At 71.0% G+C, this 54,277-nt stretch carries 63 protein-coding genes (2 of these 63 only partly in view); 25 read left to right on the forward strand and 38 right to left on the reverse strand.

Annotation, left to right across the window (positions count from 1 at the left end; genetic code table 11):
* The 7 genes from DP939_RS01590 to DP939_RS01620 form a co-directional block, all read right to left on the reverse strand.
* A protein-coding gene (locus DP939_RS01590; protein WP_113977975.1) for a class I fructose-bisphosphate aldolase crosses the window boundary here: on the reverse strand, positions 1-615 show its 5' portion. 168 nt of this gene lie to the left of the window's left edge; 615 of the gene's 783 nt are visible here — the first part of the coding sequence; it begins with the start codon at positions 613-615; its stop codon lies off the left edge, out of view.
* A 30-nt stretch (positions 616-645) separates the two neighbouring features.
* Positions 646-1,032, reverse strand: a complete 387-nt coding sequence (locus DP939_RS01595; protein ID WP_113979452.1) for a nuclear transport factor 2 family protein — start codon at positions 1,030-1,032, stop codon at positions 646-648.
* 37 nt (positions 1,033-1,069) lie between these two features.
* Positions 1,070-1,525: a VOC family protein gene (locus DP939_RS01600; protein ID WP_113977978.1), complete on the reverse strand. Its 456-nt coding sequence runs from the start codon at positions 1,523-1,525 to the stop codon at positions 1,070-1,072.
* A 180-nt stretch (positions 1,526-1,705) separates the two neighbouring features.
* Positions 1,706-2,101, reverse strand: a complete 396-nt coding sequence (locus DP939_RS01605; protein ID WP_147267818.1) for a VOC family protein — start codon at positions 2,099-2,101, stop codon at positions 1,706-1,708.
* Positions 2,102-2,139: 38 nt separating this feature from the next.
* On the reverse strand, positions 2,140-3,396 hold the full coding sequence (locus DP939_RS01610; protein ID WP_147267819.1) for an FGGY-family carbohydrate kinase: 1,257 nt from the start codon (positions 3,394-3,396) through the stop codon (positions 2,140-2,142).
* Positions 3,397-3,508: 112 nt separating this feature from the next.
* Positions 3,509-4,531 carry a zinc-dependent alcohol dehydrogenase gene (locus DP939_RS01615; protein WP_113977986.1) on the reverse strand — a complete coding sequence of 341 codons (1,023 nt, stop codon included), beginning with the start codon at positions 4,529-4,531 and terminating at the stop codon, positions 3,509-3,511.
* Between the two features lie 2 nt (positions 4,532-4,533).
* On the reverse strand, positions 4,534-5,919 hold the full coding sequence (locus DP939_RS01620; protein ID WP_113977988.1) for an amidohydrolase family protein: 1,386 nt from the start codon (positions 5,917-5,919) through the stop codon (positions 4,534-4,536).
* Positions 5,920-6,039: 120 nt separating this feature from the next.
* Between DP939_RS01620 and DP939_RS01625 the strand changes: the two genes are divergently transcribed.
* Positions 6,040-7,527 carry an aldehyde dehydrogenase family protein gene (locus DP939_RS01625; RefSeq protein ID WP_113977990.1) on the forward strand — a complete coding sequence of 496 codons (1,488 nt, stop codon included), beginning with the start codon at positions 6,040-6,042 and terminating at the stop codon, positions 7,525-7,527.
* Here DP939_RS01625 and DP939_RS01630 read toward each other — a convergent pair.
* Both DP939_RS01630 and DP939_RS01635 read right to left on the reverse strand, forming a co-directional pair.
* Complete coding sequence (locus tag DP939_RS01630) at positions 7,505-7,702, reverse strand: DUF397 domain-containing protein (protein WP_113977992.1); 198 nt, start codon at positions 7,700-7,702, stop codon at positions 7,505-7,507. The two genes, DP939_RS01625 and DP939_RS01630, sit on opposite strands and share 23 nt — an antisense overlap.
* Positions 7,703-7,709: 7 nt before the next feature.
* Entirely contained in the window at positions 7,710-8,561 is an 852-nt protein-coding gene (locus tag DP939_RS01635) for a helix-turn-helix domain-containing protein (protein ID WP_113977994.1), read from the reverse strand.
* A gap of 186 nt (positions 8,562-8,747) precedes the next feature.
* Here DP939_RS01635 and DP939_RS01640 point away from each other — a divergent pair, with 186 nt between their 5' ends.
* From DP939_RS01640 to DP939_RS47515, 3 genes are read left to right on the forward strand one after another with little or no spacing between them, the layout of a single operon-like run.
* A complete protein-coding gene (locus DP939_RS01640) occupies positions 8,748-9,161 on the forward strand; it encodes an ATP-binding protein (RefSeq protein ID WP_113977996.1) in 414 nt (137 codons plus the stop codon).
* Positions 9,154-9,777: a hypothetical protein gene (locus DP939_RS01645; RefSeq protein ID WP_113977998.1), complete on the forward strand. Its 624-nt coding sequence runs from the start codon at positions 9,154-9,156 to the stop codon at positions 9,775-9,777. The genes DP939_RS01640 and DP939_RS01645 overlap by 8 nt, the downstream gene beginning before the upstream one ends.
* A complete protein-coding gene (locus tag DP939_RS47515; protein ID WP_225877993.1) occupies positions 9,774-10,382 on the forward strand; it encodes a hypothetical protein in 609 nt (202 codons plus the stop codon). The genes DP939_RS01645 and DP939_RS47515 overlap by 4 nt, the downstream gene beginning before the upstream one ends.
* 20 nt (positions 10,383-10,402) lie before the next feature.
* Here DP939_RS47515 and DP939_RS01655 read toward each other — a convergent pair whose 3' ends face one another.
* Positions 10,403-10,744: an NUDIX domain-containing protein gene (locus tag DP939_RS01655; protein ID WP_158578426.1), complete on the reverse strand. Its 342-nt coding sequence runs from the start codon at positions 10,742-10,744 to the stop codon at positions 10,403-10,405.
* Positions 10,745-10,774: 30 nt separating this feature from the next.
* Here DP939_RS01655 and DP939_RS45940 point away from each other — a divergent pair, with 30 nt between their 5' ends.
* From DP939_RS45940 to DP939_RS01665, 3 genes are all read left to right on the forward strand, one after another.
* Positions 10,775-11,047, forward strand: a complete 273-nt coding sequence (locus tag DP939_RS45940) for a hypothetical protein (RefSeq protein ID WP_158578427.1) — start codon at positions 10,775-10,777, stop codon at positions 11,045-11,047.
* Between the two features lie 277 nt (positions 11,048-11,324).
* Positions 11,325-12,113 carry a hypothetical protein gene (locus DP939_RS01660; RefSeq protein ID WP_147267821.1) on the forward strand — a complete coding sequence of 263 codons (789 nt, stop codon included), beginning with the start codon at positions 11,325-11,327 and terminating at the stop codon, positions 12,111-12,113.
* Positions 12,113-12,769 (forward strand): thymidylate synthase, encoded by a 657-nt coding sequence (locus DP939_RS01665; RefSeq protein WP_225877994.1) that lies wholly within the window; start codon positions 12,113-12,115, stop codon positions 12,767-12,769. The genes DP939_RS01660 and DP939_RS01665 overlap by 1 nt, the downstream gene beginning before the upstream one ends.
* Before the next feature lie 4 nt (positions 12,770-12,773).
* On the opposite strand, the gene DP939_RS01670 is transcribed toward DP939_RS01665, so the two are convergent.
* The 9 genes from DP939_RS01670 to DP939_RS01715 form a co-directional block, all read right to left on the reverse strand.
* Positions 12,774-13,415: a class I SAM-dependent methyltransferase gene (locus DP939_RS01670; protein WP_113978006.1), complete on the reverse strand. Its 642-nt coding sequence runs from the start codon at positions 13,413-13,415 to the stop codon at positions 12,774-12,776.
* Between the two features lie 55 nt (positions 13,416-13,470).
* The gene (locus DP939_RS01675; protein WP_113978009.1) at positions 13,471-14,502 is read right to left on the reverse strand and encodes a zinc-binding dehydrogenase; all 1,032 of its coding nucleotides are present in this window, start codon (positions 14,500-14,502) and stop codon (positions 13,471-13,473) included.
* Positions 14,499-15,398 (reverse strand): ABC transporter permease, encoded by a 900-nt coding sequence (locus DP939_RS01680; RefSeq protein WP_199564899.1) that lies wholly within the window; start codon positions 15,396-15,398, stop codon positions 14,499-14,501. The genes DP939_RS01675 and DP939_RS01680 overlap by 4 nt, the downstream gene beginning before the upstream one ends.
* A 7-nt stretch (positions 15,399-15,405) precedes the next feature.
* Positions 15,406-16,509, reverse strand: a complete 1,104-nt coding sequence (locus DP939_RS01685) for an ABC transporter permease (RefSeq protein ID WP_113978012.1) — start codon at positions 16,507-16,509, stop codon at positions 15,406-15,408.
* Positions 16,506-18,125 carry an ABC transporter ATP-binding protein gene (locus DP939_RS01690; protein WP_113978014.1) on the reverse strand — a complete coding sequence of 540 codons (1,620 nt, stop codon included), beginning with the start codon at positions 18,123-18,125 and terminating at the stop codon, positions 16,506-16,508. Before DP939_RS01690 ends, DP939_RS01685 begins: the two co-directional genes overlap by 4 nt.
* On the reverse strand, positions 18,100-19,155 hold the full coding sequence (locus DP939_RS01695; protein ID WP_113978016.1) for a BMP family ABC transporter substrate-binding protein: 1,056 nt from the start codon (positions 19,153-19,155) through the stop codon (positions 18,100-18,102). Before DP939_RS01695 ends, DP939_RS01690 begins: the two co-directional genes overlap by 26 nt.
* A 617-nt stretch (positions 19,156-19,772) precedes the next feature.
* Positions 19,773-20,252 carry a VOC family protein gene (locus DP939_RS01700; protein ID WP_263972286.1) on the reverse strand — a complete coding sequence of 160 codons (480 nt, stop codon included), beginning with the start codon at positions 20,250-20,252 and terminating at the stop codon, positions 19,773-19,775.
* Between the two features lie 85 nt (positions 20,253-20,337).
* A complete protein-coding gene (locus tag DP939_RS01705; protein WP_113978022.1) occupies positions 20,338-21,690 on the reverse strand; it encodes a PucR family transcriptional regulator in 1,353 nt (450 codons plus the stop codon).
* 978 nt (positions 21,691-22,668) lie between these two features.
* Positions 22,669-23,154 (reverse strand): hypothetical protein, encoded by a 486-nt coding sequence (locus DP939_RS01715; RefSeq protein WP_147267822.1) that lies wholly within the window; start codon positions 23,152-23,154, stop codon positions 22,669-22,671.
* A gap of 357 nt (positions 23,155-23,511) precedes the next feature.
* Here DP939_RS01715 and DP939_RS01720 point away from each other — a divergent pair, with 357 nt between their 5' ends.
* Positions 23,512-23,736 (forward strand): hypothetical protein, encoded by a 225-nt coding sequence (locus DP939_RS01720; RefSeq protein ID WP_113978030.1) that lies wholly within the window; start codon positions 23,512-23,514, stop codon positions 23,734-23,736.
* 31 nt (positions 23,737-23,767) lie between these two features.
* Here the strand turns inward: DP939_RS01720 and glnII are convergent, their stop codons facing one another.
* Positions 23,768-24,781, reverse strand: coding sequence for a glutamine synthetase (glnII, locus tag DP939_RS01725; RefSeq protein WP_113978033.1), 1,014 nt, complete (start codon positions 24,779-24,781; stop codon positions 23,768-23,770).
* A 112-nt stretch (positions 24,782-24,893) separates the two neighbouring features.
* Complete coding sequence (locus tag DP939_RS01730) at positions 24,894-25,484, reverse strand: TetR/AcrR family transcriptional regulator (RefSeq protein ID WP_158578428.1); 591 nt, start codon at positions 25,482-25,484, stop codon at positions 24,894-24,896.
* Between the two features lie 88 nt (positions 25,485-25,572).
* Between DP939_RS01730 and DP939_RS01735 the strand changes: the two genes are divergently transcribed.
* The 3 genes from DP939_RS01735 to DP939_RS01745 are packed head-to-tail and all read left to right on the forward strand — an operon-like array spanning position 25,573 to position 29,598.
* Positions 25,573-28,107 (forward strand): molybdopterin-dependent oxidoreductase, encoded by a 2,535-nt coding sequence (locus tag DP939_RS01735; RefSeq protein WP_113978038.1) that lies wholly within the window; start codon positions 25,573-25,575, stop codon positions 28,105-28,107.
* Positions 28,104-28,997, forward strand: a complete 894-nt coding sequence (locus DP939_RS01740; protein ID WP_113978040.1) for an FAD binding domain-containing protein — start codon at positions 28,104-28,106, stop codon at positions 28,995-28,997. Before DP939_RS01735 ends, DP939_RS01740 begins: the two co-directional genes overlap by 4 nt.
* A 28-nt stretch (positions 28,998-29,025) precedes the next feature.
* Entirely contained in the window at positions 29,026-29,598 is a 573-nt protein-coding gene (locus DP939_RS01745; protein ID WP_113978042.1) for a hypothetical protein, read from the forward strand.
* Between the two features lie 613 nt (positions 29,599-30,211).
* On the opposite strand, the gene DP939_RS49045 is transcribed toward DP939_RS01745, so the two are convergent.
* The 4 genes from DP939_RS49045 to DP939_RS01760 form a co-directional block, all read right to left on the reverse strand.
* Positions 30,212-30,424 carry an NUDIX hydrolase gene (locus DP939_RS49045; protein WP_318656254.1) on the reverse strand — a complete coding sequence of 71 codons (213 nt, stop codon included), beginning with the start codon at positions 30,422-30,424 and terminating at the stop codon, positions 30,212-30,214.
* Positions 30,421-30,681, reverse strand: coding sequence for an NUDIX domain-containing protein (locus DP939_RS49050; protein ID WP_318656255.1), 261 nt, complete (start codon positions 30,679-30,681; stop codon positions 30,421-30,423). The genes DP939_RS49045 and DP939_RS49050 overlap by 4 nt, the downstream gene beginning before the upstream one ends.
* A 40-nt stretch (positions 30,682-30,721) precedes the next feature.
* Positions 30,722-31,279: a 2'-5' RNA ligase family protein gene (locus DP939_RS01755; RefSeq protein ID WP_158578429.1), complete on the reverse strand. Its 558-nt coding sequence runs from the start codon at positions 31,277-31,279 to the stop codon at positions 30,722-30,724.
* Positions 31,280-31,369: 90 nt separating this feature from the next.
* Entirely contained in the window at positions 31,370-32,647 is a 1,278-nt protein-coding gene (locus tag DP939_RS01760) for an XRE family transcriptional regulator (RefSeq protein WP_147267823.1), read from the reverse strand.
* A gap of 236 nt (positions 32,648-32,883) precedes the next feature.
* Here DP939_RS01760 and DP939_RS01765 point away from each other — a divergent pair, with 236 nt between their 5' ends.
* The 3 genes from DP939_RS01765 to DP939_RS01775 all read left to right on the forward strand — a co-directional run bounded on the left by DP939_RS01765 (position 32,884) and on the right by DP939_RS01775 (position 34,117).
* On the forward strand, positions 32,884-33,144 hold the full coding sequence (locus DP939_RS01765) for a hypothetical protein (protein WP_113978051.1): 261 nt from the start codon (positions 32,884-32,886) through the stop codon (positions 33,142-33,144).
* A 117-nt stretch (positions 33,145-33,261) separates the two neighbouring features.
* Entirely contained in the window at positions 33,262-33,495 is a 234-nt protein-coding gene (locus tag DP939_RS01770; RefSeq protein ID WP_113978053.1) for a hypothetical protein, read from the forward strand.
* A 148-nt stretch (positions 33,496-33,643) separates the two neighbouring features.
* Positions 33,644-34,117 (forward strand): carboxymuconolactone decarboxylase family protein, encoded by a 474-nt coding sequence (locus DP939_RS01775; RefSeq protein ID WP_113979456.1) that lies wholly within the window; start codon positions 33,644-33,646, stop codon positions 34,115-34,117.
* Positions 34,118-34,181: 64 nt separating this feature from the next.
* Here DP939_RS01775 and sigJ read toward each other — a convergent pair whose 3' ends face one another.
* A complete protein-coding gene (gene sigJ / locus DP939_RS01780; protein WP_113978056.1) occupies positions 34,182-35,123 on the reverse strand; it encodes an RNA polymerase sigma factor SigJ in 942 nt (313 codons plus the stop codon).
* 147 nt (positions 35,124-35,270) lie between these two features.
* Between sigJ and DP939_RS01785 the strand changes: the two genes are divergently transcribed.
* The 3 genes from DP939_RS01785 to DP939_RS01795 are packed head-to-tail and all read left to right on the forward strand — an operon-like array spanning position 35,271 to position 36,759.
* Entirely contained in the window at positions 35,271-35,903 is a 633-nt protein-coding gene (locus DP939_RS01785) for a TetR/AcrR family transcriptional regulator (protein ID WP_113978058.1), read from the forward strand.
* A 2-nt stretch (positions 35,904-35,905) separates the two neighbouring features.
* Positions 35,906-36,394, forward strand: coding sequence for an acyl-CoA thioesterase (locus DP939_RS01790; RefSeq protein WP_113978061.1), 489 nt, complete (start codon positions 35,906-35,908; stop codon positions 36,392-36,394).
* Positions 36,388-36,759 (forward strand): hypothetical protein, encoded by a 372-nt coding sequence (locus DP939_RS01795; RefSeq protein ID WP_113978063.1) that lies wholly within the window; start codon positions 36,388-36,390, stop codon positions 36,757-36,759. Before DP939_RS01790 ends, DP939_RS01795 begins: the two co-directional genes overlap by 7 nt.
* Here the strand turns inward: DP939_RS01795 and DP939_RS01800 are convergent.
* The 6 genes from DP939_RS01800 to DP939_RS01825 all read right to left on the reverse strand — a co-directional run bounded on the left by DP939_RS01800 (position 36,746) and on the right by DP939_RS01825 (position 42,369).
* Positions 36,746-37,627, reverse strand: coding sequence for a helix-turn-helix domain-containing protein (locus DP939_RS01800; protein ID WP_113978066.1), 882 nt, complete (start codon positions 37,625-37,627; stop codon positions 36,746-36,748). The two genes, DP939_RS01795 and DP939_RS01800, sit on opposite strands and share 14 nt — an antisense overlap.
* 103 nt (positions 37,628-37,730) lie before the next feature.
* Positions 37,731-39,152: an aldehyde dehydrogenase family protein gene (locus tag DP939_RS01805; RefSeq protein WP_113978069.1), complete on the reverse strand. Its 1,422-nt coding sequence runs from the start codon at positions 39,150-39,152 to the stop codon at positions 37,731-37,733.
* A 167-nt stretch (positions 39,153-39,319) separates the two neighbouring features.
* Positions 39,320-39,562: a GNAT family N-acetyltransferase gene (locus DP939_RS01810; RefSeq protein ID WP_199564900.1), complete on the reverse strand. Its 243-nt coding sequence runs from the start codon at positions 39,560-39,562 to the stop codon at positions 39,320-39,322.
* Positions 39,544-39,744, reverse strand: coding sequence for a hypothetical protein (locus tag DP939_RS01815; protein ID WP_113978071.1), 201 nt, complete (start codon positions 39,742-39,744; stop codon positions 39,544-39,546). The genes DP939_RS01810 and DP939_RS01815 overlap by 19 nt, the downstream gene beginning before the upstream one ends.
* A 31-nt stretch (positions 39,745-39,775) precedes the next feature.
* Positions 39,776-40,300 carry an SRPBCC family protein gene (locus tag DP939_RS01820; protein WP_113978073.1) on the reverse strand — a complete coding sequence of 175 codons (525 nt, stop codon included), beginning with the start codon at positions 40,298-40,300 and terminating at the stop codon, positions 39,776-39,778.
* Between the two features lie 110 nt (positions 40,301-40,410).
* On the reverse strand, positions 40,411-42,369 hold the full coding sequence (locus tag DP939_RS01825) for an elongation factor G (RefSeq protein WP_113978076.1): 1,959 nt from the start codon (positions 42,367-42,369) through the stop codon (positions 40,411-40,413).
* Positions 42,370-42,778: 409 nt separating this feature from the next.
* On the opposite strand from DP939_RS01825, the gene DP939_RS01830 reads away from it, so the two are divergent.
* Both DP939_RS01830 and DP939_RS01835 read left to right on the forward strand, forming a co-directional pair.
* Entirely contained in the window at positions 42,779-44,242 is a 1,464-nt protein-coding gene (locus DP939_RS01830; RefSeq protein ID WP_113978079.1) for a hypothetical protein, read from the forward strand.
* A 41-nt stretch (positions 44,243-44,283) separates the two neighbouring features.
* Positions 44,284-45,360 carry a hypothetical protein gene (locus DP939_RS01835; RefSeq protein ID WP_113978081.1) on the forward strand — a complete coding sequence of 359 codons (1,077 nt, stop codon included), beginning with the start codon at positions 44,284-44,286 and terminating at the stop codon, positions 45,358-45,360.
* 6 nt (positions 45,361-45,366) lie between these two features.
* On the opposite strand, the gene DP939_RS01840 is transcribed toward DP939_RS01835, so the two are convergent.
* The gene (locus tag DP939_RS01840) at positions 45,367-46,077 is read right to left on the reverse strand and encodes a maleylpyruvate isomerase N-terminal domain-containing protein (protein ID WP_113978086.1); all 711 of its coding nucleotides are present in this window, start codon (positions 46,075-46,077) and stop codon (positions 45,367-45,369) included.
* An 81-nt stretch (positions 46,078-46,158) separates the two neighbouring features.
* Between DP939_RS01840 and DP939_RS01845 the strand changes: the two genes are divergently transcribed.
* Positions 46,159-46,677 carry a GNAT family N-acetyltransferase gene (locus DP939_RS01845; protein WP_225877995.1) on the forward strand — a complete coding sequence of 173 codons (519 nt, stop codon included), beginning with the start codon at positions 46,159-46,161 and terminating at the stop codon, positions 46,675-46,677.
* On the opposite strand, the gene crcB is transcribed toward DP939_RS01845, so the two are convergent.
* Both crcB and DP939_RS01855 read right to left on the reverse strand, forming a co-directional pair.
* Positions 46,678-47,034: a fluoride efflux transporter CrcB gene (crcB, locus tag DP939_RS01850; RefSeq protein ID WP_113978089.1), complete on the reverse strand. Its 357-nt coding sequence runs from the start codon at positions 47,032-47,034 to the stop codon at positions 46,678-46,680.
* Entirely contained in the window at positions 47,031-47,438 is a 408-nt protein-coding gene (locus DP939_RS01855) for a FluC/FEX family fluoride channel (RefSeq protein ID WP_225877996.1), read from the reverse strand. Before DP939_RS01855 ends, crcB begins: the two co-directional genes overlap by 4 nt.
* Before the next feature lie 96 nt (positions 47,439-47,534).
* Between DP939_RS01855 and DP939_RS01860 the strand changes: the two genes are divergently transcribed.
* Entirely contained in the window at positions 47,535-48,221 is a 687-nt protein-coding gene (locus DP939_RS01860) for a TetR/AcrR family transcriptional regulator (protein WP_225877997.1), read from the forward strand.
* Positions 48,222-48,240: 19 nt separating this feature from the next.
* Positions 48,241-49,491: a cytochrome P450 gene (locus DP939_RS01865; RefSeq protein ID WP_113978094.1), complete on the forward strand. Its 1,251-nt coding sequence runs from the start codon at positions 48,241-48,243 to the stop codon at positions 49,489-49,491.
* Positions 49,492-49,518: 27 nt separating this feature from the next.
* Here DP939_RS01865 and DP939_RS01870 read toward each other — a convergent pair whose 3' ends face one another.
* Positions 49,519-50,235 carry an alpha/beta fold hydrolase gene (locus tag DP939_RS01870; RefSeq protein WP_113978097.1) on the reverse strand — a complete coding sequence of 239 codons (717 nt, stop codon included), beginning with the start codon at positions 50,233-50,235 and terminating at the stop codon, positions 49,519-49,521.
* A gap of 132 nt (positions 50,236-50,367) precedes the next feature.
* Here DP939_RS01870 and DP939_RS01875 point away from each other — a divergent pair, with 132 nt between their 5' ends.
* The 3 genes from DP939_RS01875 to DP939_RS01885 are packed head-to-tail and all read left to right on the forward strand — an operon-like array spanning position 50,368 to position 52,491.
* Positions 50,368-50,961, forward strand: coding sequence for a winged helix-turn-helix domain-containing protein (locus tag DP939_RS01875; protein ID WP_199564902.1), 594 nt, complete (start codon positions 50,368-50,370; stop codon positions 50,959-50,961).
* A 1-nt stretch (position 50,962) separates the two neighbouring features.
* Complete coding sequence (locus DP939_RS01880; protein WP_113978099.1) at positions 50,963-51,709, forward strand: SRPBCC family protein; 747 nt, start codon at positions 50,963-50,965, stop codon at positions 51,707-51,709.
* Complete coding sequence (locus tag DP939_RS01885) at positions 51,706-52,491, forward strand: alpha/beta fold hydrolase (RefSeq protein ID WP_113978101.1); 786 nt, start codon at positions 51,706-51,708, stop codon at positions 52,489-52,491. Before DP939_RS01880 ends, DP939_RS01885 begins: the two co-directional genes overlap by 4 nt.
* Before the next feature lie 18 nt (positions 52,492-52,509).
* On the opposite strand, the gene DP939_RS01890 is transcribed toward DP939_RS01885, so the two are convergent.
* Both DP939_RS01890 and DP939_RS01895 read right to left on the reverse strand, forming a co-directional pair.
* Positions 52,510-53,946 carry a pentapeptide repeat-containing protein gene (locus tag DP939_RS01890; protein ID WP_113978104.1) on the reverse strand — a complete coding sequence of 479 codons (1,437 nt, stop codon included), beginning with the start codon at positions 53,944-53,946 and terminating at the stop codon, positions 52,510-52,512.
* A 74-nt stretch (positions 53,947-54,020) separates the two neighbouring features.
* On the reverse strand, positions 54,021-54,277 hold the 3' end of the coding sequence (locus DP939_RS01895; protein WP_113978107.1) for a potassium-transporting ATPase subunit C. The gene runs 583 nt beyond the window's last position; the window shows 257 of its 840 coding nt (coding positions 584-840); its start codon lies beyond the right edge, outside the window; its stop codon occupies positions 54,021-54,023.

The raw sequence follows: 54,277 nt of genomic DNA on the forward strand, positions 1-54,277 counted from the left end.
CAGCGCCACCACCGGGACCGGGCACGCCTCGGCCACCGCCGCGAACTCCTCCGGCGGCCCGGGGCACATCGTCTTGATGATGTCCGCACCCAGCTCCGCGCCGATGCGGGCGGCGCGCGCGACGTTCTCGACCGTCCACGGGACGGCGCGGCCCCAGCCGCCCGGGATCATCTCGGCCATCACCGGCAGGCCGACGGTCTCGGCCTCCGCGCAGACCCTGGCCAGCCGGGTCAGCGACTTCTCCTCGTCCGGAGCGCCGGGGAAGCCCAGCAGGACCAGGCAGTCGGCGCCGATCTTCAGCGCCTCCTCGACCGTGTAGAGGATCGAACTGGTGTCACCGGCCGGGAACTCCCCGATCTCGGAGGAGCCGCCGTCCACCCGGAGCACCAGCCCGGACCGGGCGAACTCGCCGGCGTAGGCCCGGGCCAGGTGCCAGGTGGCCAGCACGCCGTCGGGACGGCCCGCCCCGATCTCCCGCATCGGCTCGCCGAGCGGCGGACCCTCGCCCATGTACGCGGCGTGGTCGATCGCGACGAAGACACTGCGTCCGTCGTCGCCGAAGATCCGGCGCAGCCGACGCAGCTTGCCCGCCCCCACGGCGGATGTGTACTGCACTGTGCATCCCTTCAGGAAGTTCGATGTGTTCTAGGGGCCGGCGCCGGTGACCTGGCGCTCGAACTCCGCGCCGTCCCAGTAGTCCACCCGGTGGTCGATCAGGCCGCCCGCCACGCGGAAGCGGAACATGCCGCGGATGGAGACGGGCGCGCCGCCGTACCTGGCGCTCATCCGGTACGGCACGGCGGCGCGGTCACCGTCGATCAGCATGTCCTCGACCTCGTAACGCAGTTCGGCGAAACCGGCCAGGAACGACGCCAGCCGTTCCCGGTAGGCGTCCCTGCCGCGCACGCTCACTCCGGCCGCCGAGGTGTGCTCGTTGAAGAAGCCGGGCGTGACGCATGCGGCGATCTCGTCCCGGTCATGGCCGTTGAGCGCGCGGATGTACCGCTCGACGGCCTCCCGGGTCGCGACCACCGAATCCGATGCGCCGGAGGCGGGGTTCGCCAAAGGGTCATTCACCCCAGAGCGTGCGGACCTCTTCGTAGACCTTCTGGTCGTGAGAGATCTCGATCACGTTGCCGTCGGGGTCGGTCAGCGCGCAGACGTACCCCACCGGCGGCGGGATCTGCATGGGCTCCCAGTGCAGGCAGCCCATCTCGCGGCCCTTGGCGGCGATGGCGTCCACGTCCTCGCGGTTGGGCACCTCGATGCCCAGGTGCGCGAACGGCGTGAGCTGCGGCTGCTTCTTGCCCTTGTCCTTGGCGAACTCCACCAGGACCAGCACGAACGGCGTCTCCACCTGCTTGTCGTTGGACAGCCAGGCGTTACGTCCGTCCTTGTCCTCGTGGGTGGACACCACGACCAGCGGCGTCAGCGTCGTGTAGAACTCGATCGCCTTGTCGAGGTCGCTGGTGGGCAGCGCGACGTGGGTCCAGCGCGCTTCGGTGAGCGTCTTGCTCAAAGTCATCTCTCTCCTCGATTGTTGGTGGGTCCTCATGTGCATCATGTGCCGTGCCGTTCCCGGCCACGCCCTCGGGGGGTCCGGTGCGGGTTCCGTACCAGGAACGTCTGGACGCTATGTCCGCCGAGGTCAGGGACTCCATGTGCCCCCAGCCCAAAGATCGGCGCGTCCCCGTCGTCGAGCGGCTCATCGGCCGGCGGGCCGCCACCACATGACGATCTGGTTGCCCCAGGGATCGAGGAACGACGCGTGGTGGCCGTCGAACTCCTCCCAGTAACTCTGCTCCCACAGGGCCGTCGCCCCCAGGATCACCGCCCGGTTCAGGTACTCCCCGGGAGGGCCGTCCACCAGGATGTAGGTGCGCGGCTGAAATCCCGAACGCGGCTGGGGGGCCCGCGGCGCCGGGTCGGGCACCTGCTCCCGTTCGCTCCACAGGCCCAGCGTCGGTCCGTCGCCGGGGAGGATCTCGTGGAACACCCCCTGCGGACGGCCGTTGATCTCCCAGCCGAACAGCTCCTTGTAGAAGGCCGTGCTGGCCTCGATGTCCGGCGTCGGCAGATCGACGAAGACGAGCGTGTTCACCACAGCGTCACTCCTGGAGGTAACTCTGATGCTTCCAACTAGCGCAGTCGCCGTTCCGCGGCATCGCCCGACTCGACGAAACGCTTGTAGCCATCGCGATAGACCTGGCGGGGCACCGGTCTCACCACCCGGCCCGCCGGACGCGGCCACGACCCGCTCGGCGCGTCGCCGGGCAGCGGCCACCATCCGGCGCCCGCGCCCGCCGACAGCGCCGCGCCGTACGCGGCCAGGTCGGTCTCCTCGGGAACCTCCACCGGCACGTCGAGGACGTCCGCCTTGATCTGGCACCACACCGGGCTGCGCGCGGGCGCGCCCGCGCAGACCAGCACGTCAAGGGCGGGCAGACTCAGCGAGTCGAGGATGTGCCGCAGGCCGTAGGCGGTGCTCTCCAGCGCGGCCCTGGCGATGTGGGCGGGCCCGTGTCCGGACCCCAGTCCGGTGATCTCCGCCCGGAGTTCCCTGTTCCAGCGTGGTGCCCGCTCCCCCTCCAGGTACGGCAGGACGCTCACGCCGTCCGCGCCTGGCGGAACCAGTTCCGCCAGGTCCAGCAGTTCGGAGATCGGCCGCCCGGTCAGCCGGGACAGCCACTCCATCATCAGCCCGTGGCTGCTGACCGGTCCGCCGACGATGTCCACGCCGGTCGCGGCGCTGCGCATCGCGTGCGGGTCGCGCTCCTGCGGGCTCTCCACGGCGACGGCGAGGCCCCCGGTCCGGCCGCCGGGGTCCAAGGCCCGGCCGGGGGTGTCCACGCCGCCGGCCCAGAACGCGAAGAAGGCGTCCTGCGCGCCCGCGACCAGCGGGATGTCGTGGGGCAGGCCGTGCGCGCCGTCGGTGTGGCCGATGACCTGGCCGGTGGCGGCCCGCCTGCCGTAGCCGCGCAGGGTGGCGTCGCCGGGCCAGCGCGACTGCCGTACGTTCGCGCCGAGCCTGGCCATCACCCAGTCCCACACCTGGGCGACGTCGTCGGTGCCGAGGATCTCGCGCTGCGCGTAGTGCTGCTCCTCGAAACCGAGCGTCGCGCCGGCGGGGTGCAGGACGGTGACGGCGGGGCTGCCGCTCATCGGCACGGTGGTCGGACTCTGGCCGCCGACACAGATCGCGGCCGGGCGTACGCCGGTCTCGTTGATCGCCTCCACCACGGCGGCCAGCCACGCCGCGGGCTCCGCCCGCCCCTGCGCCCAGCCCTCGGCCCCTTCATAAACCCCGGACCCGACGGCGATGACCTCCCCGTCGCGGTTCATGGCGACGGCCCGCGCCGCATTCGACCCGACATCAACCCCAAGGACTGCGCTCATTGCGCTCGCTCCGCTCGCGCGGCGAGGGCGCGCCGGCGCTCTTCCCTCGTCACTCATCCGCTGGCGCTCCTTCGTTCCTCAGTCCAGATCACCGGCGCGCCCTCGCATGGGCTCATCGCGGGGACACCAGGACGCGGTAGACGGGGGTGGTGGCGGCGAGCTTCAGGGCCTCGGTGACGTCGGTGAGCGGGAAGCGGGCCGTGACCAGGGCGTCCAGGTCGGTGGCGAGGACGCCGGAGGCGATCAGCGCCGCCGCCTCCTGCCAGTCCTCGGGCTCCTGGCTGTAGACGCCGACGATGGACAGCTCGTGGTGGTGGATCGCGTCCGGGGCGACCTCGCTGCGCTGGTCCTTGGCGAAGGCCCCGTACAGGACCACCGTGCCGCCGTCGTCGCACAGCTCGATCGCGGTCTCCAGCGCCCCCGGGGCGCCCGCCGTGACGAACACCAGGTCCTGCTTGCCGCCGCGGGCCAGCGCGTCCTGCGGGGTGGCGGCCCAGGCCGCGCCCGCCGCCTCGGCCTCGGCCAGTCGTTCGGCGCTGACGTCGATCAGGCCCACCGGCCCCGCGCCGCGCGCCCTGGCCAGCGCCAGGTGCAGCCGCCCCATGTACCCCGCGCCGATCACCGCGACCCGGTCGCCCGCGCGCAGCCCGCCCAGCCGCAGCGAGTGGACCACGCACGCCACCGGCTCGCCCATCGCGGCGTGCTCGATCGGCGCCGCGCCCGTCGGGTACGCCTGCCGCGCCTTGACTACCACGCCATCGGAAAGGCCCGCCCCGAACGACACCGTGCCGTCCGAGAGCGCGCCCCCCTGCGGGGCCTTGCACAACGCGCTGCGCCCACGGCGGCAGGCCGCGCACGTACCGCACCTGCTGAGCAGATCGACCGTCACGGTGTCGCCGACCCGCGGGGAGCCGGGCAGCCCGTCCACCGCGGCCCCCACCTCGGCCACCCGCCCGGCGACCTCGTGGCCGGGCGCGACCGGGTAGAACCGCTTCTCACCCAGGTACAGGCGGCGCTCCATCGTGCACAGCCCGGTCGCCCCCACCTCCACCAGGATCTCGTCGGGCCCGACCCGTGGCATGGGCTCCTCCCGCAGCTCCACGGCCTCGGGCCCGGTGACCACGGCGACTCTCATATTCAGTGACTCCTAACGTGTGGCCAGTGACGGCGTACGGCGACGCCGGCCCGCTCAAGCAGCCGGGCGGACGCCTTTCGTGCCTCGATTCGTAGCGCGTCCTCGTCGAGCGTCACGCACCGGCCCTGCCGTACCACGACCTGCCCGCCGACCAGCACGTCACGCACCGAACGCCCGTCGGTGGACCAGACGAGCTGCTGGGCGACGTCGCCGCGGGGCGTCCACTGCGGGCCGGTCGCGTCGTGTACGACCAGGTCGGCCAGCTTGCCCGCCTCGATCGAGCCGATCCGATCGCCCATTCCCACGGCCTCCGCGCCGCGGATGGTGGCCATCTCCATCGCCTCGGGGGCGCCGATCGCGCCGGGGTCCATCGCGGTGTCCTTGGCCAGCCCGGCGGCGAGCGCGGCGGCGCGCAGGATGTCGGCCGCGTCGCCCGCGTTGCCCGCGTCGCAGCCGAGCGCGACCCGCCCGCCCCTGGTGAAGATCTCGGCGTGCCGTCCGGCGCGGGTGACGCCCTGGCCGAGCCGCAGGTACGCCCACGGGCAGTACGCGACCGCCGTCTCCGATCCGAGCAGCGCGTCCACCTCGGCGTCGTCCAGCCAGACCGCGTGCGCGAGCAGCAGGTGCGGGCCCAGTACGCCCAGGTCCGCGAGGTGCAGCAGCGGGCGGCGGCCGGAACGGGCCAGGTAGTGGTCCACGTCGGCGCGTCCCGGCGACATGTGCATGGTCATGCCCGCCCCGGTACGCCGGGCGAGGTCCGCCGCCCCGGCGAGCAGCCCGTCGGAGGCCAGGCCGTGCCCCACAAGGGTGACCCTTCCTTCGACGAGGCCGCCCGCCGGATAGGACTCGACCACCGCCCACAAGCGGTCGAGCACCTCATCGGCCGGGGCGGCGTGGGGGGCGTCATCGACGTCCCAGCCCCACGTGCCGACCGTGCCGCGCGCTCCGGCGCGCGTCATCGCGGCGGCGACCCGCTCGGGGTTCGCCACCGTCCCGGCCTCGATGATCGTGGTGACCCCGTTGCGCAGGTTCTCGGCGCAGGCGAGGAGGGCGGAGAGTTCCTCGTCCTCGGGGAGGTGGGCCTGGTGCAGCGGTACGGCCCAGCCGTGGATCGACTCCTCGGAGTCGATGTCGTCGGGGATGCACGCGCGGGCGAGCGGGTCGCCGGTCAGATGCTGGTGGGCGTTGACCATGCCCGGCGTGACCACGCAGTCGGTGGCGTCCAGTTCCGGTACGTCCGGCCAGCGGGCGCGCAACTCGGCGGTGCCGCCGACGGCCAGGATGCGCTCCCCTGCCACCGCGACGGCACCGCCCAGCAGCACCTCGCGGCGGGGATTCATGGTCACGACGTCGCCGCCGGTGACCAGGAGATCCGGGATCAGCACCATGCAACCGAACGGTAGGTTCAGCGGGCGGGTCGGGTCATCTGCCCCAGAGCACAACATGTCAGGCAGAGTCCATGCCTGGAACACAATGCCCGTTGATCCACTTATCGGAAGGCTTCCTCCATGCGTTACGACCCGGCATGGCTCGACAGCGACCCGTATCGCCAGCTCATCGACGGCCGCGAGGCCGGCGACGGCAAGGTCCTTCCGATGCTGGACCCGTCCACGGGGGAGACGTTCGGCTCCTACCTCGAGGCGACGTCCGGCGAGGTGGACGCGGCCATCGCGGCGGCCAGGCGCAGCTACGACGGCGGCGAGTGGCGGCGGACGCCGGGCGCGCTCAAGGCGCAACTGCTGGAGTCCGTGGCGTTCGAGATCCGGGCGAACGCGCAGCGGCTGGCCACCCTTGAGGCGCTGGACACCGGCAAGGCGGTGAGCGGCGCGATCACGTACGACATCTTCGAGGCGGCCAACGCCTTCTCGCACGCCGCCGCCCTGGCCAGGACCGCGCACGGCGACGTACGCCGCAGCGCCTACCCGCCCGAACTGCTGCCCGGCGGCGGCCCCGAGGTCCTGACCATGCGGACCCGCGAGCCCGCCGGCGTGGTCGCCGAACTGCTCCCCTGGAACGGCCCGCTGATGACCGGCAGCCAGCGGATCGCCATCGCCCTGGCGGCCGGCTGCTCGATCGTCGCCAAGCCTGCGGAGGAGGCCGTGGTCACGCTGGTCGAACTGGGCCGCATCCTCACCCGCGCCGGACTGCCCGCGGGCGTCCTCAACATCGTGCTCGGCGCGGGCGGGACCGTCGGCGAACGGCTGGTCACCGACCCGCGGATCGACCTGATCAGTCTGACCGGCGGCACCGCGACTGGCCGCCGGGTGATGGAGCTGGCCGCCCGCAACCTCACCCCGACCAACCTGGAACTGGGCGGCAAGTCCCCGGTGATCGTCTTCGCCGATGCCGACATCGAGCAGGCCGTGGGCTGGGCGATGATGGCCGCGTTCGTGAACATGGGCGAGGTCTGCGCGGCGGGCAGCCGGCTGCTGGTGGACGAACGCGTCTACGACGACGTCGTCAAGGGCGTCGCCGAGGCCGCCGCCGGCCTCCCGATCGGCGACGCGCTGGACCCGGGCACCTTCATCGGCCCGCTCATCAACGAGCGGCACGCCGAGAAGGTCCACGGCTTCCTGTCACGGGCCATCGCCGCCGGCGACGGCGAGATCGTCGGCTCCCCGGCCCTCCCGGAACGCGCCCACCCGACCTTCATGGCCCCCACGGTCCTCGGCCGGGTACGCCCGGGCAGCGAGGTCGAACAACGCGAGATCTTCGGCCCGGTCCTCGCCGCCACCCCCTTCTCCACCGAGGAAGAGGCCCTGACCCTCGCCAACGGCACCCCCTACGGCCTGAACGCCACCATCTTCACCCGCGACCTCGAATGCGCCTTCCGCGTCTCCGCCGCTCTGGACTGCGGCTCGGTCAACGTCAACTGCCACTTCACCCCGGACATGAACGAGGGCCGCGGCGAGGCCCGCAAATCCAGCGGCCACTCCCGCGTCGGCCTGGACGCCTACACCCGCCTGAAGTCCCTCAACCTCCAGACCCGCCCCTGAGTTCGCTGAGGAAGTAGGCCCATTCGGCGGGGGTGAAGAGGAGTTTCGGGCCGTGGGGGTCTTTGGAGTCGCGTACGGCGATGACGCCAGGCAGATTCCGAGCGACCTCCACGCAGTTGTTGTTGGCCCCCTGGCTCCGGGTGCTCTTGTGCCACTCGGCGCTGGACAGGTCCATGGATGCCTCACAGCCGGCTTATCAGGTCGGACAGGTACGCGATCGATGCGTCCACGCCCAGCGCCTCGGCGCAAAGGTGCTGGAAGATCAGGTCATAGCGTGTGATGTGCTGGCATTCTTCCAGATAAAGGTTGCATGCTGGCGTCTCAACGTAAACCACACTTCGATCGGCTTCGAGGGGAAAGTCGAGAATCACGAACTGCCCTCCCAAGCCGATGTGGGCACCAGCGGACATTGGCATGATCTGGATGGTCACATGTTCCAGGGAGTGTGTGTCGATCAGCCGCTGGAGCTGTCGGCGGCGTGCGCCCGCGTCGCCTACAGGCCGAAGCAACGCCGCCTCGTCGATGATGGCCCAGAATCGAGGGGGACGATCCTGCGCCAGGATCTCTTGGCGGCGCATTCTCGCGGCCACGTGCTGCTCCACTTCCGCCGGATCCCGCACCAACTGCGAACGTGTGAGCGCCGTCGTGTATTCAGGGGTCTGGAGTAGTCCGGGGACGATCAGGGGCTCGAAAGTCCTGATGGACGATGCCTCGGCTTCAAGGCCCACGTAGCTGCCGATGAAGACGCCCTTGTACTGCTCCCACCAGCCGCGTTCGCGGGCGCCCCGCACCAGATCCATGACCTCCTCCCGGTGGCGCTCGTCGGTCACGCCGTACAGGGCGATGATGTCGCGGATGTCCCGCGGGCGGGGCCGGGCGGTCTTGGCCGCCTCCAGGCGGGAGATGGTGGCCTGGGACAGGTCGAGGGCGTGGGCCGCCTCCTCCATGGTCATCCCGGCGGCCTCCCGGAGCCTGCGCAACTCCGCCGCCAGGCGTCGGCGGCGGACCGTCGGGCTCTGACTGCGCTCGGCCATCGATTACCTCCAGTGCGTAAGTAAAGCCTGATCGTGAGCACCTTGCTCAATCTGGGACAAAGAGTGCGACATTCAGAGTGAATATTGCAGTCAGCGCTAGCTGGACCCATTATAGGTCCACAGACTGCAACCGCCCACTCGCTTTGCGTGATCGATCGGGCGGAACGGACATCAGGAGTCGAGCCCATGAACTGCCCGCTCAACGCCCTGTCGCGGACCTGGCATCTGCCCCACACCGCCCAGGCCGCCTGCCTCGCTCGCGAGTACGCTCGCAAGCAGCTCGCCGACTGGGGCCTGTCGTCGATCGCGAACGACGTCGTCCTGGTCGTCTCCGAACTCGCCACCAACGCGTTCCGGCACGCGGCCCCGCCGGTCACCCTGTCACTCGCCTCGCACCGGGAGCGGGTCTGGGGGATCGTGATCGACCACTCCCCACCCTGGCTGCCACAATCCAGCCTCGTCCCCGACCTTGACGCGGTCCTCGCCGAGAACGGCCGGGGGCTCATGCTGGTCACCGCCTACACCGACCGGTGGGGCGTACTGCCCCGTGCGGGCGGCGGCAAGGCCGTCTACTTCTGCCGGCGGGGCCGTCGTGGCTGACCTCGTGACCTGGCAGGGCGACCCAGTGCCATACCTCACCCGGTGGACCGGCGAGACGGCCGTCGGCGGCGAACCCCGCCACACGCGCGGCGGCCTGCTCGCGTACCCGATCCCGGAGCCGGAGGACTGGGCGTACGGCGTACTGTGGCGCCGCCTTCGCCAGGCGCCCGGCGTGGGGCGGCCGGAGTTCCGGGCCGTGCACACCGGGCGGCAACTGGCCTGCCTGCGGGACGGCCGCTGCCAGATCTGCGGCGACCTCGCCCGCACCGCCGACCGGCGCGTCCCCTGGCTGTTCTCCGTCGCCGAGGCCGACCGGCTGCGCCAGTCCCAGGACGCCTGGACCGCCACCCCGCCCACCTGCCGGGCATGCACACCGCCCGGCGCGACGGTGTTCAGCGCGGCGGGCGCCGTACCGGTCGCGGTCCTGGGCGACATCTACGCCCGCAGCGGCCACCGCACCGACGAGGACGCCACCGTCTTACTGGGCGAGACCGCCACCCTGCCCGACGTACTCGGCAAGCGCCTCATCGTCGAGATCACCGACCTCCGCGTGGAACCCTCCGGCCTGCCACCCCAGCGAATTCCTGCCCAACGCCCAAGTCCGGACCCCCAATGAACCGCCCCTGCGATCCCGCCCTGGCCGGGGAACTGGCCGATCTCCGGCGTGCCCATCCTGACTGGGAGATCCACAGCCACGGCGGCACATGGTGGGCCCGGCACAACGTAGCCGGCCACGACTTCCGCTACGGGACGTACACGGAAATGGCCACGGCCTTGACGAACGCCCACCCCCTGGAGAGCGGCCCTGATCACGAGGCTTCGTTGGACGCGTATCGTCCAAGCATGGACAGCACTGCTTCACCCCACGTTCTCGTCATCGGGCTTGATCCGTATCGGGTACCCGGACCGTGGGATCCCGAGCCGGTGGCCAAGGCGATCGAGGCGGGACTGGCCAAGTTCGCCGAGCACGGCGTGGGCGTGGAGACCTGCCTGATCGGCCTCGATGGAAGCGACGATGTGGAAGCGGTCGTCGGGAATGCGCTGCGCGCCCATCCGTGGCGGTGCGTCACCATCGGCGGTGGCCTACCGGACTCAGACGATCAAGTCGAACTCCTCGAACAAATAATCAACCTGGTCCGGCGGCACGCACCCGATGCCGCCATCGCCTTCAACAACACCCCGGCCACCACCTACGAGGCCGCCGCCCGCTGGATCGACTGACGACAGCGAACTATCTGGTGTCATGTGTCGGCGTGCTCGCCAGGCAGGAAGATCGTCTGCTGGTTCTTGCGGGCGGTGCGTGCGGCCGGGATGCGTGCGGCGGTCGCGTGGGGCAGTTGGGTGGCTGCCTGCTCCCAGGGCCAGAACTGGGCGGCGTCGAGTTCGTCGGTCTGCAACCGGATCCGGGAGGGATCGGTGACGTTGCCACCGTCAAAGATGAAGTTCATGATCGGCCGCTGCCGATCGCCCATCGGGGGCACCCAGTCGACCACGAGCAACCGGCCGGAGCGGACCCGCAGGCCGAGTTCCTCGCCGACCTCGCGGGTGGCGCACATGTGGGGCGGCTCACCGTCGTCCACCATGCCGCCAGGCACCGCCCAGTAGTTGCGGTAGTGGCCGCCATACCCTCCGCCATCGGCAAGGCCGCCGGACTGGTGGACGGTGCCAGGTCGATGCTGGCGGCGGCACCTTCCAGGTTCGCATCGTACCGGCCGCTGGTGGAGGAGCTGGATGTGGCCGCGCTTGAAGGTCCGATTCTCGTTCATGCTGATCTGCACGCGGGGAACCTGCTGATTGACGACATCGGGCGGGTGCGGGCCGTCGATTGGTCGATGGATGCACGGGCCCGCCCTGGCTCGATGTCACGTTGCTGGTTCCGAGAGTGATCGCCGCCGGTCATGCGCCGGCCGAGGCTGAGGTGGTGGCGCTGGCGTCGGGCGGAGCCCGGCATGGGGAAGGCGGCTGAGCGGAGCGAAGGCGATTGGGCGTGTCAGCGTGCCTTCTCGTGTGAAGCGTGTTCGGGGCGGGGCGGGGCGGGGGTGGGGGCTTCTTGATCGGAATGGGGGTTGATCGTGGTGGGTTTTCGGGTTAGCTAAACCTAGCTATGCGGAATTATCCAGAAAAGGTGTTCTGACCACGCAGCACCACCCAGAGTGGTTAATAATGGTGGAGCCGACCGTGTGGCGTCCTGGGGCGTTGGGCGGTCCGCTGACCAGCATGTCGGAGCGGTTTTGGGGTTGGCCAGTAATGCGGAGGACGCTGCCACGGAGCGGCGGTGCGGCATTACCGCCGGGGCAGGGCGGCCTACCCGTCGAACCTTCCCATTTCGTCCAGCTGCTGGCCGTCGATTTCGCCGGGATATATTCGGTCTACCTCGCCGCCAAGGATGAGCGGCTGAAAATGACCCGGCTGGCGATGGCGTTGTTGTCGGCGCCGTTCGCCGCGACGATCGCGTTGGCGAGTGCGAAGGTCATCCAGCCGGGGGCGCTCACGGCGTGGTCCGGGGTGCCGTGGTACGTGTTCGCGCTGACCATGGCGTTCGGGCTGCTCAGCGTCGTGCCGTTCCTGCGGATGATCGAGGCGGTCAGTGCGCATATGCGGGCCGCGCGGGCGATCAACAATTTCCGGTTGCTGTACGTGGTCCGGCTGAACGAGCAGTTCGAAGCGCTCGGCTGGACCCCGAACCTGCCGGTGGACGCCCGTTATCCGGAGACCTACGCGCCACTCGCGTGGCCGGGGGTCAATGTGATGGCGCTCGCGCTGGTCAACGGGACGTACATCGCGGTCGGCGCGCTCGGTTTGAGCGGGAGTGATCCGAGCGCGTTCCTCATTGTGCTGGTGATCGGGTTGTTGACCCTCCTGCATTACCTCATGTACTACGTGCGGGCCAACGTCTCGCGCCGGCGCAGACTCCCATCGAATCCCTACCAGTTCCCGAATATGGAGACGTGATGCCCAACCCCGACATTCAGGCGGGGATCCGACAATGGAAGTCTTGTGGGGAGGCGTGGGTCTGGCTGCTGGACCATGTCTGGGCTACCGGAAGGCCCGCCGAGGACGACCGAGGCCCGATCATCGAGGCCCCGGCCGTGCTCTTCGAGATCGAGGACGTGCGCTGGGACGACCCGGTTGTCGCGGCGTACGGTGACCGGCGGCTCATCCCGCTGTACACCCGGAAGTTCACCAGGCGCGCGGTGATACCGCCGTTCAAGTACAGCTATGGCGCGCGGCTGCGCGGCCTGCAGGGAGTGGACCAGCTCGCGTGGGTCATCGACCTGCTGCGCGCCCGGCCGTACAGCAAGAGCGGGTGGTTGTCGCTCACCACCCCGGGAGAGCCGTTCGACGCGGTGCCGTGCCTGTCCGGGCTGGCGTTCCGGGTGCGGGCGGGCAGGCTGGTGGCGACGGCCGCGTTTCGTTCACAGAACGCCTACACCAGCTACCTCAACTATCTGCCGCTGCGCGACGTGCAGGCCGGGGTCGCGCAGCGGCTGCGGCTGCCCTGCGGGCCGCTGCGGATCTTCGTTGACGTGCCGCACATCTACCTGGCCGACACCGAGGCGGTCGCGGCCGTGCTGCGGGAGGTGAGCGAACTACGTCAGGCGTCCTAGCGACCTATCCGGCGGCCTGCCGCTGGTAGATGGTGATCGCGAACGGCCTGCCGGACCCGTCGTCGACGTGCTCCGCCGTCCGGAGCAGCGCAGGATCGGCGTCGAGGCACCGGTAGAGCCGCCGGGCCTCGGGCCACGGGTGGGTCAGCACCAGCAGCCCCCCGGGCGCGAGCAGCCCGGCCAGCCGTACCGACGCCTGCCGCAACCGCCCCGAGCGGCCCAGGTAGTACAGGGTCTCGGCGCAGAAGACCAGGTCGAAGGACCCGCCCGGGGACTCGTTGAGGATGTCGAGCGCGAGGAACCTCGCGCTCGACGTGTCCTTGCCGGACTCGGCGCGGGCGAGCGCCCGCCGCGAGATGTCCACCCCCACCGTCTCCGACTCGGGGTAGGCGGCGGCCACCAGGTGGGTGAACGTGCCCTCGCTGCAGCCCACGTCGATGATCCGCGCGTACGGCCGTGCGGGCAGCACCTCGATGGTCCGCTTGTGCTTGTACTTCTCGTACGGCTCGCCGTGGTAGTTCCACGGGTCGGGGTTGCGGTGCCACCAGTCGAAGTAGCGCCCGAGCAGCCGGCCCTGACCGCGTGACGGCACCATGGACAGCAGACCGAACACCATCCGGTGCAGGGCGTCTCCGGCAGCGGACATTCGCGGGTTCCTCCGGCGGCGTGAGCTGATCGGAACCCCAAGCTACCCGGCGCGCTCAGATCGTGAGCAGGATCTTTCCGAACACCTCCCCGCCCTCCAGCCGCCGGTGCGCGTCCGCCGCCTCGGCCAGCGGGAACACCGAGTCGATCACCGCCTCGCAGTCCGCCTGGCGGTACCACTCCAGCATCTGCCCGAACGACTCGTAGCCGTACATCTCCGCGCCGATCAGGGTGAGCCCGCGGTGGTAGGCGTCCGTCACGTCGAACGAGGCGACCACGCCGGTGGTGTTGCCGCAGAACACCAGCCGTCCGCGCAGCCGCAGCGCGGACAGCGACTCCTGGAACAGCGCGGGGCCGACGTGGTCGAGCACGATGTCCGCGCCCGTCCCGCCGGTGGCGTCGCGGACCTGGGCGGCGAGGTCGCCGGTGGCGTGGTTCACCGTCGCGTCCACGCCCAGCTTGGTCATCCTGGCCAGCTTCTCGTCCGAGGCGGACGAGACGATGACGCGCGCGCCGAGCCGCTTGGCGATCTGCACCGCCGCGATGGTGATGCCGCTGCCCGCACCGTGCACGAGCAGCGTCTCGCCCTCGCGCAGCCCGCCGCGCACGGTCAGCGCGTGCCAGGCCAGCCCGTACACGGTGGGTACGGCGGCGGCCTCCTCGAACTCGATGTGCGCGGGCACCGGATGGACGTGCGTCTCCGGTACCGCGACCAGCTCGGCGTACCCGCCCGGCCGGGTGCCGCCGACGACCTGGAGGCCGCTGCAGTACGTCGTGTCACCGCGCTCGCAGGCCAGGCACACCCCGCAGTGCAGCGACGGATCGACGAGGACCCGCTCCCCGACGGACCGCGTGGTGACCCGTGAACCCACCTCGGCCACGACGCCCGCCACGTCGCTGCCCGGTACGTGCGGCAGCGTGAACCCGGGCAGCAGCCCCGGCCCGTGCCGCTGCAACGCGTCGAGCCGGTTGACGGCGGTGGCCCGTACCTCGATCAGGACGTCCGACGGCCCGCAGCGCGGATCGGGGATCGTCACCTCCCGTAGCACCTCGGGGCCGCCATGAGTGTCGTACTGGATCGCTCTCACGTGATACCTCGGACGAAGGGTGCGCCGAGCGCGGCCGGGCCGCGATGGCTCTTGGCGAGGAAGAACATGGCGGCCAGCGCCAGCAGGTACGGCGAGGCGATGAGCAACTGGGCGTTCAGCTCGTACCCCAGCGCGGGCAGGGCCAGCCGCAGCGCGTCGGCCGCGCCGAAGAGCAGGCACCCGGCCAGCGCGCCGCGCAGCGTCCAGCCGCCGAAGATCACCGCGGCCAGCACGATGTAGCCGCGCCCGGCCGTCATGTTGGTGTTGAAGGTGCCGACCTCGGCCACCGCCAGGTGCGCCCCGGCCAGGCCGCCGAGCAGCCCGCAGATCAGCAGCGCCTGCCGCCTGCGCTTGTTGACGTGGATGCCGGTGACGTCGGCCGACTGCGGGTTCTCCCCGGCGGCCCGCGCCTCCAGCCCCCACCGGCTGCGCTGGACCAGCCACCAGGCCAGCGGGATCAGCGCGATCAGCAGGTACGTCGTCCAGCGGACGTCGAACAGCGCCGACCCGATGATCGGAAGGTCGGACAGCCAGGGGATCGCCACCTTGGCGACCTGGAAGAACTCGGTCTTGTCGGCCAGGTAGCTGGTCAGGCCGAGGACCAGCACGTTCAGGGTCAGGCCGACGACGTAGGTGTTGACCGACAGCCGGTGGCTCAGGTTGGCGTGGATCAGCGCGACCACCAGGCCGGTGACGATCCCGCACAGCAGCCCGAACTCCGGCGACCCGGTCGCCACCGCGCCGGTCACGGCGGTGAACGCGCCGCCGAGCATCATCGCCTCGACGGAGATGTTCAGGGTGCCGGCCCGCTCGGCGATCCACTCGCCGATGGCGGCGAACATGAGCGGCGCGGCCAGCCGTACCGCGCTGCCCAGGATGAGCTCGAAATCGTTCACAGGCCGCTCATCCCTCCACCACGGCCGGCTTGTTGCGCTTGCGCAGTCTGCTCAGCTCCGCGTACGCCGCCGGGAACACCGCGGCCATCACCAGCAGGGCGGTCACCACCGACACCAGGTACCGGGGCACGCCGGTCGAGGCGAGGAACCCGCCTCCCGCGCGCAGCCCGCCGAAGAACAGCGCCACCGGGATCGCGGCCACCGGATGGTTGCGCGCCACCAGCGCGACCAGCAGGCCCTCCCAGCCGACGTTGTCGGCCATGCCGGGCTGGAAGCGCCCGACGGTGCCGCTCAGCATGATGCCGCCGGCCATCCCGGCGAACGCGCCGGAGATCAGCAGCGCGCCGCCGCCGAGCACCGCGGCCCGTACGCCGGAACGCCGCGCGGCGGCCGGGTTGTGCCCGAGCATCCGCAGCCGGAAGCCCCAGGTGCTGTAGCGCAGCAGCAGCACGATCGCCACCGTGACGGCCAGCACCACGAAGACCCCGGAGGTCATGTTGAGATCGGGGTACTCGCCGACGCGAGGCAGCATCACGCCCTCGGACAGCAGGTTGGACTGCGGCGAGCGGGCGCCCGCCTCGCCGTCCTCCTGGAGCAGGTGCTCCTGGGTGACGACGTACATGGCGAGCTGGGCGGCGACGAAGACCATCAGCAGCGTGCCGATGACCACGTTGACGCCGCGCCAGTAGTACATGACGGCGGGGATGCCCGCCCACAGCGCCCCGCCCAGCGCGGCGCCGAGCAGCGAGGCGACCATCACCATCCAGCTCGGGCCCGGCAGGTACAGGCCGACGGCCGCGCCGACCAGCGCCCCGATCAGGAGCTGGCCCTCCTGGCCGATGTTGAAGATGCCCGCGCGGGCGCAGACGATCGCGCCGAGCGCGACCAGCAGCAGCGGGGTCGCCTCGTCGATGCTGAGCCCGATGGACCCGCCGCCCTCCAGGCTGCCCTGGTAGAGCGCGTAGACCGTCTCGGACATGGAGTGGCCGGTGAGCGTGACCAGGGCGCCGGCCAGGGTGAGCGCCACCGTGAAGGACGCCGCGTAGAGCAGGAGCGTGTGCAGCGCCGCCGGCTTGACCATCCGGGGGAGCCGCGTCGTGAGCGCGGTCATGCCGCCTGACCGCCCATCATCATGCCGAGCCGTTCCACATCAACCTCCGCGCGCGTCATCTCGCCGACGATCGCGCCCCGGTGGATCACCGCGACCCGATGCGCCAGCGTGAGGATCTCTTCCAGCTCCGTCGATATGAGCAGCACCGCGATCCCCGATTCCGCGGCTTTCTGAATCCGTTCGGTCATGTACTCGATCGCGCCGACGTCCAGGCCGCGCGTCGGCTGGGCGACCACCAGGACCTTGGGATCGGCGGCCAGTTCCCTGGCCAGCACCACCTTCTGCTGGTTGCCGCCGGACAGCCGGCGCATCTGGATGTCGGGACCGGGCGCGGCGATGCCGAACTCGCTGATCAGCTTCTCGGCGCGGGAGCGCAGCCGGCGCGGGCTGACGAACGAGCCCCTGGCGACCTCGCCGAGGTCGGCCATGGCCAGGTTCTCGGCCAGGGACATGTCCAGCACGCAGCCGGAGATGTGCCGGTCCTCGGGTACGACGCCGACCCCGGCGGCGTGCATCGCCCCCGGACGCCCGGGGCGTACCGTCTTGCCGCACACCTCGACGGTGCCCTTGTCGAGTTCGAGCAGGCTGGACAGCAGGTCGCCGAGCGCGGCCTGCCCGTTGCCCTCCACGCCCGCAAGGCCCAGGATCTCCCCGGCCCGCACTTCCAGGGACAGGCCGCGCAGCAGGGGGCGCCGGTCGCGGCCGGTGGCGTGCGCGTCGGTGATGCGCAGCCGGACCTCCCGCTCCTCGTCCTTCTCCTGTTCCTTCTCGGCGGCCTCGGTGTCCTCCACCAGCGCGTCGAGCGCGCCGACGGCGGAACCCGCGGTGAGCCTGGACACCTCGCGGCCGACCATCTCCCTGGCCAGCTCCCGCACGTCGGTGTCCGCGGTCGGCCGGCGCGCCACCACCGCGCCGGAACGCATGATCGTCACCTGGTCGGTGGCATGCAGGATCTCGTCGAGTTTGTGGCTGATCAGGATGACCGTCTTGTTCTCCTCCTTGGTGACGCGGCGCAGCACGGAGAACAGCTCGTGCGACTCCTTGAGCGTCAGCACGGAGGTCGGCTCGTCCAGGATCAGCAGGTCGGGGTCGCGGCGCAGGCACTTGATCAGTTCGACCCGCTGGCGTTCGCCGGTGGTCAGGTCCTCCACGGCCCGGTCGGGGTCCACGGCCAGGCCGTACCGGTCGCCGACCTCGGTGACCAGACGCCGCGCGGACCCGCGATCGATGTGACCGCGCTCGCCCAGCGTCACGTTCTCCCACACCCGCATCCGGCCGATGAGGCTGAAATGCTGGTGGACCATGGAGATGCCGAGCCCGGCGGCGACCAGCGGGTCGGAGATCGACACCTCGCCGCCGTCGATCGCGATCCGGCCGGAGTCCGGGTGGACCAGGCCGGTGAGGATCTTCATCAGGGTGCTCTTGCCCGCCCCGTTCTGGCCCAGCAGGCCGTGGATCTCGCCGCGCTGGACGCTGAGGTGCACGTCGTCGCACGCGACGACGGTGCCGAAGCGCTTCGTGATGCCGGTCAGCTCCACCGCCGGCGCCGGGGCCGCCGTCGCGGCGGTCCCGGCGGTGGCGGTGTCGCCGCTATCCGTCGACGGCCTTGTCGACATCGAACGTCTCGCCGCCGATGCTCTTCATCAGCTCGGTGATCTTCTCGGCCTGGTCGGCCACCGGCTTGCAGAACTTGACCGAGGGGACCGGGTCCTTGCCGATGACGTAGCGGGTGGCCTCGCCCATCTTCAGGTCGCCCTTCTGGAACCGCTGCAGGGCGGCCGCGAAGAACGCGCCGGGCGCGAACACGACGGAGATCTCGTACTTGACGGTGGTGTCCTGGCAGCGGTCGGTACCGGAGCTGAGCGCCGGGATCTTCGCCTCGTTGGCCTTCTTGGTCACCGCGTCGGTCGCACCGCCCAGGTAGGGGTAGACGACCTTGATGCCCTTCTCCTTCATGGCGTCGAAGGACGCGATGTTGACCGCGGCGTCGTCGAAGCTGCCGGTGTAGGCGGAGATGATCTCGGCGTTCGGCACGACGGCCTGGGCGCCCTTGGTGAACGCCTTCACCGCCTGCTTGGCGTAGTCCTCCTCGGGGCCGGTGATGAAGCCGACCTTGGTGGCGTTCAGCTCCTTCAGCTCCAGGCCCGCGGCGTAACCGGCGGTGTAGAGGGTCTGGTTGACGCTGTCCAGCGACTGGTTGAAGTACTTCGTCTGCTTGATCTGGCCGGCGCCGCCGTTCAGGTACCAGTTGGCGTCCTTGCAGGTGGGCTCAGGGGCGGCGTCGAGCGCGCTGCCAAGGTCGCCCGAGCCGATGGCGATCAGGTCCACGCGCTGCCTGCACAGGTTGAGGGCCTGGTTCTTGGCGTCGGACGCCTTCAGGTTGTCGATCGTGCGAACTTCCCAGCCGTTGGATCGGGCGATGGTGTTCGCGTCGTCGACGAAGCTCTGGAAGAAGCCTTTGTCGTGGGTGTCGCCGATGCTCAGCACACCGATCACGACCTTGCCGTCGCCGTTGACGTCCGGCTGCCCCTTCGCGTTCGCGCCGGTCAGCTTGCTGTTCTGCGGGTCGCTCCCGCCTCCGCAAGCCGTGAGCAGCAATGCGGGCGCGACCAGGATCGCGAGGGTTGCCCGTGCTGAAGATTTCATCGCAATGCCTTCCAAGGACGTGGGGGTCAGTCTCGCGACTCGGGTTCGGCCCCCCACCGGGATACCAAGATGCCGTGCCCATGACAGCAGCCGACACGGCGATGACGCCCATCGCGGGCGCCTCGGCCGGGTGCGCCGACAGATTTCACGTGTTCGCGTTCCTGGAGTGAGGAGCGTTCGGTGTGCGCCCTTCACCAATCCGCCGGAGCTTGCGCTGGAGTACGTCTCCGGTGTAGACGCGACACTCGGCGCTCGACGAAATTTCGGTGAAGGCTAAGTCGACGAAACGCCACATGTGTTCTGTCATGGGTTTCTCCATCGTAGGGGTTTATACCATGCGAGCGATCATTTGTGGGCCGCAGCCGGTTAAGGTGGATATTCCGGGGTTTTCGCGGCGTGCCATCTCCTTTCAAGATCGTGGTCATGATCCCGACGCGCGGCGCACGCACGGCCGATCACTTCCCGTATGGTCCCCCGTTGGCTCCGTAGTCAAGGGTGTAGGTAACTCGTTCTAACGCGAACACATTATCGAGTGGCTTTTCGGTGCTGCTTCAGAAGCGATGGATCGCGCAAGCACAATTTGGAATCGTTTTTTCATCAGATGGGCGGACGCCCGGTCACTCGGCGGCGCCCTCCGCCTGCTGGGCGTACTTGCGGCGCTCCGCGGCGAGGTCCAGCGGCCTGATGATCGCCTCGTGCTCCTCGGCGCCCCAGTGCTCACTTGGAACGAGCCACATCACCTCGAACTCCAAACCGTCGGGGTCCTTGGCGTACAGGCTCTTGCTCGCGCCGTGGTCGCTCGCGCCCACCAGCGCGCCGGCGGCGGCCAGCCGATCCTGGGCGGTGGCCAGTTCCGCCAGCGTGCGGACCTCCCAGGCGATGTGATACAGCCCGACCGTCCGCTGCCCGGCCTGTGAGTCGCCCGCCCCCGAACCGATCGTGAACAGCGCCAGGTCGTGGTGGTTGCCCGAGTCGGGCGCCCGCAGGAAGCAGTACCGGCCGCCGGGGTCTTCGATGACGGCCCTGAAGTCGAGGATCTCCCGGTAGAAGTCGGCGGTACGGCGGGCGTCCCTCACGTACAGCACCGCGTGGTTCATCCCTGTGACACCCATTGCTCACTCCGGTGGTTCTTAATTTCGTCGTTTCGTCGATCAGCGCGTTGGTCCGAGTGTCCACAGTTCATCAGGGGGTTCGTTGCGAGAAGACGTCCAGTAGTTCACGGGCGGTGAGCGCGGTTCGCAGCCGGTGCGCCGCCTCGGGGTCGAGTGGATCGGTGCCCAGCAACTGGCGTAACTGACCGACGCGGTAGCCGACGGAGTTGCGGTGCAGATGGAGTTGTTCGGCGACATTGGCCCGGCTGCCGCGGGTGGCGAGCCAGGCGTCCAAAGTCAGGATGAGTTCGGGGCGGTCCATGATGGGGCCGAGTTGCTGGTCGACGAAGGCGCGCAGCCGGTCCGGCGGTACGGCGAGCAGCAATTGCGCGAGGCCCAGCGCCGAGTGCAAAAGCTCGGTCTCCCCGGTACGGCGGCGCAGCAGCCCGAGCACGACTTCGGCGTCGCGGAACGAGCGCGCGGTCTCCCTGGGGTCGTTCACGACCGGCCCGGTGGCGGCCAGTACCGTGCCGTCGCCGACCATGCCCTGCAGCCGCACCCGGATCCTGGTGATCTCGCGGGCCAGGTCGCCGCCGCCGAGCACGGTCCAGCCCCGGGTGTCCTCCTGGCGGACCGGCATCTCCAGCCACGACAGCGCGGTGGACCAGGTGCGCCGGTTGGGGCCGCCGTAGTCGAACACGACGGCCGCGTGCGGCTCCGAGAGCCGCAGGCCGAACCTGGCGGCGGTCCTGGTCAGCTCATCAGTGCCGCGCAGCGCGCCGAAGCGGAGTTCGTCGATGAGGCGGCTGGCGGTCTCGGCGGTGGCGGTCGCGGCGGCGTCCCTGCGCACGGCCTCGATGGCGACCGCCGTGGAGGACGCCTTCAGCAGCGCCAGCAGTCCGTCGTCCACCGGCTCGGCGAGCAGCAGCAGCCCCACCCGCCGCTGCCCGGCCCACACCGCGAGCGCCCGGGCCGACCAGCCGTCCTCCAGGGTGACCGTGACCGGCTCGCGTTCGGCGAAGACCTTGGCGACCTCGGCGGGGCTCATCATCGCGTCGCCGCCGTCGGTCGCGGCGAACACGCCGCCGTGCACGCCCATCAGCCGGGCCGCCCGGCCGGTCCGCTCGGCGACCCTGGCCAGCACGGCCTTCCAGCCCTCGCCGCCGAGCGCGAGTTCGTTCAGCTCGGTGGCGAACGTCTCGATGTCCACCGGGCAGACGCCGTCGGGGCCGAGGCTCGTGGGGTTCGCGGGCCCCGGGTTCGTGGATCCTGGGGTCACGGGCCCTGGGGTCGCGGCCTCGGCCGGGGTCGCCGCTTCGGCGGGTCGCACCCGATGGTCACCCGGATCCACCGGCCCCCGGGAACGGCTCGCGGGACGGCCGAGCTCACGCTCGGACCCGGCGGTCAGCCCGTCCAGCTTCCCGCCTACGCCCAGCCGGTCCATGCACCCTCCATGCTCTGGCCGCCCTCGCCTATCCACAGATGACGGTATCTAGGGATAATTCTTCGCATCTATCGTCTTTTAGGACATCCTTATCGAGGTGTGACAATACGTTCACGTAACAGGAAGGAACGCAAGTGTGGCCGGGCGGGCGGCGTACGGCCACGCCACGCCCCGCCGAGGTCGCCGGGGAGGCCGTGAGCTGGGGCATTGGCACTCTCGCTGAGGGGGACGGCGACGGCCCGATCGCGGTGATCGAGCGCGGCGCTTCCGACGGGCTTGATCCGGCCATGATGGTCCACCGCGCTCCGGGCGGACGCACCGGCCCTCCGTTTTCCGCCCGGACGTCCGCATCCGGCCACACTGACCACACCGGCCACACTGACCACACCGGCCACAGTGACCGCAGGGACCGCACTGGCCGCACCGGCCACACCGGCCGCAGGGGAGCGGCCGCACGGCGTGAGGGCGTGCGTCGCCGAACGGCCTCGCCTCGCCCGCCTCCACCGCGTACCGCCACGATGCGTCCCTGCTCGCTTTCCACCGGGCTCGCTTTCTACCGGCGTAACGCCCGTGTACCCCGCGCCAAGTCCCCCGACGCCACTTTCGCCGGCGATCGCGTGGCGAAGACCGCCGATGCCTCGCCCATCCCGCCTTCCACGCCCTGCCAAGCCGCTCGTGCCACGACTGCGAAAATCCCATACGACCTGGGATGACACTCTGTGCTAGGAGCACAGAAGTCCTCAGACGGTGATGTCGTCACCTGTGACATGCCACATGACATGCGTTTTCGGTCCCGGCCGACTCCGGCCGACTTCGCAAACCCCGGCCCCGCCGGGGTTTCCGGGCCCCCCGCGGCCCGCCGGAACGCGGCCTCGCGTACGCCGGGCGGCCCGCCCGCCGTCGTGCTCCGGGCCCACAACACGAACCGGCAGGCCCCCCGCGGTGGTCCGGGGGCCTGCCGGCTTCGAGGCTTTGCCCTCAGGCGGTCGGGTCGGTGCGGTTACGGCGTCCGGCGACCAGTCGGTCGCTCTCCTCGGCGGCCGAGGTCGCCGGGCGCTGGGACGGAGCCGGGTCCGCCGGGCGCTGTGACGGGACGGCCGGAGCGGACGAGCCGTCCGGAGCCGCGTGCCTGCCCGCCGTGTCGGGGGCCTTGGAGTCGTCGAGGCGACGTTCGAGTTCGCGCTTCTCCTGCTCCAGGCGGCGGGCCCTGCGGGCCTCGCCCCGCGAGTGGCGCAGGTCCCGGCGGAGCGTCAGGGACCGGCGCAGTCCGCCGCTCATCATCGCCAGGCCGATGACGAACACGACGGCCGCCGCGACGCCCGTGAGAAATACCTCCGTAGCACTGAGTTGGACGGTGGTGTCCATCACCGTGATCGATGTGGTCGTCGCGGTGGTGTCCGTGGTGATGACCACGACTCCGGCCGCCACCGCGACGACCATGAACAGCAGCCCCAGCAAGGCCATTGATCCCACTCCTCGGGTTCCCGCGATTGCCGCGCGATTCCTCCGCGTTTTCTTGACAGTTTCCTGACGAAAGCTGTGGTTTTCTCGTCGGGTCCTGGCCCACTGCCCACGATGGCGCGGCCTAATCGAGAATCCCGCTTTCGATGACGGAGACCGCCGCGTGAATGTGACGCGGGGAACGAGGAATGATCACTGTTCGAGCAGAATCATGAAGTCCCGGTTACGATCGCCCATCGACCTCGCCCATACCTCCTGTGACCCGCGCAGACCCGTCATAGTTGTCCCCCGGGTGTTGCCCGAGTGACAGGAGAGGCGCACATGACAAGGTCTTCGCGATGGAGGAGTGCCGGGCCCACGATGATAACCGTCTGGCCGCCCGACCGCTTCGAGGTCCGCTGCACCTTCCCGCCGCCCGACTCCACGACCTCGGACCGGTACCACTTCGCCGAGTTCGCCTACGAGGCGGCCCGCCGCCACCGCGAGGTGGGGCGGGCGCAGCACGTCCAGGTGGTCCGGCTCAGCGACGGCGGGGTGCTCTTCGACCTGGCCGCCTCGCACGAACTCCCGCTGGAGGCGTGGTGACCCGGCCCTTGGATCAGGCCCGGTGGGCGGGTCAGACCAGGCCGGCCTTCTCCAGGGCGGCGCAGCAGGTCTCGACCATGAGGCCGGTGACGACGTACGGGTCGCAGTTGGCGTTGGGCCTGCGGTCCTCGATGTAGCCCTTCTTGTCCGCCTCGACCTGCCACGGGATGCGCACCGAGGCGCCGCGGTCGGACACGCCGTAGCTGTACTCGCTCCACGGCGCGGTCTCGTGCATGCCGGTGAGCCGGTGCTCGATCTCGGCGCCGTAGCCCTTGATGTGCTCCTGGGCCCGCTCGCCGAGCGCGTCGCAGGCGGCGATGATCGCGTCGTAGCCCTCGCGCATGGCCTTGGTGGAGAAGTTGGTGTGCGCGCCCGCGCCGTTCCAGTCGCCCTTGACCGGCTTGGGGTCGAGGGTGGCGGAGATCCCGAAGTCCTCGGCGACCCGGTACAGCAGCCACCGGGCGACCCAGAGCTGGTCGGCCACCTCCAGCGGGCCCACCGGCCCGACCTGGAACTCCCACTGGCCCGGCATGACCTCGGCGTTGATCCCGGAGATGGCGAGCCCGGCGTCCAGGCAGGCGTCCATGTGCTTCTCCACGACCTCGCGCCCGAAGACCTCGTCGGCGCCGACGCCGCAGTAGTAGAAGCCCTGCGGCGCGGGGAAGCCCCCGGACGGGAAGCCGAGCGGCCGGCCGTCTTTGAAGAACGTGTACTCCTGCTCGATCCCGAAGATCGGGGCCTGGTCCGCGTAACGCTCGGCCAGCCGGGCGAGGGCGGCGCGGGTGTTGGAGGGGTGCGGGGTCAGGTCCGGGTACAGCACCTCGCACATCACCAGGACGTCATCGCCGCCCCTGATCGGGTCGGGACAGGTGAACACCGGCCGCAGCACACAGTCGGACGTGCGCCCGGTGGCCTGGTTGGTGCTCGAACCGTCGAATCCCCAGTACGGCGGCTCGGCGCCGGTCGGGAGCACCTTGGTCTTGGAGCGCAGCCTGGCGGTGGGCTCGGTGCCGTCGATCCAGATGTACTCAGCCTTGTAGCTCACGCTGTGGTCCGTTCGGTCGTGGGTCCTTTTCGCCAGGCCCAACGATGGCAACGGGCGATTTCTCAGCTGTTGCCCGAATGTAACCAGCATGTGAAGTTACCGACGGCATCCGTTAGGAGACCGCCTGGTCGTTGGCGTTGGCGTTGGCGTTGGTGTGGGTCAGGGGATGGCCGGTCACCAGCGTGTCGATGACGGCGGCGGTGGCCACGCCCCGGTGGGCGATGTGGCCGGTTGTGGCCAGTTCGGCCAGGCCGTGCGCGGTGCAGAGCAGGGCCAGCAGCGCCGCCATCGACGCGGAGCGGTCCGCCGCGGGCGGTTGCACCCCGAACGTCGTCATCACCGCGTCGATCGCCGCCTCCAGCTCGGCATGGGTGCCCGCCAGGAACTCCGGCGCGAAGACCAGGCGGTACTCCTCCTTGTGCGTCACCGCGTAGTCCACGTAGCCGGTATAGAACGCGTGCAGCCTGGCCTGGGAGCCCTGTTCGCGCAGGACCGCCTCGGAGACGTACGCCGTCAGGTCGGAGATGATCTGGGCTGCGAGCGCGGCCAGCAAGGCGTTTTTGTCGGCGAAATGACGGTAAGGAGCTGTTCGGGACAGGCCGGTGAGGTCCCCGACGGCGCGCAGCGTCACGGCCTCCAGACCTTCGCTGCGCAGCAGAGTGAGCGCGCTGTCGATCAGACGGCTCCTCGTGTCGTCGGGCACTTTTCCGATCCCTTCCCGGTTGACATCGTCAACGTACCTGGTTGACGATGTCAACGCGATGTTGACGTCGTCAACGAAGGACGGGCGGATGAAGATCACGGTGAACGGCATTCCCTTAGAAGTGGAGTGCGACCGGGCCGACACGGCCGTTGACGTGCTGCGCGACGGCCTCGGCCTGACCGGGGCCAAGGCGGCCTGCCGTACCGGGGCCTGCGGAGCCTGCACGGTACTGGTGGACGGCACGCCGAACGCGAGCTGCCTGCTGCCCGCGACCGCCGTCGAGGGACGCGAGGTCATCACCCCCGAAGGGCTGGAACACCCGGTGCAGCGCGCCTTCGCGGCGCACGACGGCCTCCAGTGCGGCTACTGCACCCCCGGGTTCGTGATGGCGGCCGCGGCCTTCGCCGACAGGTGGCGCGCCGAGCACGGCGACGTCGCGCCGCCGCGCGCGGAGATCGCCGCCGCGCTGGCCGGGCACCTGTGCCGCTGCGGGGCCTACGAGGGCGTGTACGCGGCCGTCGCCGCCGCCTGCGCCGGGGACTTCGACGGCGCAGGCGGCGGGGCCTCGCCCGAGCCCGCCCGCGTCGAGGCCATGGACAAGATCACCGGCCGGGCCCGCTACTCCACCGACATCCGGCACGAGGGCCAGCTCGAAGGCGTCATCGTCCGCTCGTCCCTGCCGCACGCCCGCGTCGTGTCGATCAGCGGCCACCAGGTGGACCTGCTCGGCGAGGACCGTACCGTCCGCTACGTGGGCCAGCCGATCGCCGCGGTCGCCGCCCCGACCCGGCGCGAGGCGCTGGCGCTGGCCGAGGCGGTCGAGGTCCGGTACGCCCCGCTGCCGCACGCGCTCGACGGGACGCCCGGCGGCCCGGCCGTCTGGAAACCGGACGAACGCGCCAACGCCCCCAGCTCCTCAGAAAGCCTGTGCTTCCCCGGCCGCTGGACGGACGTCAACCTGCGTGGGCCGTTCACGTTCCTGAGCAGGCGCGGCCGCACGGCCGAACGCCGCCTCGCCGCCGCCAGGGAGACCGGCGACCCGCGCCTGACCGGCGGCACCTTCACCGCCGCCGCGCAGTCCCACACCGCGATGGAGCCGCACGCCTGCGTCGCCCGCTGGGACGCGGACGGCGACCTGCACCTGCAGATGTCCACCCAGATGGTCGTGCGGGCCGCCGAGCACGCCGCGCAGCACTGGAACCTGCCCCGCGACCGCGTGCACGTCGCCGCCGAGCACGTCGGCGGCGGCTTCGGCGGCAAGATGGGGCTCACCGACGAGGCGGTGGCCGCGGCCGAACTGGCCAGGGTCCGAAAGGCCCCGGTCCGGGTGGTGCTCAGCCGCGCCGAAGAGCTCGCCTGCGGCGGCAACCGCCCCGGGGCCCGCGTGGAGATCTCCATGCTCACCGACGACGATGGCCACCTCGCCGCGCTCGGCGTGGACGCCTACGGCCGCGGCGGCCTGGCCGTCTCCTCGATGGTCGCGTCGCTGGCCAGGATGGTGTACGGCAGGGCCCCGCGCCGGTTGCGCGACTTCGACGTACTGACCAACACCCCGCCCGGCGGGCCGTTCCGTGGGCCGTTCGCGCCGCCGCTGCTGTGGGCGCTCGAACAGACCGTGGACGACGTCGCGCACCGCCGCGGCGAGGACCCGATCGCGCTGCGCCGCCGCTGGGACGGCAACCGCAAGCGCCAGGCCCTGTACGGCTGGGCCGAACGCCTCCCCGCCTGGACCGGCCGCCCCGCCACCGGCTCGCAGACCGGCAGATACCGGCGGGGCGTCGGGGTCGCGGCCGGCGCATGGCAGTACATGGTGGACCCGGCGACCGAGGTCGAGCTGGCCGTCGAAGGGGACGTCGTGGTCGCGCGTACCGCGACCCAGGACATCGGCACCGGCACCCGCAGCGTCATGGCCGCGATCCTGCGCGAGGAACTGGACCTGCCCGCCGAGCGCGTCCGCGTCGAGATCGGGATGAGCGACGCCAGGCACGGCCCGATGTCCACCGGCAGCCGCGCCACCGCCTCCGTCGGCCCCGCCACCAGGGACGCCGCCAGGCGGCTGCGCGCGGCGGGCGGCCTCGCCGACGGCCGCAGGGTCGTTGGGCGGCGGCGTGCCGACCGGCTCGGGTACCTGACCCCGTTCCCCGTTCACGGCAACGCGCTCGGGCGCGGGCTCGCCGGGTCGGTGCACGTCACCGAGGTCGAGGTGGACACGCTGCTCGGCCGGATCAGGCCGCTGCGGGTATGGGGCGGCATCGCGGCCGGGCGGATCTACTCCGAGCGGCTGGCGCGCAGCCAGTGCGAGGGCGGGATCGTGCAGGGGATCGGGTACGCGCTGCACGAGGAACGGCTGATCGACCCGGTCAGCGGGGCGGTCCTCACCACGAACCTTGAGGACTATCGCATCCCCGGCATCGGCGACTGTCCGGAGATCGAGATCCATTTCGAGCAGGAGGGCTGGGACCACGTCAACGGCGGGGGAGTGGGGCTCGGCGAGGTCTCCACGGTGGGGGTGGCGGCCTCGGTCGGCAACGCCGTCCACAACGCCACCGGCTGGCGGCCCCACGACCTGCCGATCCGCCCGGACCGCCTGCTGGAGGGCCTGCTGGAAGGACCGTCCCGATGACCGAACCGACACGCGTGGCTCTCCCCGCGGTCCTGCCCTTCCTCGCCGGAGGCACGGACCTGATCACCCGGGCGGCGGGGGAGTGGATCGACCTGCGCGACCGGACCGAACTCGCCGGGATCGCCTGGCAGCCCGACGGCTCCGCCCGGATCGGCGCGCTCACCACCATCGCCGAACTGGCCCGCGACCCGCGGCTGCGCGCCGCCTACCCCGCGCTCGCCGACACGGCCGCCGGCATGGCCACCCCGCAGGTCCGCGCGATGGGCACGCTCGGCGGCAACCTGCTCCAGCGCAACCGCTGCGCCTACTTCCGGGGCGGGTTCGCCTGCCACCAGAACGGCGGGGACTCCTGCCCGGCCAGGGAGGGGATCAGCAGGTACGGGACCGTGATCGGTACCGGTCCGTGTGTGGCCCCGCATCCGTCGTCGCTGGCCATGGCGCTGCTCGCGTACGACGCCACGGTGGAGGTCGAAGGGCGCGGGCACCTGCCGGTCGGGTCCCTGTACGGCGACGACCCGACCCGCGACCACCTGCTCGCCCCCGGCGAACTGCTGCTCGCCGCCGAACTCCCACCGCCCGTCGCGGGGGAGCGCGCCGCGTACGTGCGGGCCACCGGGCGGGTGCAGGCCGAATGGCCGCTGGCCGAGGCGACGGCCCGGGTGGTCGTGGCGGGCGGGTCCGTCGTACTGGCCGCCGTCGCGGCCGGTGGCGTGGCCCGCACGCCGGTACGGCTCCCGGAGGTCGAGGCCGCCCTGCTCGCCGGGGTACCGATCGCCGAGGCCGCCGCCCGCGCCGCGACCCGGTGCGCGCCGCTGCCGGACACGCGGTACAAGGTCGCGTTGCTCACCGGAACGGTCGAGCACGTGCTCACGGTGGCGATCGCCGATTGAGCCGCGCCCCACTTGGAATGATGAACAGGTGGACCTGAACGAGGCCCTGGACGAGGCGCGGTCGCGGGCGGCGGACCTCTCGCGACGGTTCGGCGTGGCCACGCCTCCGGTGGAGGAGGGGGAGACGTTCCCCGGCGCACATGTCCTGCTGGTGCGCCGGGACGGCGAGCTGTGCCTGGTGATCGGCCCCGGCTACGCGGACCTGCCCGAGCTGGAGCGGGAGGCGGCGCTCGCGTGGGTACTGGCGCAGGCCGACCCGGCCAAGGTCCGCAGCCGCCTCGGGCTCCGCGAGACACTGACCGTGCTGGCGTGGGTCATCCCGCTGGGCTTGGTGGTGGGGCTGGCGGAACGCTTCTTCGAGGTGTCGCTGCTGGCGTCCTATCCGCTGGTGGGGGTGGTGGCGTTCGGTGCGCTGCTGACGGCGAGCATCCGCAAGCAGACGTTCGCGACGGACCGCCGCGTGGCCGAGGTCTGCGGCCGGGCCACCCTGGACGCGGCCCTCACCCGCATGCGCCACGAACCCCCACCGGTCCGCGGCCTCTACCGCCTGGTCGCCGCCCTCACCCCCTCCCCCCAGGCCCGCGCCTCCCGCCTCAGCTGAGCCGAGGTGCCCGGGTACGCGGGGGCCCAAATACACGGCCCCCGCTGTCGCTCGGACGCCTTTCCCATGTCGGGCCTCGCCCAGATGCGCGCCGCCGCGTGTTTGAAATGCTCGGCCCTCGCTGTCGCTCGGACGCCTCTCCCATGTCGGGCTCCGCCCGACGCCGGGTTCTCATATGCCGCATGTCCCGGTTTCGTTCGATGTACGGCAAGCCCCCTGCCCGCCGCCCATGGCCATGTCATGCGCCCTGGTGACCGGCTTCCGCAGGCGCGCGTCCTCGCCCACCGTCCCAGCACCGGGTAGTAAGGGGGCCCGCGTGTCTAAAGTGCTCGGCCCTCGCTGTCGCTCGGACGCTTTTCTGATGTCGGGCTCCGCCCGACGCCGGGGTTCCTCATGTGCCGTAGGCCCTGGCCTCGACGTCAGGGCGTCAAAGCTTGGCGCAGCAAAGATCAATATGGACCTAGATTCACCAATATATCCGCGCTTCTTTGAGGTAGTGAAACGCCTTACCTATAATTGTGGCCCAGAGCCGTGCCTGTAGATCTACTCGGAAGGGCCTTCGGTTAGGATGGGCTATGCCATGCTGGCGGTACGTAGCCGGGTGCCTTCAGCGTCAGCCTAGATATGGACTGCTGCGGGCTGTGTCCAGGGCGTGGCGGATTCGTAGGCGCTGGGTCGGATGCATTTCCAGTGTGTCGATATCGGCCGGGGACACCCAGCGCACTTCGCGCGCTTCATCGGTGACCCGGGCGATTCCTCCGACAGTCCGGGCACGCAGGCACACGTTGAACTGCTGACGCACCTCGCCGTCGCTGTACGCGATCACATGGTGGGGATCGCTGTGCCGACCAGTCCGGTGACTTCCACCAGCACGCCGGTCTCCTCGGCCACTTCCCGGATCACCGCGCCGCTGATCGACTTGCCAAGGTCCATGGCTCCGCCGGGTAGAGCCCAAAGGCCGCTGTCGCGGCGGCGGTGAAGTAATGTCCGGCCGTCGTCATCGAAGACTACCGCCGAGCCGCCGGGTACGACCGAATTGGGCTCGGGCGCGTCCGGGTCGTTGTAGTAGTCGATCCGTGTCACGAGCCTCCATTACCCTGAACACAAGCGGACTACGAGGTATTCAGACGTGGAAGGGCGCTGATGCTGCTGGTTCCCATGTATACAACCGGGCGTCCCTACCTAGGCGGATAAGCTGGATTTCGCGAAGTGTGACGGACGCCGACCCGGCATTGACTGAGCCAATGGCATCCAAGAACGGACCCGCCGGTCCTGTCGCGTTGCTGTAGGCAATGCTGATGTGCGGTGCCCATTCCGGCGACTCCGGCACGCGATTCGCGCCCCATACGTCTGCGATCGCCGCGCGGACCTCATCGCGGATTTCCTGGAGCCGATCAGCCGGATCCGGCAGGAACATAATGGCTTCGGGGTCCACGATCGGCGTGTGAACCTCGAACCTCACTGAACCCGTGGAGCGAAGACGATCCTGCACCCTCGCCACGATCTCAGCCAGGTCGCGCGCGTTCACCTCATCAGTGAACGTGACACCCTGCATCGTAAGGTGCAACCACGCTAACGGAATCACATCAACGCCAGGCGAGGAAGCAAGCGCTGCCTGGTATCTCTCAGTCAGGGCGTGCAGCTGGGTCTGGCCGCCGAACGTCGCGTGCCAGGCGTACATCCGCCGTCCGGTTCGCCACCCTGGCCTCCACCACCAGTGGTCTCGCATCTGTCCCGAGCCATCGAGCGCCTGCATCATTAGGTCGTCCCTTCAGCCACCCGGGATCTGCCCCATCGTCGTACTGCCAAGGCAGTATTCCCGCACATGGTCGCGTAATGCCAAAGGGTGCCCGTCGCCGAGCAGTGGTGTCAGTTCCCGGGTCAGCCGGGCAGCCAGCGTGGCCAGCCGCAATTCATCGGGGAGCTGTAGTACGGGTTGGAGGGCGTCTCCGGCACCGTCCACCTGGCCGGCCATCACATAGGCGATGGCGGAGCCGATGCGCACCTGAGCCCATGTTCCATACGCCCATGTATCACCGTCCTTCCAGGCTTGCTCTGCTTCCGCAGCGGACTTCAGGGCACTGGCCGTTTCCCGTGCCCGCAGGTGTACGCCCATCTCGTAGTTCGCTTGCCTCGCCGGCCCGCACTCGAAGGGGCCGCCTAAGCCGTCTGTGGTGTTGATCTGGTTGCGGGCTCGCCTGGCCCGGTCAATGGCGACCTTCGCCTGACCCACCGCTCCCTGTACCTGCCACGCGTCGGCCTCCTGACATGCCAGCAGCACCCGCGCGCTGTCGGGGGACGATATCTCGAATCCTTGGCGCGCCAGCGTCGCCGCATCGGTCGGTTTGCCTTCCCAGAATGCCGCCTTCGAACGGGCTGACAGAAGCAGTGCTGTCACGCCATGGTGGCCGATCTGGTTGGCGAGGATCGTACCGGTGTGAGCGTAGGCATAGGCGTCTGCGATCTTTCCGAGGTCGCTGGAGGCCCACGACATCAGGGCGCACAGCTTGCCCGCGATCATGTAGAGATCGCGGGTCTGTGTGAGGTGCTGATGGCCGTCTCGGACAAGAAGCAAAATTCGCCGAGTCAAGACTGCGGCGCGTTGGAGGTTCGGTCCTGGTGCGGCGCGCAGAGACTCCCTTGCCAGGTATCGCGCCTGATCCTCGAAATGGGCCAGGGCACCAGTTCCTACATTGGTCGTCTCGACCCATAGTCCGAGCTCGGATATTTCGTCAACGGCCGTGTTGACGAGCGTGGTCGGGCCGTCAGGCGTCGGTGTCTCTGACGCCTGAGCTTCGCCGAACAACTCCGCTTCACTCTTGCCGAACACGCGGCAGTACAGCAAACGGTACCGGTCGCTGGGTTTGTGGGCGCCCGCTTCCCAGTCTTTGATGTTGCGGATGATCGATTCGCGGTCGGGTAGACCCGCACGAATCCGCTCCGAGGCGGCTGCGACCAAGGCGCTGGCCATTTCACGTTGAGTCCAGCCCTCCCCAGACCGCGCCGCTTGGAGACGACTGGCCCACTCTGGCCGGTTGCCTTCGGTCATCCCGCACCTCGCAAGGGGAGGAGGCTACCTTCCCCCCTAGTCTCACCTGCTCCCACCTTCCCCGCAGGAAGAACGCAGAGTCTCATTGAGAGCACGCAGTGTAAACATCGGCGCCTGTCGAGATTCCTAAGCCCTCGACGGAGCCTTGATCACAGGGGAGGTTGCGGCCCATGAGGGAGGATGAATCCTCTGTGCCCAAAGAAGGGGCGAGTCGGTTCACTGCCCAAGGCAATGGCTTGTTCGTCGTGTGGGAGGTGGACGCCGGCGATCGTGGGGCGGGCGGCGTCACTAAGGATGAGGTCACTGCCGAGAAGGACATGCTGGCCAAGCTGGACTCCTACCCGCAGGGGCGGGGGCGGGTCCGGTACGCGTGCCTGGCTCCTGCGACGCGTGGGGCGATCTACGACTACCGGTACGGCACCACGCTGGTCACCGCGCATCGGGGCGACGGTGTGACGGTCTCTGTGGCCGGGGACGCGTGGGAGTCCGTCACATGAGCGGGTACGGCGGCGTGGTGAGGGTGCGGGCGCCGTCGTACCGTCCGGCACGGGCGGGCGTGCCAAGGCCCCACCCCTGGCACCGCCCGCCCGCGCCGCTTCACGAAAGGCGGTGTGATGGACCACCTGAACCCCTCCGAACGCGCCCACCTGGCCGCGATCGAGAGCACCTACCCTGGCTGGCACATCTACATACGCGACGGGTGGTGGTGGGCGAGCAAACACGTCCCGCCCACCAGGGAGCAGAAAGCGGCCGGGGCGCTGTCCGAGTTCGCCCGGCAGGGGCCGTATGAGCTGGTGGCCGCGCTGACCGTGCAGCTCGGCATCCTGGCCCGGATGGGCGCGGCCTGAGCCGAGTAGCGACACAGGTCAATGAGGGGCGTCCGGCATTGATGATCTCTCGGGCCCCGGGGAGACGGGGATCACATTCGGCGGGTCTCACACTTTGCCGGGGCGTCTCGTCGGTAGGGGTGACAGCAGCCACGGCAAGGAGATGGATGTGCAAGCTCGAATCAACTACATGGACAACCCGGTAGCCACGAAGGTCGCGAAGCACCTCGTTTCGGCGGTCAAGACGCTCAAGGACACGTCGTTTCCCAGTGCCACCGGGGAGTTGGTGGCGCTTCGGGTCAGTCAAATCAATGGGTGTGCTGTCTGCATCGACATGCACACCAAGGACGCCGTCCACGCCGGGGAGGACCAGCTGCGGCTGAATCTCGTCGCGGCGTGGCGGGAGGCGAAGGTGTTCAGCGAGGCCGAGCGGGCCGCGTTGGAGCTGGCCGAGGAGGGGACGCGGGTCGCGGACGGGGCCGGGGGCGTCTCGGACGAGGTGTGGGGGAACGCCGCCAAGCACTATGACGAGGACCAGCTCGTCGCGCTGGTGACGCTCATCGGGATCATGAACAGCTTCAATCGCATGAACGTCATCACCCAGCAGCCCGCCGGTGACTACCAGCCCGGGCAGTTCGGGTAAGCGGTAAGAGCGGCAAGAAATGATGAGGGACCGGACTTTTGGAGTCCGGTCCCTCGTCGGTTGTTCAGTCGGTGATCCAGGGCTGGAGCTTGCCGGGGTTCAGTACGGCCCAGATGTGGCTGATCCGGTCATCGGCGACGCCGAACGCCACGACCACCATGGTGACGCCGTCGCGCTGGGCCACCAGGCCGGGGCGGCCGTTGACCGTGCGTTCCAGGAAGGTCACACCCGCCACCAGGCCGGTGATGTCGACCATGCGGCGGGCGATGCGCTCGCCGCCCACGATCGGGCGCGCCAGGGCGCTGACGACGCCGCCGCCGTCGGCGATGGCCGTGGCGTCCGGGTCGAGCAGGCCGATCAGGGCGTTGATGTCCTTGGCCTGCCAGGCGCGCTTGAATTCCCGGACGAGGTCGGCCTGCCGGGAGGGCGGCGGCTCGGGGGGCCGGGCCGCGCGGATGCGGCGGCGGGCGGAGGAGGCGAGCTGGCGGCAGGCCGCCGGAGTACGGCCGACGATCTCGGCCACCTCGGCGAAGGGGTAGCGGAAGACGTCGTGCAGGACGAAGGCGACCCGCTCGGCCGGGGTCATGGCCTCCAGCACGATGAGGAACGCCATGCTGATCGACTCGTCGAGCGTGATCTGGTCGGCCGGGTCGGCGGGCCCGGCGGGCGCCCCGGCGCCGGGCCGTCCGCCGATCCACTCGGTGCTGTCGGGCACCGGCTCGGGGATCCATTCGCCCACGTAGCGTTCCCGGCGGGCGCGCGCCGAGCCGAGTACGTCCAGGCAGATCCGGCCGGCGACCCTGGTCAGCCAGGCGGCCGGGTTCTCGATGGCCTCCTGCTCGGGCCCGGACATGGCGTACCAGCGGGCGTAGGTCTCCTGGACGACGTCCTCGGCATCGGTCAGCGAACCGAGCAGCCGGTAGGCGAGGTTGGTCAGTTGACGCCGTTCGCTCATGATGGCGCTCAGGCCGGGGTCGGGCGAGTACGGCTCGAAAGGCATGGTCATAGGGTTTCCCGGGCTCCCTGTGTGGCGGCTGCGGTCACCTGCTCTCACCTCATTGACGAGATGGCGACGCCGATTGTCAGGCCGGTGTCCCATGTCACGGTAGCGCCATATATACAAACGATCGGTCGTTAATGTAACTTGCCGCATATGACGCAAGACGGGCGGCGGCTGCGTGGCATGCGCAGCCGGGAGGCGATCCTGACGCAGGCCGTGGGCCTGGCGTCCGTCGAAGGGCTGGACGGGCTGTCCCTCGGCAAGCTGGCGACCGCCACCGGCACCAGCAAGTCCGGGTTCTTCGCCCACTGGCGGGACAAGGAGCAGCTTCAGCTCGACGCCATCGAGTGGGCCGTCCGCCAGTGGACCGAGCGGGTGATCACCCCCGCCCTGCGGGCCCCGGCGGGTGTGCGGCGGCTGTTCGCGCTGCACGAGTCGCGGCTGGACTTCTACCGTGACGGCGTCCTGCCCGGCAGGTGCTTCTTCTTCACCGTGCAGGCGGAGTTCGACGACCGTCCGGGGCCGGTGCGTGACCGGGTCGCGCGGGCCATGGGCGACTGGGAGGCGTTCATCCTGCGTCTGGTGGCCGAGGCCAAGGCGCGCGGCGAGCTCCCGGACAGCGTGGACGACGCTCAGCTCGCGTACGAGGTGGACGCGCTCGGGGAGCGGGTCATCAGCCGCCTCCGTCTGCACGACGGGCCGCTCGTCCTCGTCCACGCCCGCCGCGCCGTACTCCAGCGCCTGCGCGCGCTGTGTCCCGACCCCACCCTTCTCCCGGAGGACTGACCATGACCACCATCGAAGGCGGCGTGCACGAGCCGATCCAGGTGCACTATGACGAACTCGACGCCATGGGCCTGCTGCACAACTCCCGGTACACCCTGCTGGTCGAGCGGGCGATCGTCACGTACTGGGCGCGCCACGGCTGGGCCCCCGACCGCGCCAGATCGAAGTTCAAAGACGTGTTCCTGGCCGTGCGGGAGGTCAAGATGACCTACCACATGCCGGTCAGCGGGGCGGGCGAGGTGGTGGTCCACTTCTGGATCGACCGCATGGGCCGTACCAGCGCGGTGTACGGCTTCCGGGTGCTGTCGGCCGACCGGACGGTCGTGCACGCCGACGGCTACCGGGTCAACGTCAACCTGGACCCGGCCACGCTGCGGCCCGAGCCGTTCAGCGCCGAACTGCGCGCCGCCGCCGAGCCCCTGTTCATCGCGAAGGCTGCGGCGGAGGCTGCGGAGGAGGCGGCCGAGGCTGTGGAGGTGGCGGCATGCTGAGGTCCCGCTGGATCGCGGGCCCGGCGGACGCCGGGCCGGGCCCGCTGGTGGCCTCGCTGACCGACTACCGGATGAACAGCTACCGGGATTTTCCCGGCATCGTCAAGAGCGCCAGGTCGCTGGGCCGCCTGTGGCCGGAGCTGCCCGGCGCGGTGGGCATGTGGCTGTGGGTGGACCCGTACACCCGCAGGGTCGGTTCGCTGTCCGTGTGGCAGGGAGAGGATGATCTACGTGGGTTCGTGCGGGTGCCCGACCATGTGCAGATCATGCGCAAGTACCGGCACCGGGGCACGCTCCGGTCACGCACCTGGAAGATCGACGAGCTGGACCGCACCGCACTGTGGCGGGTCCTCAACCCTTCCTGACCGGCCCCGCCCCTGACGGTACGGCGGGGCGCTCGCCGGCCGCCCACGACGCGAGGAACGCCAGCGCCGCCGCCGAGGGAGAGCCGGGGTCGGCGGTGTAGACGATCATCATCTGGTCCTCGGCGGCGCGCATGCTCAGGACCTGGAAATTCAGGTCCAGCTCACCGGCCACCGGGTGGACGAAGCGCTTGCGCCCCGAACGCGCCGCCCGGACGCGGTAAACGGACCACCAGCGGCGGAAATCGGAGTCCTTCATCGAGAGTTCGCCGACGAGCCGGGCCAGCCCGGGGTCGTCGGGGTAGCGGCCGGCTTCCATCCGGAGGTAGGCGACGCACTCCGCGCCGACCCGCTCCCAGTCCGCGTAGCGGGCCCGTACCTCGGGGTCGAGGAACGCCATCCGTACGTGGTTGCGCTGCTCCGGCGGCAGCGCGCCGAAGTCCCCGATCAGCGCGGCGGCCAGGTCGTTCCAGGCCAGGACGTCCATGCGCCGCCCCACGAGGAACGCGGGCATGCCGGCCATGCCGTCCAGCAGCGCCTGGGTCGCGGGCGGTACGCGCCGCTCCGCGACGGCGGGCGAGCGTGGCCCCGCCCCGGGCGACCGCTCGTCGGCCGCGCACCGCAGCAGGTATTCCTCCTCGTCAGGGCGCAGGTCCATGGCCCTGGCGAGGGCCACCAGCACACCGGGGGAGGCCGTCTTCACCCGGCCCTGTTCGAGGCGGGCGATGTAGTCCACGCTGACACCCGCGAGCGCGGCCAGTTCTTCGCGGCGCAGCCCGGGGACGCGGCGGCGTCCGGTCGCCGGCAGCCCGGCCCGCTCGGCACTGGCCCGGGCCCGGCATGCACGCAGGTACTCGCCCAATTCGGTCATGAGGACCCTCTCGAATCGCGACCCGGCCTGGTAAAGATCTGAAACCGCGGGGCCACGGGGAATCATCCCGGGGCCCGCGATCAGCACGTACGGACCACCCGCCTCAGCCGCCGACGAGCACCTTGGTCTCCAGGAACGCCGCCACGCCCTCGGACCCGAACTCCCGCCCGTTTCCGGACTGCTTGTAGCCGCCCCAGGGAGCCCCCCAGTCCAGCGGGGCGTCGTTGACAATGATGTACCCCGCCCGGACCTGCGACGCCACCGCGCGCACCTCGTCCGGGTCGCCGCCGACGACGTATCCGGCCAGGCCGTACGGCGTGTCGTTGGCGATGGCGACGGCCTCCGCGACCGTGTCATAGGCGATCACCGACATGACCGGGCCGAAGATCTCCTCCCGTGCGATGGCCATGTCGTTGGTGACGTCGGCGAACACGGTCGGCCGTACGAAGTGGCCCCTCGAAAGGCCCGCCGGCCGGCCGGGGCCGCCGGTCACCAGCCGCGCCCCCGCGTCCAGGCCACGCTGGATGTAGTTCTGCACCTTGTGCCACTGCGCCGCCGAGACCAGCGGGCCCATCTGCGTCTCCACGGAGCCCGGATCGCCGATCTTGAGCGCCTCCAGGGAGGGCACCAGGACCGACAGGAACTCCTCAAGGCGCGACCTCGGCACCAGCGTCCGCGTGGGAGCGGAGCAGACCTGGCCGGTCATCGCCATCATCCACTCCTGCGCGGTCCGGACGGCGATGCCGAAGTCGGCGTCGGGGAGCAGGATCTGCGGGGACTTGCCGCCGAGTTCGGTGAGGACCCGCTTCATCGTCGGCGCGGCGGCGATCGTGATCCGCGCGGCCGTCTCCAGCGAGCCGGTGAAGGAGATGACCCCGACGTCCGGGTGGCCGCTCAGGGCGTTGCCGACCACCGAGCCGAGGCCGGGGACGAGGTTGAATACCCCGGCGGGGACGCCCGCCGCGTCCATGATCTCCGCCATCACCACGGCGGAGTAAGGGGCGAGTTCGGAGGGTTTGAGGACCATTGTGCAACCCGCGGCCAGGGCGGCGGCGGTCTTGCCGGCGATCTGAAGGACGGGGAAGTTCCAGGGGGTGATCAGGCCCGCGACCCCGAGCGGTTCCTTGCGTACCTCGGTGCCGCCGCGGAACTCACTGAAAGAGAAGTCGCGCAGCGTCGCGATGGCGTCGGCGATCTGGAAGCGGCCGGCCGGGACGTGCGCGGTGCGGGCGAGCGTCACCGGCGCGCCCATCTCCAAGGTCACGGCCTGGGCCAGGTCCTCGGCCCGCCGGTCGAACTCGGCCAGGACGCGCTCTAGTAATTCGGCCCGCTGCGCGGGCGAGGTGCGGGAGTAGGACTCGAAGGCGCACGCCGCCGCGGCGACCGCCCGGTCCACGTCCCGTGCGCCGCCCAAGGTCACCCGGCCGGTGATCTCGCCGGTCGCCGGGTTGGTGACCGCCAGGACGTCCGGCTCTTGGGGGTCGATCCAGGCGCCGTCAACATGAATCTTCGTGTGCTCACGCATGATGAGAATCGCTCTCCCGTGAAGATCCGAGGGCGCGCCCGGGACCTGTGCCCGGACCTCCGCCTCTCGCTCACGTCCTATGCTCGGACCCGCTCGCGGAGGCATCCAGGGAGAGCTTTTCCCAGTCACCCACCTCCCATGGGACCGGGCCCGCCGCTAAAGCGGCTTCAGGAAGCGCGCCGCCTGCTCGCAGGTGTCGGTGTAGCCAAGCCGCGCAGGAAGGCGTGCGCCCCGGTCCGGTACCGCGAACTGGTGATCTCCAGGTCGCGGCAGCCCCAGGCGCGGGCCTGCTCCTCGGCGGCCTCCACCAGCACCCGCCCGACCCCTTTGCCGTGCAAAGCGTCGTCCACCACCAGTGCCACCAGGCGAGCCCGCCGGGCCGAGTACTCGATTAGCGGGAAGGCGTGCACGGCGGCGAACCCGGCGACCAGGCCCCCATCTCGGTGACCAGCAGCCTGCTGTACCGATCGTCCAGCCAGTTCTTCAGCCGGGCGGTGACCTCGGCCGCGTCCGCAGGGTAGCCGAGCCGGTCGAGGAGTACCGCGAGCCGTGGCGCGTCATCGGCCCGGGCCGATCTGATGCTGGAAGCCATGCCCGGCAGTCTGCCGGCAGCGCCGGAACGGTCAGCCGACGGTGGCGGTGTAGGCGGGGGTGAGTTCGTCGGCGCGGTCCCAGGCGGACCATGTCACGGGGCGGTCGTCGAGTACGGCGGCGAGCACTTCCAGCCCCGCGTGCCAGCCGGACGCCGCGGGGATGGCGGTGTCCCGGTCGTCGAAGACGTTGGTGAACACCAGGAGGCAGCCGCCGTCGCCGTCGGGAGACAGCTCCCAGCGGAGGATCTCGCCGTCCCAGGTGTATTCGAGCAGGTGGGGCGGGTCCACCTGGGTCATCTCACCGCGACCCGTGGTGCCCGGGGCGCCGGGGGCCAAGCCGAGTCGCCGGATGGTGGCGTCCGGCATGTCGAACCGGACCTTCGCGCCGGGGGTCAGATCGAACTCCACGAGCATCGGGAACCAGCTCTTGAGCTGGCCGGACTCGGTGATGCCGCGCCAGACGCGGGCGGGCGAGTGAGCGAGGCGGCGCTCGAAGCGGAGCTGGTAGCGCCCGTCGGCGGTGGTGGTCAGCGTGCCGAGGTCGGCGGAGCGCATCGATACTTCCCTTCTGTGGTCCAGCGGCCACCATAACCGAAGCGGTATATGCCTTGCAAGGCATGTAAGGGGGGCTGGAGCCGCGCGGCGGCGGGCGGGCACGGACGTCTTCAGCGGCGGGCGAGGTGGCGGAGGTAGGCGTCGCGGTCGAGGGGGTTGCCGTCGGTGCGGGGGCGTACCGGGGGCGTGCCCGGCAGTGGGCGGTCGCCGGACGGGGTGGACCACCACACGCCCTCGCCGTGCGAGAGGCCGGGGAGTTCGCGCTGGAAGGCGTGCGCGGAACGGGCCGGGATCCGGCCCTCGACCGTCCAGGCCGCCCCTGTTTCCACCGACTCGCGTAGCTGCGCGCCGAGGGCGGACAGCCTGGCGAGGACGGGTCCCAGGGTCTCGGCCGGGATCTCCAGCTCGAAGGCGTGGTACGGCTCGTAGACGCGCGTCCCGGCGAGCCGCAGGGCGCGCATGAGGACCAGCGGGGTGAGGCCGCGGAAGTCGGCCGCCGTGCTGACCGGCCCGCCGAAGCCGCTCGCGGTCAGCGTGACGGCGCAGTCGGTGACCGGCCAGCCGTAAAGGCCCTGGTCCAGGGTTTCGTGCACGGTCTCCTCGATCGCCCGGTCGAACGCGAGCGGCAGCGCGCCGAGCTCGACCTCCCGCCGGAAGGTGACCCCGGAACCGGGCGCGCCCGGCTCGACCCGCAAGCCCACGGTCGCCCAGAAGTCGGGGGTCCTGCGCCGGAAGTCCATCTCCTCGATGGCGCCGCCGACGCCGGCGGGACGCTCGGAGTAGACGGGGGAGGAGGGCTCGAACCGGGCCGTCACGCCGAACTCGCCGGCCAGCCGCGCCGCGATCACCTCCTTCTGCACCTCGCCGTACAGGAGGAGAGAGGTCGCCCCGTCCGGCGCGGAACGGGCGCGGATCAGCGGATCCTCATCGGCCAGGCGGAGCAGCGCGGCCCGCAGCCGGGCCGCGTCCCGCGCGCGTTCCGGCCGGACGACCGTCGCAAGGCTCGGCCGCGCGAAGTGCGCCTCCGGCGCGCGGTCCGTGGTGGTGTGGCCGTGGGGGGTGATCTGGTCGCCCACGCGGACGCCGGACAGGCCGCGGATTCTGGCGATGTCTCCGGCCGTGAGGCGCTTGTCCGGGCGGCCGACCGGGGTGAGGGCGGTGATCTGTTCGGTGTGCTCGGTCGTACTGCCGCCCGGCTCGTGGCGGCGGTAGGTGACGTGTTCGCGGACCCGTAGCCCGCCCGAGCGCAGCCGTACGTAGGCGATCTTCTCCCCGGCCGGGCCGCGCTCGATGGCGAAGACCGTGCCCTGGGCGGGGCCGCCGGTCGCGGGCGGCGGCACCGGAAGGTAGCGCCGTATCCCCTCGACGAGGTCGCCGATGCCCTGTCCGCCGAGCGCCGAGCCGAAGTACACCGGGCAGATCAACCCTGCCGCCGTCTGCGCCGCCACCGCCGCGTCCAGCCGGGCCGCGTCCGGTGGCGGCCCGGCGACCAGGTCCGCGAGCAGTTCGTCGTCGTGTTCGGCGAGGACTTCGGCCGCCTCCGCGCCGTGCGGCGGCAGCGGCGTGACCCGCACGGACGGGGTGCCCGCCCGCTCGGCGGCGCTCATCGGCAGCACGTGCGGCCACAGCCGGCGGCGGATGTCGCCGAGCAGCGCGTCCGGGCGGGCGCCGGCGCGGTCCACCTTGTTGACGAAGAGCAGCGTCGGGAGCCGCAGCCTGCGCAGGGTCCGTGCCAGGACCCGGGTGTGCGCCTGTACGCCCTCGACGGCCGACAGCACCAGCACCGCGCCGTCGAGCACGCCGAGCGCGCGTTCGACCTCGGCGACGAAGTCGGCGTGGCCGGGCGTGTCGATCAGGTTGACCTGGAGGTCGCCGACGTGGAAGGGCGCGACGGCGGAGCGGATGGTGATGCCCCGGCTGCGCTCAAGGTCGCCGGTGTCGGTCTGGGTGCTCCCGGCGTCGACGCTGCCGAGGCGGCCGATGGCCCCGGTGTCGAATAGGAGGCGTTCAGTGAGACTGGTCTTTCCGGCGTCCACGTGGGCGAGCACGCCGATGTTCAGGGTGGGCATGGAAGCAGAGGTCCTCAGAAGCTCTCGTGCGGATAAGGCGCTGAGATGTTCCGAAGACTCGCCGCATGTCGCTCTCCCGGTCAGGTGCACAGTGGACCGACCCATACTGCCACCTGCGCACGCTGCGGCGGTACTTGTTTTCTCACTAATTCACAGAATATCGGGATTTGTCGGCGGGCGGGATGGTGAAGAATAGCTGTGCTATGTGGCGGTGCGCGCGAATTTACTCATCCTCCCGCCCGAATGACGGGTGGCCGATTTACAATGGGAGCCGATTCAATGTAATACGCGCACGGGAGAGCGGATACACACGATCATGCACTCCGGTCACGGTGACAGGACGGCGGTGCCTCCGGCATCCGGACGGACACCGAATGACCACCCGCGTGGCCGATTCCAGGACGCGGACGTGGAGGCGTTCGTGCGCGCGGTGATCCCCCGGATCGCGGCCGACGCGGCCATCGCGGGGGTCGATCCGCGGACGTTCGAGTTGCAGGTACGCCTGCACCTGCCCGCGCTCAGCCGGAAGGCGCTTACCGGCTGGCCCGCCGACCGGGTCTACGACGCGGTGCGCACCCAGGCGCTCGTCCGGGCCGCCGAGATCCGGGTCGGCCTTGAGGACGCCGCCTTCGACGCGCACACCTCGCTGCTGCTGGGGGTGGAGAAGGTGCGCAGGGACCTCACCCTGGTCCGGGCCGACGGGTCGGTCGGGCGGCTGTGGTTCGGGGCGGTCGATCCCTGGGCGGGCCACCGGGTGCAGGCCCGGCTGCACTACCTGCGCTGCGAGCGGGCCGACACGGTCATGCAGTTCGGGCTGTTCCTGGAGGGGGCGCGGATGCCGCTGACCTACCTGGCCTTCTCACCGTGCGACCGGCGCTACATGCTCGACGTGCTCAACGCGCTCGGCGTCCCCGCGCGGCCGGGCCGGGTGCTGGTGCTGACCCGGGTGCACGGGCTGCCCGGCATCCCGGCCAACCTGATGAGCCTGACCATCGGCCGCGCGGTGCGCGAGATCAAGGCGCGCGGCACGACCGACCTCGTGGTGACCGCGTTCAACCCGATGCTCGGGTTCAACGGCGCGTCGTTCCGCGCCGCCGGGTTCACCGCGTTCGCGTCCTGCCCGGTCACCTACTCCTACGACGCCGCGGGCTTCTTCCAGACCCGGCGCACCGCCACCGGCGCGACTCCGCAGCGGCTCACCACGCCCGACAACATCCTCATGGCCCGCGGCGTCACCCGCACGGCCAGGCGGCGGCTGGCCACCGCGGCCCGGCCGCTGCGGACGGTCCCCCGCGAGACGTACGAACGCAGGGAGCCCGCCCGGTTCGGCGAGCCCGATCCCGGCGACGCGGCCTGGGTGCGCCGGGTGATCGGCTACCGCGGCCTGCTCCAGGACGTCTGGTCCACCGAGACGGCCGCGCCGCTCTACGTCGGCGACGGCGACCCGCAGGGCAGCGGCCGTGGCCAGTGCGGCGTGGCCTCGGTGTGGCTGGCCCGCAGGCTGCACGCCGACCATGGCATGGTCCCGCTCTACTGCGTCGGCAGCGTCACCTTCGCCACGGGCGCCCATCCCGACGTGCCGCACCACTGCTGGATCGAGGTCGGCGACCCGCGCGACCCACGGCGGGTGATCATCGACCTCACCGCCGACCAGGCGGCCGACTCTCCCGGGCCGATCGTCTTCGCCCGGTACACCGACCTCCTCGTTCAGGGCATCCGCTACACGCCACTGTTCCGGCAGCGGCTGGACGAATTACCCGCCGATCGCGTGTGGCGCCGATTTCTGACGCTGAGCGACCTGGTCGACCGGCACGGCACCGGTCACGCGGCGGACACCGGGAGGCGGGATCACAGCAGACCGGCGACCGCCTGATCCGCACACCCACCACAGGCACAAGCGGGGGACACAAGGTCATGCCAGGGCCTCGACCGTCCGTTCTCTTCCTGTCGTCCGACGCCAGACGGCGCTACGCCGAAGACGTCCTCGCCGCGCTGGCGCTGCCCAGGGGAGCGATCCTCCAGTTCAGGTACGAGTCCAAGTACGTCGTGCCGGCGTTGCAGGCGTCCATCGCCAACATGTCGGTGATCGGCCGCAGGGCGGTCGTCGCCTACGTGGCCGACGTGGAGACGGCGGCGCCGTTCCTGGTGCCGGTGCGGTTCGCGTCCGTCGCCGACGCCGAGTGCGCCGCCGACATGGTGGTCTTCCGGCTGCGGATGGCCGAGTACACCGACCTCGACGACTACCCGCTCACCGAGGACGACATCCGGACCGAAGGGCGCCGCTACCTCGACCGGCTCATCGAGGTCAACGACGACCGGTTCTACCCGGCCACCGGCCGCTTCCCCGATCTGCACATCCGCGACGAGCCACACCGGCGGCCCGGCGAGGAGACCCGCGACGACCCGCAGCACTGGCTGGGCGTGGCCAGGCGGCTGGCCAGGCATCCGACGTTCCGCGACTCCTACTTCATCCGCATCGACGAGCCCGTCCTGGACCGCGGCGGGCCGGTGCCGTTCGACGAGCAGGGCAGGCTCACCCTGTCCGACCGGCGGGCCGCCCGGCTGCGGGTCAGCTTCTTCACCCACAGCTACTCCGAGGAGGGGGAGAAGGTGCTGTCCTGCGCCACCGACGGCACCTTCCTGAAGATCTCCTCCGACGACTCCTACGACGTGGAGCTGGGTTACGACTCGGTGGAGTTCTGGCTCCAGCCGGTGATCACGACCTTCGACGCGCTGGCCCGGGTGAGCGTCGGGTTCTCCCAGGAGCGGCCCGACGTGCCCGAGGTCAGCGCCGGGTTCCCGGTGCTGGTCCGCAGGTCGCGGACGCGCATGCTGACCCGCGTCACGTTCAGCGCGGCGGGGGCCTTCCTGGTCGCGCTGCCGGCGATCCTGGGCACCGGCTTCCCGATGTACGTGCGCGTGTTGTTCGCCATCACGGGCGCGGCGCTGCTGTCGGTGTCCACGGTGGTGATCGCCAGGGGTGAGCGCTGAGCGGGGTCAGGCCAGGCAGCGCAGCGCGGATCTGATCCTGGGGTCGAGCGGGTGGTCGTCGGGCAGCCGCCCCACGGTCGCCTCGACGAACTCCGGCGGGGAGAGCTGCGCCTCGGCCCCGTCGGCGTAGACCCAGATCTGCTCGGCGCTCGGCTTGACCTGGGCCTTGGCGTGCTGCTCGGCCAGCACGTACAGCGCGACCTTGACCCGCCATTCGGTACGCCCGCCGGCCTCCCCGGCGGCGACCGGCGCGCCCACGTCGTCGGCGTGCGTGGCCAGCTCCGAGCAGTAGTGGAAGGTCTGCGCGCCCACGGGGTAGGGCCCGGCGAGCGTCTGGAGGGTGGCGTTCCTGCCCAGCTCGCGCATCCGGCGGCGGGTCTCGGCGTTCTTGCGCCGCCACTCGGCCAGCACCTCGTCGTACGGCAGGGCGCGGCGCTCGCGTACGCACCAGTCGTTGAACCCGCCGAGCCCCGACACGCCCTCCTGGGTCAACATGTCGGTGAGGCGGGCCAGCTCGTCGTCCAGGCAGGCGTGGTTGTACAGCTCCTCACCGGCGAGATGGGCGAGCACGTCGCGGACCGACCAGCCGGCCGCCCGGGAAGGGCGGTCGCGTTCCCGTTCGCTCAGCCCGGTGAAGAACCGGTCGAGCCGTTCGGCCTCGGCGTCGTAGATGCCGAACGGGTCGAGGTCGGCCACGGCCGCGTCGTCGATCGTCATGCCCGCCACGCTACCCGCCGAGCCCGCCGCGACACGGGAACCCGCTTGCCGGGGCCGCCGCCGTTGAGCAGAATCGGCCGGGTGCGAATCAGGGAGGCGGAGCCGGGGGAGCTGCCCGCGCTGCGTGAGATCGAGCGGGCCGCCGGGCGTGTCTTCCGCGACTTCGGCATGCCGGAGATCGCCGACGACGAGCCGCCGCCGCTTTCGGTGCTGGAGGACTACCGGCGGGCGGGGCGGGCGTGGGTCGCGCTCGGCGGGTCCGGCGAGGTGGACGCCTACCTGCTGGCCGACCTGGTGGACGGCAACGCCCACGTCGAGCAGGTGTCGGTGCACTCCCGGGCGGCCCGGCGCGGGGTGGGCCGGGCGCTGATCGAGCACGTCGCGGACTGGGCCGCGGCGCGGGGGATGCCCGCGCTGACACTGACCACGTTCACGGACGTGCCGTGGAACGCGCCCTACTACGAGCGGTGCGGGTTTCGCCGGCTGGCCGAATCGGAGCTGACGCCGGGCCTGCGCGAGATCCGGGCCAAGGAGGCGGCGCACGGCCTGGACCGCTGGCCGCGGGTGTGCATGCGCCGCGACCTCCCGGCGGCCGGCTGATCAGATCCAGGTGGCCAGCAGCGCCCCGCCGTACGCGGCGGTGAGCCCGGCGGCCACGCTGCCGCCCGCGTTGAGCGCGGCCCGCGTCCGCCGGCCCTCGGTGACCAGCCGCACCGTCTCGTACCCGAACGTGGAGTACGTCGTCAGCGCCCCGCAGAACCCGGTCCCGAGGAGCGCCATCGGCGCGCCGTCCGCCGGGAGCGCGGCCAGGAAGCCGAGCAGCGCCGAACCGGCGACGTTGACGGCGAGCGTCCCCCATGGGAAGTCGGACCCGGTGCGGGCGCGGATCACCCGGTCGGTCAGGTACCGCAGCGGCGCGCCCAGCGCCGCCCCCAGGGCCACCAGCAGGTAGGTCACGTCCGCCGCCGGAACATCGCGCGGGTGAGCAGCACACCGGCCGTGACGGCCGCCAGCGCGGCCACGAGCGTGCCCGCCAGGTAGGCCGCGGCGGTCAGCGGGGCCCCGGCCGCCAGCGCCTCGCGTACGTCGGCGACGTAGGTGGAGAACGTGGTGAACCCGCCGAGCACCCCCACCCCCAGGAACGGCCGGACCAGCGGGTGGGCCCGGCGTACCTCGGTGATCAGGACCATCAGCACCCCGATCAGCAGGCACCCGGCCACGTTGATGCCGAACGTCGCCCACGCGAACGTCCCCGGCGGGTGCGGGAACGCCGCCGTCAGCGCGTACCTCGCCACGGCCCCCGCCGCCCCGCCCGCCGCCACCGCGCCCAGCGTGGCGGCCTCGCCTTTTCGGCCGGTCATATCTCGCGACCCTAGCCCGGCCGTCAACTTCCCCGAAGCGGCCATCGGATACTGTTCATGCGTATAGTCTGTGATTCAGGTGAACAGCATCCGGCGATGGAGGAGCAGATGGCCGACCCGATCGGAGACCCGGCGCTTTCGGACCTGACGGCCCGGGCGCGGATCAGGGACGCGGCGCTGCGCCTGTTCGCCGACCGGGGCGTGGACAAGGCCACCATCAGGGACATCGCCCGCGAGGCGGGCGTGTCACTGGGGCTGGTCCGGCACCACTTCGGCTCCAAGGAGGGCTTGCGCGACGCCTGCGACGCCTACGCGCTCGAACAACTCCTGCGGGTCAAGAAGGAGGCGCTGCGGGAGGGCCGCCAGGCCGATCCCGGGTTCCTGCCCTCGGTGCATCCGACCGTGCTGCTGCTCCAGCGCTACTTCAGCCACTCCATGCTCGACGGCTCGGCAGCGGCGGCGGCGATGTTCGACCACATGGTCGGCCTGGCGGAGGAGTGGGTGCGCGACAACGTGCCCGGCGTCACCGATGTCAGGGCCTTCGCCGCGATGCTGGTCGCCATGCAGTTCGGGCCGCTGGTCATGCATGAGCAGGTGTCCAGGGCGCTGGGCGCCGACGTGCTCGCACCCGACGGGCACCTGCGGATGAGCATGGCGGCCCTGGAGATTCACGCCACCCCCCTGCTTTCCGAAGATTACGCCGCCGAGGCGCGAGCGGGATACGACCGGCTCGCGGCCCAGCGGCGGTCCGCCGCCCGAGCGGACCGCGAGGTTCCAGCCTGATCAGGCGAAAGGAAACGTCATGCGGCATTCGTCAGAACCTCTGAACGACCGGCCTGCCCGGCCGTTGCCCACCGAGCGCCCCGCCGGGTGCCCGTTCGACCCACCGAGCGAGCTGGCCACTCTTCGCGAGAAGGACCCGGTCAGCCCGATGCTCTACCCCGATGGGCACATCGGGTGGCTGGTGACCGAGCACGCCCTGACCCGCCAGGTGCTGGCCGACGCGCGGTTCGGCGCGCGGGCCGACCTGGTCCACACGCCGCTGTCCAGGGCGAAGACCGAGGGAGGCGAACGGCGTCCCGCGCCGGCCGGCGTCTTCTCCCAGATGGACCCCCCGCAGCACACCCGCTACCGCCGCCTGCTGGCCGGTCAGTTCACCGTGCGGCGGATGCGCCTGCTGGCCGACCGCGTCAGGGAGATCACCGCGGGGCGGCTCGACGCCATGGAGCAGCAGGGGCCGGTGGTGGACCTGGTGGAGACGTTCGCGCTCCCCATCCCGTCACTGGTGATCTGTGAGCTGCTGGGCGTGCCGTACGAGGACCGCGACCGCTTCCAGCACGACACCGAGGTGCTGATGCGGATGGACACCACCCGCGAGGAGACCATCGCGGCGTTCGTCGCGGTCCAGGAGCACATGGCCGAGCTGGTCGCGGCCAAGCGCGCCGAGCCCGCCGACGACCTGCTCAGCGACCTGGTCAACGGCGACGGCGACCTCACCGACGAGGAGCTGATCAACGTCGGCGGCGTGCTGCTGGCCGCCGGGTTCGAGACCACCGCCAACATGATCGGGCTCGGCGTCTTCGCGCTGCTCCAGCACCCCGACCAGCTCGCCGTGCTGCGCGACGGCCCCGGCATCACCGAGCTGGGCCACGCCGACCCCATCGTGGAGGAGCTGCTGCGCTACCTCAGCGTCATCCCGGGGACGGTCAGGGTCGCCATGGAGGACGTCGTGCTGGGCGGGCAGGAGATCAAGGCGGGGCAGTCCGTCACGGTGTCCATCCCGGCCGCCAACCACGATTCCAAGCAGTTCCCCGACCCCGGCCGGCTCGACTTCGGGCGGCCGGTGGGCGGGCACGTGGCCTTCGGGCACGGGATCCACCAGTGCCTGGGCCAGCAGCTCGCCCGCGTGGAGATGCAGATCGCGTTGCCCGCGCTGTTCGAGCGGTTCCCGGGCCTGCGGCTCGCGGTGCCGCCCGAGGAGGTGCCGATGCGCACCGACATGCTCATCTACGGCGTGCACCGGCTCCCGGTCACCTGGGAGCCGGTGGCCTGACCGCCCGGTCAGGACGAGCACGACCATCTACACCGAGCGCAGGAACGCCGCCAGCGCTCTCGCGACGCGTACCGGGTCCTCCTGGTCGGGGGCGTTGTGCCCGACGCCGGGGAAGGCCGTCAGGCAGGACCCCGGTACGGTGGCGCGCAGCAGCTCCGCCGCCTGGCGCAGGTGGGCGGGGCTGCGCTCCCCGGTGAGCAGCAACATCGGCGCGGTGACCCCCCGGTAGCGCTCGACCGATGACCGCACCAGTGCCTCGGCGTGCCTGTTCGGCGTGTGCGCCCGCCCGAAGCCGCGTGGCCGCCCCGCCGTGAGGCGCGGGCCCGGCCCGGCCGCGGGCTCGTACAGGACGAGCCCGCGCACCGGGTGGCGCAGCGCCGTCTCCAGCGCCACCATTCCGCCGTAGCCGTGGCCGAACAGCAGGTCCGCGCCGGTCTCGGCGATCAGCGCGCCGAGGCCGGCGCAGTCGTCTTCCAGCGTGCTGCCCACGCCCTCCCCACAGAACCCCCGGCCGCAGGCTTCCGCGACCGGGCGTTCATGAAGGCGTCCGCCGGATGCCCGGCCGTGGCGATCGGCCACATGGACGGTGAACTCTTCGGCGAGCTGGCCGGCCATCGCGTGGTAATGCCGCCCCAGCCGGGCGCCGCCGGGCACCAGTACCAGCCCCGGGCCGTCGCCGCGGACCTCGTAGGTGACAACGGCGCCGTCGGCCGTGACGACGTGGTCGTGCATGTCCGTCCGCATCGGAGCCCCCGCTCTCTGCATGACTTTCCATCATCGTCGCCTCATTCGCTGTCAGAACCCGGCCAAGACGCGGACATCACCGACAATATTATTTTTCTTGACAACTCTCATTGTCGGTGAGAGGGTGAGGCCATGTTCGAAGTGGCGGTGATCGAAGATCCGGCCGCGGCGGAGGTCTCGCTCGACCCCGTGCGCGCCCGATTGCTTGCTGAGCTGGCCGTTCCCGCGTCGGCGACGATGCTCGCCGGGCGGGTGGGCCTGCCCCGGCAGAAGATCAACTATCACCTGCGCGCCCTGGAGCGGCACGGGTTGATCGAGCTGGCCGAGGAGCGCAGGAAGGGAAATGTGACCGAGCGGGTGATGCGGGCGACCGCGGCGTCGTACGTGATATCGCCCGCGGTGCTCGGGGCGGTCCAGCCCGACCCCGAGCGGGCCCCCGACCGGCTGTCCGCGCGCTGGCTGCTGGCCATCGCCACCCGGCTGGTGCGCGAGGTCGGCATGCTGATCACGGGCGCGGCCCAGGCGCAGCGGCGGGTGGCCACGTTCGCGCTCGACGGGGAGGTGCGGTTCGCCTCCGCGGAGCGGCGCGCGGCCTTCGCTGACGAGCTGGCCACGGCGGTGACCGGGCTGGTCGCCAAATACCACGACGAGTCCGCGGCGGGCGGGCGGGCGCACCGAGTGATCGTCGCCGTCCATCCCGCGATCCGGGCACCGGAGGGGGAGTGACATGGGACACGCGTTCGAGGGCGAGACAGAAGCCGAGGTCGACGCGACCCCGGAGCAGATCTGGGCGGCCATCGCGACCGGGCCGGGGGCCGACTCCTGGTTCATGGGCACCAACCACGTCGAGCCGGGGCCCGGCGGCACGGTCCGCACGCTGTTCGGGGCCTACCGGGGCGAGTCGCTGATCACCGGCTGGGATCCGCCGCACCGGCTCGCCTACGGGTCTGAGCCGGCCCCCGACGGGCGGTTCATGGCTTACGAGTTCCTGATCGAGGGGCGCGGCGGCGGGAGTGCCGTGCTGCGCCTGGTCACCAGCGGTTTCCTGCCCGGCGACGACTGGGAGACCGAGTACGACGCGATGACCAAGGGCGGCGCGCTGTTCTTCGCCACCCTGCGGGCCTGCGTGGAGCACTTCGCCGGCCGTACCGCGACGCCCGTCACGGCCTTCGGCCCGATCGTGGCCGACTGGGACCGCACCTGGGCCGCCCTGCGCGGCCGGCTCGGCCTCGGCGACGACGTGAAGCCCGGGCAGGCCGTGCGGTTCACCCCCGGCGGCCTCGCGCCCATCGACGGCGTCGTCTACTTCGTCAACGAGCACACCCTGGGCATCCGCACGGACGACGCCATCTACCGCTTCCTGCGCGGACTGCACGGCCCGATGGTCGCCGCCCACCACATCTTCTCCGACATCGATGAAAACACGACCCAGGGCGCATGGGAGTCCTGGCTGACCGGATTGGAAAGAGCATGAGCACCTACGTGACCTCCAAGGACGGCACCCGGATCCGCTACGAGCGGGCGGGTGAGGGACCTGCGGTGATCCTGGTGGACGGGGCGTTGTGCCACCGTTCCTTCGGCCCGATGAGCGGCATCGCCGCGCTGCTGGCCGAGCACCTGACGGTGATCAACTACGACCGGCGCGGGCGCGGCGAGAGCGGCGACACCGAGCCCTACTCCGTCGAGCGGGAGATCGAGGACATCGAGGCCCTGATCGGCGTGGCCGGCGGCTCGGCGACGCTGGCCGGGCTGTCGTCCGGCGCGGTGCTGGCGCTCGACGCGGCGGGCCGGCTGCCCGGGGTGGAGCGGGTCATCGCCTACGAGGCGCCGCTGACCACCCGGGAGGGCGACCGCACGCCTCCCGAGCACCTGGCCAGACTCCAGGAGCTGGTCGCGGCGGGCCGCAGGGGAGACGCGGTGGCCTACTTCATGACCGACATGGCGGGCGTGCCCGCCGAGGCCGTCGCGGGGATGCGGGGCGCGCCGGTGTGGCCGGCGCTCGAAGCCGTCGCGCACACCCTGCCCTACGACACCGCCGTGCTGGGCAACGGCCGGTTCGACGCCGAGCGGGGTGCGCCGATCAAGGTGCCCGCCCTGGTCATGAGCGGCGAGCTGGGCGTCCCCCCGATAGTGGCGGCCGCCCGGCACATCGCCGAGACGCTGCCCGACGGCCGCCACGCCGAGCTGGCCGGGCAGTCGCACGAGGTGGCGCCCGAGGCGATCGCCCCGGCGATCGTGGCGTTCGTCGCCTCCTGAGCGCGGGTCAGCGCCGGGTCAGTGGGTCTGCTGGACGACGGGCAGCGGGCGGTGGGCCATGGTGCCCGCCGCGGACCAGAGCATCCCGGCGGCGGTGATCAGCACGGCCAGCGCGACCCACCCCGCCGCACGCCCGAGACGCAGGCCGTACCCGCTGATGAGCCAGTAGGCGCAGAGCAGCCAGCGGCCGGGCCCGGTGCGCGCCAGGCGGCGCATCTCCATCGCGCCGAACGCGAAGTCGGTGGCCGTGTGCCGGTCGTCCACCCCGGCGCGCAACCGGGAGTAGAGCGCCTCGAGTTGCGTCGCCGTGGGCGGGCCGTCGCCCTCGGCCTCCGGCCAGCCGCGCCAGGCCCGCTCGTCGGCCAGTACGTTGCGCCGCCGCCACCAGCGCAGCGGGGGCCAGGTCAGGGCCAGGCGCACTCCGCGCGGCGGGGCGGCGAACACACAGCCGGACAACCGCAGCAGCTCGGGATGGCGCAGCCCGGTGAAGCTGCACCCGCTGAGATCGACTCCCGACAGCGCGAGGCCGGTGCCCGCGGCCACCTCGCGCAGCGACAGCAGCCGCACGGGGCCCTTGCCGACGAGCGTGGCGGCGCCGACGAGGGTCGCGCCCTCAAGGTCGGCCTGCGCCTCGCGCAGCCGTACGGTGAGCGGGCCGCCCGCGACGCGCAACCGGCGCAAATCCACCGTGCAACCGGCGGCGCTGAGCGCGAGCCCGGCGCTCGCGTCGGCCCCGGCCAGCGAGAGCCCGCCGCCCACGGTGCTGGGCGCCAGGTAGGCGGCGGCGGAGAAGCAGGCCGCCGCGAAGGACACGTGCCGCTCGAACACCGTCCGGCGGAAGGAGACCACCCGCCGGAAGCGGGCGGTGCGAAAGCCGGCGTTGCCCGCGAACCGCGCCCCGTCGAAGCTCGCGGGCCCGAAGAACACGCTGCCGTGGAACGACGCGTCCTTGCCGAACCCGGCCGCGTCGAAGACGGCGTCGCCGCCCACCGAGGCCCCGTCGAACACCGCGTAACCGTTGACGTCGGCCTCGGAGAACGACAGGTGCCCGGCGAAGTGGGCGGCACGAAAGCTGACATTCGTGGCGAAGTGCGCGTCGTAGAAGGAGGCCAGCCCGTGGAAGCAGGCGTGGTCGAAGGAGGCGTCGCCCTCGAACACAGTGGCGCCGAACCGGGCGTCGCCGTCGAAGACGGCGTGATCGAACCGGGCCCGGCCCAGCCGTCCGCCGGTCGCGCCGAGGACATGTTCCAGGAGCCTGGCCGGAACGCGTACGCCGCGCAGGTCGATCGCCGGGGCGGGTCGGCCGCGAACCCGCCCGGCGGTGCCGGGCGGTGTCGCGGTCAGTACGGCGTCGATCTCGTCAGGCGTGAGGTGGGCCAGACACCGGCCGTACTCGGGGTGGGCGGCCCCCATGCAGGCGGAACAGGTCGCCCATCCGACATCCCAAGGTCGCATACATCGGTCATACACGGTATGTCGTGCGGGGAGAACCGTCCGTAAGGATGGAATGCGCTTGCCCCCTCCACCGGTCACCTGGTGGTCTCGTCCAGCGCGAGGTTCAGTTCCAGCACGTTGACGGCGGGCTCGCCGATGAACCCCAGCGCGCGGCCGGTGGTGTGCTCGCCGATCAGCTCGCGTACCCGGGGCAGTGCCAGGCCGCGCTCTCTGGCCACGCGCGGGGCCTGAAGCTCGGCGTAGGCGGGGGAGATGTGCGGGTCCAGCCCGGACCCGCTCGCGGTCACCGCGTCCGGGGGCACCACGGCGGTCGCGTTCCCCCTGACCGGTA

The organism is Spongiactinospora rosea, assembly GCF_003315795.1.
GTDB lineage: Bacteria > Actinomycetota > Actinomycetes > Streptosporangiales > Streptosporangiaceae > Spongiactinospora > Spongiactinospora rosea.

Coding starts and splice junctions, on each gene's coding strand:
- DP939_RS01600 (WP_113977978.1), bottom strand. CDS start 1,525: ATGACTTTGAGCAAGACGCTCACCGAAGCGCGCTGGACCCACGTCGCG.
- DP939_RS01610 (WP_147267819.1), bottom strand. CDS start 3,396: ATGAGCGCAGTCCTTGGGGTTGATGTCGGGTCGAATGCGGCGCGGGCC.
- DP939_RS01615 (WP_113977986.1), bottom strand. CDS start 4,531: ATGAGAGTCGCCGTGGTCACCGGGCCCGAGGCCGTGGAGCTGCGGGAG.
- DP939_RS01620 (WP_113977988.1), bottom strand. CDS start 5,919: ATGGTGCTGATCCCGGATCTCCTGGTCACCGGCGGCGACGTCGTGACC.
- DP939_RS01625 (WP_113977990.1), top strand. CDS start 6,040: ATGCGTTACGACCCGGCATGGCTCGACAGCGACCCGTATCGCCAGCTC.
- DP939_RS01630 (WP_113977992.1), bottom strand. CDS start 7,702: ATGGACCTGTCCAGCGCCGAGTGGCACAAGAGCACCCGGAGCCAGGGG.
- DP939_RS01635 (WP_113977994.1), bottom strand. CDS start 8,561: ATGGCCGAGCGCAGTCAGAGCCCGACGGTCCGCCGCCGACGCCTGGCG.
- DP939_RS01640 (WP_113977996.1), top strand. CDS start 8,748: ATGAACTGCCCGCTCAACGCCCTGTCGCGGACCTGGCATCTGCCCCAC.
- DP939_RS47515 (WP_225877993.1), top strand. CDS start 9,774: ATGAACCGCCCCTGCGATCCCGCCCTGGCCGGGGAACTGGCCGATCTC.
- DP939_RS01655 (WP_158578426.1), bottom strand. CDS start 10,744: ATGGTGGACGACGGTGAGCCGCCCCACATGTGCGCCACCCGCGAGGTC.
- DP939_RS01660 (WP_147267821.1), top strand. CDS start 11,325: ATGGTGGAGCCGACCGTGTGGCGTCCTGGGGCGTTGGGCGGTCCGCTG.
- DP939_RS01665 (WP_225877994.1), top strand. CDS start 12,113: ATGCCCAACCCCGACATTCAGGCGGGGATCCGACAATGGAAGTCTTGT.
- DP939_RS01670 (WP_113978006.1), bottom strand. CDS start 13,415: ATGTCCGCTGCCGGAGACGCCCTGCACCGGATGGTGTTCGGTCTGCTG.
- DP939_RS01685 (WP_113978012.1), bottom strand. CDS start 16,509: ATGACCGCGCTCACGACGCGGCTCCCCCGGATGGTCAAGCCGGCGGCG.
- DP939_RS01690 (WP_113978014.1), bottom strand. CDS start 18,125: ATGTCGACAAGGCCGTCGACGGATAGCGGCGACACCGCCACCGCCGGG.
- DP939_RS01695 (WP_113978016.1), bottom strand. CDS start 19,155: ATGAAATCTTCAGCACGGGCAACCCTCGCGATCCTGGTCGCGCCCGCA.
- DP939_RS01700 (WP_263972286.1), bottom strand. CDS start 20,252: ATGAACCACGCGGTGCTGTACGTGAGGGACGCCCGCCGTACCGCCGAC.
- DP939_RS01705 (WP_113978022.1), bottom strand. CDS start 21,690: ATGGACCGGCTGGGCGTAGGCGGGAAGCTGGACGGGCTGACCGCCGGG.
- DP939_RS01715 (WP_147267822.1), bottom strand. CDS start 23,154: ATGGCCTTGCTGGGGCTGCTGTTCATGGTCGTCGCGGTGGCGGCCGGA.
- DP939_RS01720 (WP_113978030.1), top strand. CDS start 23,512: ATGATAACCGTCTGGCCGCCCGACCGCTTCGAGGTCCGCTGCACCTTC.
- DP939_RS01735 (WP_113978038.1), top strand. CDS start 25,573: ATGAAGATCACGGTGAACGGCATTCCCTTAGAAGTGGAGTGCGACCGG.
- DP939_RS01740 (WP_113978040.1), top strand. CDS start 28,104: ATGACCGAACCGACACGCGTGGCTCTCCCCGCGGTCCTGCCCTTCCTC.
- DP939_RS01755 (WP_158578429.1), bottom strand. CDS start 31,279: ATGTACGCCTGGCACGCGACGTTCGGCGGCCAGACCCAGCTGCACGCC.
- DP939_RS01760 (WP_147267823.1), bottom strand. CDS start 32,647: ATGACCGAAGGCAACCGGCCAGAGTGGGCCAGTCGTCTCCAAGCGGCG.
- DP939_RS01770 (WP_113978053.1), top strand. CDS start 33,262: ATGGACCACCTGAACCCCTCCGAACGCGCCCACCTGGCCGCGATCGAG.
- sigJ (WP_113978056.1), bottom strand. CDS start 35,123: ATGACCATGCCTTTCGAGCCGTACTCGCCCGACCCCGGCCTGAGCGCC.
- DP939_RS01785 (WP_113978058.1), top strand. CDS start 35,271: ATGACGCAAGACGGGCGGCGGCTGCGTGGCATGCGCAGCCGGGAGGCG.
- DP939_RS01790 (WP_113978061.1), top strand. CDS start 35,906: ATGACCACCATCGAAGGCGGCGTGCACGAGCCGATCCAGGTGCACTAT.
- DP939_RS01795 (WP_113978063.1), top strand. CDS start 36,388: ATGCTGAGGTCCCGCTGGATCGCGGGCCCGGCGGACGCCGGGCCGGGC.
- DP939_RS01800 (WP_113978066.1), bottom strand. CDS start 37,627: ATGACCGAATTGGGCGAGTACCTGCGTGCATGCCGGGCCCGGGCCAGT.
- DP939_RS01805 (WP_113978069.1), bottom strand. CDS start 39,152: ATGCGTGAGCACACGAAGATTCATGTTGACGGCGCCTGGATCGACCCC.
- DP939_RS01815 (WP_113978071.1), bottom strand. CDS start 39,744: ATGGCTTCCAGCATCAGATCGGCCCGGGCCGATGACGCGCCACGGCTC.
- DP939_RS01820 (WP_113978073.1), bottom strand. CDS start 40,300: ATGCGCTCCGCCGACCTCGGCACGCTGACCACCACCGCCGACGGGCGC.
- DP939_RS01825 (WP_113978076.1), bottom strand. CDS start 42,369: ATGCCCACCCTGAACATCGGCGTGCTCGCCCACGTGGACGCCGGAAAG.
- DP939_RS01835 (WP_113978081.1), top strand. CDS start 44,284: ATGCCAGGGCCTCGACCGTCCGTTCTCTTCCTGTCGTCCGACGCCAGA.
- DP939_RS01840 (WP_113978086.1), bottom strand. CDS start 46,077: ATGACGATCGACGACGCGGCCGTGGCCGACCTCGACCCGTTCGGCATC.
- DP939_RS01855 (WP_225877996.1), bottom strand. CDS start 47,438: ATGACCGGCCGAAAAGGCGAGGCCGCCACGCTGGGCGCGGTGGCGGCG.
- DP939_RS01860 (WP_225877997.1), top strand. CDS start 47,535: ATGGAGGAGCAGATGGCCGACCCGATCGGAGACCCGGCGCTTTCGGAC.
- DP939_RS01865 (WP_113978094.1), top strand. CDS start 48,241: ATGCGGCATTCGTCAGAACCTCTGAACGACCGGCCTGCCCGGCCGTTG.
- DP939_RS01870 (WP_113978097.1), bottom strand. CDS start 50,235: ATGCGGACGGACATGCACGACCACGTCGTCACGGCCGACGGCGCCGTT.
- DP939_RS01875 (WP_199564902.1), top strand. CDS start 50,368: ATGTTCGAAGTGGCGGTGATCGAAGATCCGGCCGCGGCGGAGGTCTCG.
- DP939_RS01880 (WP_113978099.1), top strand. CDS start 50,963: ATGGGACACGCGTTCGAGGGCGAGACAGAAGCCGAGGTCGACGCGACC.
- DP939_RS01885 (WP_113978101.1), top strand. CDS start 51,706: ATGAGCACCTACGTGACCTCCAAGGACGGCACCCGGATCCGCTACGAG.
- DP939_RS01890 (WP_113978104.1), bottom strand. CDS start 53,946: ATGCGACCTTGGGATGTCGGATGGGCGACCTGTTCCGCCTGCATGGGG.